General features: G+C 69.8%; 51 protein-coding genes, 1 pseudogene and 1 riboswitch (1 of these 53 only partly in view). Of the genes and pseudogenes, 38 read left to right on the forward strand and 14 right to left on the reverse strand.

Features of this window, described 5'->3' with window-relative positions:
* Nucleotides 1-1515, forward strand: partial view of a signal recognition particle protein gene (ffh, locus tag IH68_RS0134895; protein ID WP_030943140.1) — the 3' portion only. Its footprint begins 39 nt before the window's first position; 1515 of the gene's 1554 nt are visible here — the last part of the coding sequence; the start codon falls outside the window, past its left edge; its stop codon occupies nucleotides 1513-1515.
* Nucleotides 1516-1565: 50 nt separating this feature from the next.
* Nucleotides 1566-3503, forward strand: coding sequence for an ATP-dependent zinc metalloprotease FtsH (ftsH, locus tag IH68_RS0134900; RefSeq protein ID WP_030943142.1), 1938 nt, complete (start codon nucleotides 1566-1568; stop codon nucleotides 3501-3503).
* A gap of 27 nt (nucleotides 3504-3530) precedes the next feature.
* Here the strand turns inward: ftsH and IH68_RS0134905 are convergent, their stop codons facing one another.
* Nucleotides 3531-4400, reverse strand: a complete 870-nt coding sequence (locus tag IH68_RS0134905) for a class I SAM-dependent methyltransferase (protein ID WP_078912751.1) — start codon at nucleotides 4398-4400, stop codon at nucleotides 3531-3533.
* A gap of 199 nt (nucleotides 4401-4599) precedes the next feature.
* Here IH68_RS0134905 and proS point away from each other — a divergent pair, with 199 nt between their 5' ends.
* The 18 genes from proS to IH68_RS0134995 all read left to right on the forward strand — a co-directional run bounded on the left by proS (nucleotide 4600) and on the right by IH68_RS0134995 (nucleotide 19388).
* The gene (proS, locus tag IH68_RS0134910) at nucleotides 4600-6015 is read left to right on the forward strand and encodes a proline--tRNA ligase (protein WP_030943148.1); all 1416 of its coding nucleotides are present in this window, start codon (nucleotides 4600-4602) and stop codon (nucleotides 6013-6015) included.
* A 260-nt stretch (nucleotides 6016-6275) separates the two neighbouring features.
* On the forward strand, nucleotides 6276-6872 hold the full coding sequence (locus IH68_RS0134915; RefSeq protein ID WP_030943152.1) for a hypothetical protein: 597 nt from the start codon (nucleotides 6276-6278) through the stop codon (nucleotides 6870-6872).
* Between the two features lie 378 nt (nucleotides 6873-7250).
* Nucleotides 7251-7670, forward strand: coding sequence for a 30S ribosomal protein S16 (gene rpsP / locus IH68_RS0134920; protein WP_030943155.1), 420 nt, complete (start codon nucleotides 7251-7253; stop codon nucleotides 7668-7670).
* 2 nt (nucleotides 7671-7672) lie between these two features.
* Complete coding sequence (locus tag IH68_RS0134925) at nucleotides 7673-7912, forward strand: RNA-binding protein (protein WP_003973401.1); 240 nt, start codon at nucleotides 7673-7675, stop codon at nucleotides 7910-7912.
* Between the two features lie 94 nt (nucleotides 7913-8006).
* On the forward strand, nucleotides 8007-8549 hold the full coding sequence (gene rimM, locus IH68_RS0134930) for a ribosome maturation factor RimM (protein WP_030943158.1): 543 nt from the start codon (nucleotides 8007-8009) through the stop codon (nucleotides 8547-8549).
* Between the two features lie 3 nt (nucleotides 8550-8552).
* On the forward strand, nucleotides 8553-9386 hold the full coding sequence (trmD, locus tag IH68_RS0134935) for a tRNA (guanosine(37)-N1)-methyltransferase TrmD (RefSeq protein WP_030943160.1): 834 nt from the start codon (nucleotides 8553-8555) through the stop codon (nucleotides 9384-9386).
* A gap of 134 nt (nucleotides 9387-9520) precedes the next feature.
* A complete protein-coding gene (gene rplS, locus IH68_RS0134940; RefSeq protein WP_030943163.1) occupies nucleotides 9521-9871 on the forward strand; it encodes a 50S ribosomal protein L19 in 351 nt (116 codons plus the stop codon).
* Nucleotides 9872-9916: 45 nt separating this feature from the next.
* Nucleotides 9917-10612, forward strand: a complete 696-nt coding sequence (gene lepB, locus IH68_RS0134945; RefSeq protein WP_030943166.1) for a signal peptidase I — start codon at nucleotides 9917-9919, stop codon at nucleotides 10610-10612.
* A complete protein-coding gene (gene lepB, locus IH68_RS58455) occupies nucleotides 10605-11717 on the forward strand; it encodes a signal peptidase I (protein WP_030943169.1) in 1113 nt (370 codons plus the stop codon). The genes lepB (IH68_RS0134945) and lepB (IH68_RS58455) overlap by 8 nt, the downstream gene beginning before the upstream one ends.
* Entirely contained in the window at nucleotides 11605-12612 is a 1008-nt protein-coding gene (lepB, locus tag IH68_RS0134955) for a signal peptidase I (RefSeq protein ID WP_159403770.1), read from the forward strand. The genes lepB (IH68_RS58455) and lepB (IH68_RS0134955) overlap by 113 nt, the downstream gene beginning before the upstream one ends.
* Nucleotides 12613-12703: 91 nt before the next feature.
* The gene (gene lepB / locus IH68_RS0134960; protein WP_030943178.1) at nucleotides 12704-13480 is read left to right on the forward strand and encodes a signal peptidase I; all 777 of its coding nucleotides are present in this window, start codon (nucleotides 12704-12706) and stop codon (nucleotides 13478-13480) included.
* A complete protein-coding gene (locus IH68_RS0134965; protein ID WP_030943180.1) occupies nucleotides 13470-14003 on the forward strand; it encodes an NUDIX hydrolase in 534 nt (177 codons plus the stop codon). Before lepB (IH68_RS0134960) ends, IH68_RS0134965 begins: the two co-directional genes overlap by 11 nt.
* 56 nt (nucleotides 14004-14059) lie before the next feature.
* Entirely contained in the window at nucleotides 14060-14368 is a 309-nt protein-coding gene (locus tag IH68_RS0134970; protein ID WP_003965949.1) for a DUF2469 domain-containing protein, read from the forward strand.
* A gap of 87 nt (nucleotides 14369-14455) precedes the next feature.
* Nucleotides 14456-14860, forward strand: a complete 405-nt coding sequence (locus IH68_RS0134975) for a YraN family protein (protein WP_030943182.1) — start codon at nucleotides 14456-14458, stop codon at nucleotides 14858-14860.
* The gene (locus IH68_RS0134980) at nucleotides 14860-16485 is read left to right on the forward strand and encodes a YifB family Mg chelatase-like AAA ATPase (RefSeq protein WP_030943185.1); all 1626 of its coding nucleotides are present in this window, start codon (nucleotides 14860-14862) and stop codon (nucleotides 16483-16485) included. Before IH68_RS0134975 ends, IH68_RS0134980 begins: the two co-directional genes overlap by 1 nt.
* Nucleotides 16482-17642 carry a DNA-processing protein DprA gene (dprA, locus tag IH68_RS0134985; protein WP_030943189.1) on the forward strand — a complete coding sequence of 387 codons (1161 nt, stop codon included), beginning with the start codon at nucleotides 16482-16484 and terminating at the stop codon, nucleotides 17640-17642. Before IH68_RS0134980 ends, dprA begins: the two co-directional genes overlap by 4 nt.
* Nucleotides 17643-17913: 271 nt before the next feature.
* Nucleotides 17914-18756 carry an RNA polymerase sigma factor WhiG gene (gene whiG / locus IH68_RS0134990; protein ID WP_030943191.1) on the forward strand — a complete coding sequence of 281 codons (843 nt, stop codon included), beginning with the start codon at nucleotides 17914-17916 and terminating at the stop codon, nucleotides 18754-18756.
* A 74-nt stretch (nucleotides 18757-18830) separates the two neighbouring features.
* The gene (locus tag IH68_RS0134995; protein ID WP_030943194.1) at nucleotides 18831-19388 is read left to right on the forward strand and encodes a TetR/AcrR family transcriptional regulator; all 558 of its coding nucleotides are present in this window, start codon (nucleotides 18831-18833) and stop codon (nucleotides 19386-19388) included.
* 130 nt (nucleotides 19389-19518) lie between these two features.
* Here IH68_RS0134995 and IH68_RS0135000 read toward each other — a convergent pair whose 3' ends face one another.
* On the reverse strand, nucleotides 19519-20091 hold the full coding sequence (locus IH68_RS0135000) for a M23 family metallopeptidase (protein WP_030943197.1): 573 nt from the start codon (nucleotides 20089-20091) through the stop codon (nucleotides 19519-19521).
* 270 nt (nucleotides 20092-20361) lie between these two features.
* Here IH68_RS0135000 and rpsB point away from each other — a divergent pair, with 270 nt between their 5' ends.
* From rpsB to IH68_RS0135035, 7 genes are all read left to right on the forward strand, one after another.
* Nucleotides 20362-21267, forward strand: coding sequence for a 30S ribosomal protein S2 (gene rpsB, locus IH68_RS0135005; protein WP_030943201.1), 906 nt, complete (start codon nucleotides 20362-20364; stop codon nucleotides 21265-21267).
* A 157-nt stretch (nucleotides 21268-21424) separates the two neighbouring features.
* Nucleotides 21425-22261, forward strand: coding sequence for a translation elongation factor Ts (tsf, locus tag IH68_RS0135010; RefSeq protein WP_030943204.1), 837 nt, complete (start codon nucleotides 21425-21427; stop codon nucleotides 22259-22261).
* A 185-nt stretch (nucleotides 22262-22446) separates the two neighbouring features.
* Nucleotides 22447-23208, forward strand: coding sequence for a UMP kinase (gene pyrH, locus IH68_RS0135015; protein WP_030943206.1), 762 nt, complete (start codon nucleotides 22447-22449; stop codon nucleotides 23206-23208).
* Nucleotides 23209-23352: 144 nt separating this feature from the next.
* Complete coding sequence (frr, locus tag IH68_RS0135020; RefSeq protein WP_030943211.1) at nucleotides 23353-23910, forward strand: ribosome recycling factor; 558 nt, start codon at nucleotides 23353-23355, stop codon at nucleotides 23908-23910.
* Complete coding sequence (locus tag IH68_RS0135025; protein ID WP_037885746.1) at nucleotides 23910-25046, forward strand: phosphatidate cytidylyltransferase; 1137 nt, start codon at nucleotides 23910-23912, stop codon at nucleotides 25044-25046. The genes frr and IH68_RS0135025 overlap by 1 nt, the downstream gene beginning before the upstream one ends.
* A 147-nt stretch (nucleotides 25047-25193) precedes the next feature.
* Complete coding sequence (locus IH68_RS0135030; protein WP_030943218.1) at nucleotides 25194-25643, forward strand: SRPBCC family protein; 450 nt, start codon at nucleotides 25194-25196, stop codon at nucleotides 25641-25643.
* 288 nt (nucleotides 25644-25931) lie between these two features.
* Nucleotides 25932-26450: a hypothetical protein gene (locus IH68_RS0135035; RefSeq protein ID WP_037885757.1), complete on the forward strand. Its 519-nt coding sequence runs from the start codon at nucleotides 25932-25934 to the stop codon at nucleotides 26448-26450.
* 31 nt (nucleotides 26451-26481) lie between these two features.
* On the opposite strand, the gene IH68_RS0135040 is transcribed toward IH68_RS0135035, so the two are convergent.
* Nucleotides 26482-26826, reverse strand: coding sequence for a hypothetical protein (locus tag IH68_RS0135040; protein ID WP_030943227.1), 345 nt, complete (start codon nucleotides 26824-26826; stop codon nucleotides 26482-26484).
* A 185-nt stretch (nucleotides 26827-27011) separates the two neighbouring features.
* On the opposite strand from IH68_RS0135040, the gene rlmN reads away from it, so the two are divergent.
* The 5 genes from rlmN (at nucleotide 27012) to IH68_RS0135065 (ending at nucleotide 32894) form a co-directional block, all read left to right on the forward strand.
* Nucleotides 27012-28118 carry a 23S rRNA (adenine(2503)-C(2))-methyltransferase RlmN gene (gene rlmN / locus IH68_RS0135045; protein WP_030943230.1) on the forward strand — a complete coding sequence of 369 codons (1107 nt, stop codon included), beginning with the start codon at nucleotides 27012-27014 and terminating at the stop codon, nucleotides 28116-28118.
* A 23-nt stretch (nucleotides 28119-28141) separates the two neighbouring features.
* Nucleotides 28142-28249, forward strand: a riboswitch (TPP riboswitch).
* 88 nt (nucleotides 28250-28337) lie between these two features.
* Nucleotides 28338-29414: a thiamine ABC transporter substrate-binding protein gene (locus IH68_RS0135050; RefSeq protein ID WP_030943233.1), complete on the forward strand. Its 1077-nt coding sequence runs from the start codon at nucleotides 28338-28340 to the stop codon at nucleotides 29412-29414.
* Nucleotides 29415-29458: 44 nt separating this feature from the next.
* Nucleotides 29459-31060 (forward strand): ABC transporter permease, encoded by a 1602-nt coding sequence (locus IH68_RS0135055; protein WP_030943235.1) that lies wholly within the window; start codon nucleotides 29459-29461, stop codon nucleotides 31058-31060.
* Nucleotides 31061-32080: an ABC transporter ATP-binding protein gene (locus IH68_RS0135060; protein WP_030943237.1), complete on the forward strand. Its 1020-nt coding sequence runs from the start codon at nucleotides 31061-31063 to the stop codon at nucleotides 32078-32080.
* Between the two features lie 25 nt (nucleotides 32081-32105).
* On the forward strand, nucleotides 32106-32894 hold the full coding sequence (locus tag IH68_RS0135065; protein WP_030943242.1) for a maleylpyruvate isomerase family mycothiol-dependent enzyme: 789 nt from the start codon (nucleotides 32106-32108) through the stop codon (nucleotides 32892-32894).
* A gap of 76 nt (nucleotides 32895-32970) precedes the next feature.
* Here IH68_RS0135065 and IH68_RS0135070 read toward each other — a convergent pair whose 3' ends face one another.
* The 7 genes from IH68_RS0135070 to IH68_RS59240 form a co-directional block, all read right to left on the reverse strand.
* Nucleotides 32971-33663, reverse strand: coding sequence for an LAETG motif-containing sortase-dependent surface protein (locus IH68_RS0135070; protein ID WP_030943254.1), 693 nt, complete (start codon nucleotides 33661-33663; stop codon nucleotides 32971-32973).
* Nucleotides 33664-33825: 162 nt separating this feature from the next.
* Entirely contained in the window at nucleotides 33826-34947 is a 1122-nt protein-coding gene (locus IH68_RS0135075) for an LOG family protein (RefSeq protein ID WP_030943257.1), read from the reverse strand.
* A 38-nt stretch (nucleotides 34948-34985) separates the two neighbouring features.
* The gene (locus tag IH68_RS0135080; RefSeq protein ID WP_030943260.1) at nucleotides 34986-35393 is read right to left on the reverse strand and encodes a VOC family protein; all 408 of its coding nucleotides are present in this window, start codon (nucleotides 35391-35393) and stop codon (nucleotides 34986-34988) included.
* Nucleotides 35394-35488: 95 nt separating this feature from the next.
* A complete protein-coding gene (locus IH68_RS0135085) occupies nucleotides 35489-36889 on the reverse strand; it encodes a hypothetical protein (protein WP_030943262.1) in 1401 nt (466 codons plus the stop codon).
* Entirely contained in the window at nucleotides 36871-37611 is a 741-nt protein-coding gene (locus IH68_RS0135090; RefSeq protein ID WP_030943264.1) for an ABC transporter ATP-binding protein, read from the reverse strand. Before IH68_RS0135090 ends, IH68_RS0135085 begins: the two co-directional genes overlap by 19 nt.
* A gap of 371 nt (nucleotides 37612-37982) precedes the next feature.
* On the reverse strand, nucleotides 37983-39347 hold the full coding sequence (locus IH68_RS0135095; RefSeq protein WP_030943266.1) for an aspartate aminotransferase family protein: 1365 nt from the start codon (nucleotides 39345-39347) through the stop codon (nucleotides 37983-37985).
* Between the two features lie 2 nt (nucleotides 39348-39349).
* Nucleotides 39350-39868 carry an Lrp/AsnC family transcriptional regulator gene (locus tag IH68_RS59240; protein WP_030943268.1) on the reverse strand — a complete coding sequence of 173 codons (519 nt, stop codon included), beginning with the start codon at nucleotides 39866-39868 and terminating at the stop codon, nucleotides 39350-39352.
* A 179-nt stretch (nucleotides 39869-40047) separates the two neighbouring features.
* On the opposite strand from IH68_RS59240, the gene IH68_RS0135105 reads away from it, so the two are divergent.
* Together IH68_RS0135105 and IH68_RS0135110 are read left to right on the forward strand one after the other, a co-directional pair.
* Nucleotides 40048-41487, forward strand: a complete 1440-nt coding sequence (locus tag IH68_RS0135105) for a gamma-aminobutyraldehyde dehydrogenase (protein WP_030943270.1) — start codon at nucleotides 40048-40050, stop codon at nucleotides 41485-41487.
* A gap of 187 nt (nucleotides 41488-41674) precedes the next feature.
* Nucleotides 41675-42865 carry a polyamine ABC transporter substrate-binding protein gene (locus IH68_RS0135110; RefSeq protein ID WP_030943273.1) on the forward strand — a complete coding sequence of 397 codons (1191 nt, stop codon included), beginning with the start codon at nucleotides 41675-41677 and terminating at the stop codon, nucleotides 42863-42865.
* Between the two features lie 68 nt (nucleotides 42866-42933).
* On the opposite strand, the gene IH68_RS0135115 is transcribed toward IH68_RS0135110, so the two are convergent.
* Nucleotides 42934-43452, reverse strand: a complete 519-nt coding sequence (locus IH68_RS0135115) for a hypothetical protein (RefSeq protein WP_037885748.1) — start codon at nucleotides 43450-43452, stop codon at nucleotides 42934-42936.
* Nucleotides 43453-43547: 95 nt separating this feature from the next.
* Here IH68_RS0135115 and IH68_RS59525 point away from each other — a divergent pair.
* Together IH68_RS59525 and IH68_RS59530 are read left to right on the forward strand one after the other, a co-directional pair.
* Nucleotides 43548-43757 (forward strand): annotated as a pseudogene (locus IH68_RS59525) (hypothetical protein); the annotation flags it as partial.
* Between the two features lie 46 nt (nucleotides 43758-43803).
* Nucleotides 43804-43941 (forward strand): carotenoid oxygenase family protein, encoded by a 138-nt coding sequence (locus IH68_RS59530; RefSeq protein ID WP_107472567.1) that lies wholly within the window; start codon nucleotides 43804-43806, stop codon nucleotides 43939-43941.
* A gap of 50 nt (nucleotides 43942-43991) precedes the next feature.
* On the opposite strand, the gene IH68_RS0135125 is transcribed toward IH68_RS59530, so the two are convergent.
* Both IH68_RS0135125 and IH68_RS0135130 read right to left on the reverse strand, forming a co-directional pair.
* Nucleotides 43992-45692, reverse strand: a complete 1701-nt coding sequence (locus IH68_RS0135125) for a thiamine pyrophosphate-binding protein (protein WP_030943277.1) — start codon at nucleotides 45690-45692, stop codon at nucleotides 43992-43994.
* Nucleotides 45693-45737: 45 nt separating this feature from the next.
* A complete protein-coding gene (locus IH68_RS0135130; RefSeq protein ID WP_030943279.1) occupies nucleotides 45738-47195 on the reverse strand; it encodes a benzaldehyde dehydrogenase in 1458 nt (485 codons plus the stop codon).
* 160 nt (nucleotides 47196-47355) lie between these two features.
* Between IH68_RS0135130 and IH68_RS0135135 the strand changes: the two genes are divergently transcribed.
* Together IH68_RS0135135 and IH68_RS0135140 are read left to right on the forward strand one after the other, a co-directional pair.
* Nucleotides 47356-47826, forward strand: a complete 471-nt coding sequence (locus IH68_RS0135135) for a VOC family protein (RefSeq protein WP_051833884.1) — start codon at nucleotides 47356-47358, stop codon at nucleotides 47824-47826.
* Nucleotides 47823-48587, forward strand: a complete 765-nt coding sequence (locus tag IH68_RS0135140) for a glucose 1-dehydrogenase (protein ID WP_107057571.1) — start codon at nucleotides 47823-47825, stop codon at nucleotides 48585-48587. The genes IH68_RS0135135 and IH68_RS0135140 overlap by 4 nt, the downstream gene beginning before the upstream one ends.
* A 350-nt stretch (nucleotides 48588-48937) precedes the next feature.
* Here IH68_RS0135140 and IH68_RS0135145 read toward each other — a convergent pair whose 3' ends face one another.
* Nucleotides 48938-51163: an MMPL family transporter gene (locus IH68_RS0135145; protein WP_030943288.1), complete on the reverse strand. Its 2226-nt coding sequence runs from the start codon at nucleotides 51161-51163 to the stop codon at nucleotides 48938-48940.
* Nucleotides 51164-51374: the final 211 nt, after the last annotated feature.

Here is a 51374-nt window from a genome sequence, read left to right on the forward strand (position 1 = left end):
AAGAACCTGCGCGGCAAGGGACGGCTCTCCGAGGCGGACATCGACGCCACCGCGCGCGAGATCCGCATCGCGCTCCTCGAAGCGGACGTGGCGCTGCCCGTCGTGCGGACGTTCATCAAGAACGTCAAGGAGCGTGCCCTCGGCGCCGAGGTCTCCCGGGCGCTGAACCCCGCCCAGCAGGTCCTGAAGATCGTCAACGACGAGCTCGTCACCATCCTCGGCGGCGAGACCCGGCGGCTGCGCTTCGCCAAGCAGCCGCCCACCGTGATCATGCTCGCGGGTCTGCAGGGTGCCGGTAAGACGACCCTTGCGGGCAAGCTCGGCCACTGGCTGAAGGAGCAGGGCCACTCGCCGCTGCTGGTCGCCGCCGACCTCCAGCGCCCGAACGCCGTGAACCAGCTGAGCGTCGTCGCCGAGCGCGCGGGCGTGGCCGTCTTCGCACCCGAGCCGGGCAACGGCGTGGGCGACCCGGTCAAGGTCGCCAAGGACTCCATCGAGTTCGCGAAGGCCAAGGTCCACGACATCGTGATCGTGGACACCGCCGGCCGCCTGGGCATCGACCAGGACATGATGCAGCAGGCCGCGGACATCCGGGACGCGGTCAGCCCGGACGAGATCCTCTTCGTCGTCGACGCGATGATCGGTCAGGACGCGGTCAACACCGCCGAGGCCTTCCGTGACGGCGTCGGCTTCGACGGCGTGGTGCTCTCCAAGCTCGACGGTGACGCCCGCGGTGGTGCGGCCCTGTCGATCCGGCAGATCACCGGCAAGCCGATCATGTTCGCCTCGAACGGCGAGAAGCTCGACGACTTCGACGCCTTCCACCCGGACCGGATGGCTTCCCGCATCCTCGACATGGGTGACCTGCTCACCCTGATCGAGCAGGCGGAGAAGACGTTCAGCCAGGAAGAGGCCGAGAAGATGGCCTCCAAGCTGGCGTCCAAGAAGGGCCAGGACTTCACCCTGGACGACTTCCTGGCCCAGATGGAGCAGGTCCGGAAGATGGGCAGCATCAGCAAGCTGCTCGGCATGCTCCCGGGCATGGGCCAGATCAAGGACCAGATCAACAATCTGGACGAGCGGGACGTCGACCGCACGGCCGCCATCATCAAGTCGATGACCCCGGCCGAGCGCGCCGACGCCACGATCATCAACGGCTCGCGCCGCGCCCGTATCGCCAAGGGTTCCGGCGTCGAGGTCAGCGCGGTCAAGAACCTGGTCGAGCGGTTCTTCGAGGCCCGCAAGATGATGTCCCGCATGGCCCAGGGTGGCGGTATGCCGGGAATGCCCGGTATGCCGGGCATGGGCGGCGGCCCCGGCCGCTCCAAGAAGCAGCCGAAGAAGGCCAAGGGCAAGCAGCGCTCCGGCAACCCGATGAAGCGCAAGCAGCAGGAGCAGGAGGAGGCCGAACGCCGGGCCGCCGCCGCTCAGGGCGGGAACGCCTTCGGTGTGCCGGGTCAGCAGGCTCCGCAGGACTTCGAGCTGCCGGACGAGTTCAAGAAGTTCATGGGCTGAGTTCACCCTGTGCGCGTGCCAGGGGTGGGGTGTTGTCGTAACGTCCGCATATGACCAACCCCGCCCCGCCGCGCAAGTCGCCCGACCAGCCCTGGCGTACCGAGGGCACTCCCGAGGAGCCGCCCAGGCCGCCCGGTGGGCGGAAGATGCGCGGCGGCTGGTGGAGCCTGATCCTGACCGCGCTGGTCGTGTACCTGATCGCGAATCTGATCCTGTCGTTCTTCAACGAGGGCAACGAGCCGACGATTTCGTACACCGAGTTCAGCAAGCAGGTCGACGCGGGCAATGTCAGCAAGATCTACGCCAAGGGCAATGCGATCCAGGGCCAGCTCAAGAAGGGGCAGAAGAGCCCGCACGGCGGTGGCAAGTACACCAAGTTCAGCACCGAGCGGCCGACGTTCGCGAGCGACAAGATCTGGGACGACCTGACCAAGCACGACGTCACCGTCACGGCGGAACCGGTCGTCCAGCACCGCAGCTTTCTGGCCAATCTGCTGATCTCGCTGGCCCCGATGCTGCTGCTGATCGCGGTGTGGGTCTTCGTCGCGCGGCGGATGAGCGCGGGGCTGGGCGGTGCGGGCGGGATGCTCGGCCGCAAGGCGCCGCCCAAGCCGGTCGAACTGGAGCCAGGCGCCACGCGCACGACCTTCGAGGACGTGGCGGGCATCGACGAGGTCGAGGGCGAGCTCAACGATGTCGTCGACTTCCTGAAGAACCCGGATGCCTACCGCAGGATGGGCGCGAAGATGCCGCGGGGCGTGCTGCTCGCGGGCCCGCCCGGCACCGGAAAGACCCTCCTCGCACGTGCCGTCGCCGGTGAGGCGGGCGTGCCGTTCTTCTCGGCGTCGGCCTCCGAGTTCATCGAGATGATCGTCGGCGTCGGCGCCTCACGCGTGCGTGAGCTGTTCGCGGAGGCCCGCAAGGTGGCCCCGTCGATCATCTTCATCGACGAGATCGACACCATCGGGCGGGCCCGCGGCGGCGGCTCCGGCATGGGCGGCCACGACGAGCGCGAACAGACGCTGAACCAGATCCTCACCGAGATGGACGGCTTCTCCGGCTCGGAGGGCGTCATCGTCATCGCGGCCACCAACCGCGCCGACGTCCTGGACCCGGCCCTGACCCGCCCCGGCCGCTTCGACCGGGTGGTCATGGTCTCGCCCCCGGACCGCGGTGGCCGCGAGGCCATCCTGCAGATCCACACCCGCGAGATCCCGTTGTCGGAGGACGTCGACCTCGGCCAGGTCGCCCGTACGACCCCCGGCATGACCGGCGCCGAACTGGCCAACCTCGCCAACGAGGCGGCCCTGCTCGCCGTCAAGCGCAAACAGGAGCGGGTGACCCAGACCGACCTCTCCGAGGCCCTGGAAAAGGTCCAACTGGGCGCCGAACGGCCGCTGGTGATGCCCGAGGAGGAGCGCCGCCGCACCGCCTACCACGAGAGCGGCCACGCCCTGCTCGGCATGCTCCAGCCCGGCGCCGACCCCGTCCGCAAGATCACCATCGTCCCGCGCGGCCGGGCCCTCGGCGTCACGCTCTCCACACCGGAGTCCGACAAGTACGCGTACACCGAGGAGTACCTGCGCGGCCGCATCATCGGCGCGCTCGGCGGCATGGCGGCGGAACAGGTCGTCTACGGGGTCGTCACGACCGGCGCGGAGAACGACCTGGAGCAGGTCACCAACATCGCCCGCGGCATGGTCGCCCGCTGGGGCATGAGCGAGCGCGTCGGCCGCCTGTCCGCCCTCCCCGGCGACGCCCAGCAGGCGTACGGCCTGGCCGCCGCCCCGCAGACCCTCGACGTGATCGACGGCGAGATGCGCCGGATCGTCGACGAGTGCTACGAGGAGGCGTGCCGCAAGCTGAGCGACCACCGCGGCCAACTGGACGCCCTCGCCCAGGCCCTGCTGGAGCGGGAGACCCTGGAGGAGGCGGACGCGTACCGGATCGCAGGGATCACCCGGTTGGCGAAGGTCGACGGCGCCTGAGGTGTACGTGGTCCAGGCGTACGGGGCCTAGGGGGTACGGGCGATCAGGTACCGGAACACGTTCGGCATCCACACCGTGCCGTCCCGGCGCTGATACGGGTGCAGGGCCTCGGCCAGTTCCTTGTCGACCTGCGCCTGGTCCGTCGCCGAGATCGCCGCGTCGAACAGGCCCGTCGACAGCAGACCTCGTAGCGCGCTGTCCATGCCGGCGTACCCGAACGGGCAGGCGACCCGCCCTGAGCCGTCGGGCTTCAGACCCGCCCGCTGGGCGACCTCCTCGAGGTCGTCGCGAAGGGCGGGGCGCCAACTGCCCGGGCTGCGCAGCGGATCCGCCAGCCTGGTGGCCACCCGCAGCACGGACGACGTGGTGCAACGTTCCGGCGGACCCCAGCCGGCGAGCACCACGGGCGCCCCGTGCCCGGCGAGCGGTGTCGCTGCCTGCAGCAGCCCGCCGAGCCCCTCCGAGTCGCCCGCCAGACACCCGATCGGCTCGAAAGCCGTCACCAGGGTGAACGCGGGCGTCTCCGCGTCGCCCGCGGCCGTGATGTCCCCGGGCGAGCCGTCGACGACCCGGGTGCCTGCACGCGCGCGCGTGCCCCACCCGTCCGGGAGCAGCCGCTCCCGCGCGAGGGCCAGCCGTTCGGGGGAGGAGTGGTCGACACCGGTGACCGCCGCCGCGCCTCTTGAGGCCGCCATCAGAAGGGCCAGCCCGCTGCCGCAGCCGAGGCCCAACAACCGTGTGCCGGGGCCCACTTCCAGTCGCTCGTAGACGGCCTCGTAGAGCGGGACCAGCATCCGCTCCTGGATCTCGGACCAGTCACGCGCGCGTGCACACAGGTCCACACGGGGCGCCTGGCCCGTAGGGGACGGGTGCTGCCGCACGAGCGTAGGTGTCATGTAAAGCGCCCCAATCCGCCGAGAGTTGCCCCTGTACCCGATTCCATGGCCCCCGTGACGTGCGCTCGCACTCCCCCCGTATGCCAGATAACTCCGCACTCGACCGCTCGTCCAGGGGTAGTGGGGCCCGGCTTGTGGGTTGCATATGCGGGCGAAAAGAATTCACATCCCGGCAACGTGGGCCCCTACCATCGCGCCCATGGCAAAGGCTCCCGTTCTCACCCCGCGCGCGGACGACTTCCCGCGCTGGTACCAGGATCTGATCACCAAGGCCGAACTGGCCGACAACGGGCCGGTGCGCGGCACCATGGTGATCCGACCGTACGGGTACGGGCTGTGGGAGCGGATGCAGGCCGAGATGGACGCCCGGATCAAGGAGACGGGCACGCAGAACGCGTACTTCCCGCTGCTGATCCCGCAGTCGTACTTCGCCAGGGAGGCCGACCACGTCGAGGGCTTCGCGCCCGAACTGGCCGTGGTCACCCATGGCGGCGGCAAGGAACTGGAGGAGCCGGCGGTCGTCCGCCCCACCTCAGAGATGATCATCAACGACTACTTCTCGAAGTGGGTGCAGAGCTACCGCGACCTGCCCCTGAAGATCAACCAGTGGGCGAACGTGGTCCGTTGGGAGCTCAGGCCCCGTCTCTTCCTCCGTACGACCGAGTTCCTCTGGCAGGAGGGCCACACCGCGCACGCCACGTACGAGGAGGCGCGCGACTTCGCCGCGCACATCCAGCAGCACGTCTACGGGGACTTCATCGAGAACGTCCTCGCCGTGGACTTCGTCTCCGGCCGCAAGACGGCCAAGGAGCGCTTCGCCGGCGCAGTCAACACCCTCACGCTCGAAAGCATGATGGGCGACGGCAAGGCCCTCCAGATGGTCACCAGCCACGAGCTGGGCCAGAACTTCGCCAGGGCCTTCAACACCCGGTACCTGTCGAGGGAAGGCAAGCAGGAACTCGTCTGGCAGACCTCCTGGGGCTCCACCACGCGCATGATCGGCGCCCTGGTGATGACTCACGGAGATGACAACGGCCTCAGGGTCCCGCCGCGGCTGGCGCAGATCCAGGTCGTCGTCCTCGCGATCAAGGGCGAGGAGGCGGTTTTGGCCAAGGTCCGTGAGATCGGTGACCGCTTGAAGGCGGCAGGCCTCCGCGTCCACGTCGACGACCGCACCGACATCCCGTTCGGGCGCCGCGCCGTCGACTGGGAGCTGAAGGGCGTGCCCGTACGCATCGAGGTCGGGCCCCGTGACCTGGAAAGCGGCACGGCGATGGTGGCCCGGCGCATCCGCGGAGGCAAGGAGCCGATGCCGGTCGACTCCCTCGTACGGCTCCTGCCCGCGATCCTCGAGGAGGACCAGGCGCTCCTGCTCGCCCAGTCCCGCGAGCGCCGCGAGTCCCGTACGTCCGACGTGTCGACGATCGAGGAAGCCGTCGAGGCGGTCGGCGCCGGCGGCTGGGCGCGCATCCCCTGGGCGGACCTCGGCGAAGAAGGCGAGGCCAGACTGGCCGAGCACGCGGTGAGCGTACGGTGTCTGGTCGCTGCCAACGGGTCGGTGCCCGACGCCGAAGACGCGCCCGGTAACGTCGCGGTCGTCGCGCGCGCTTACTGATACAGGGCCGTCCGCCGCGAGAGCGACCGAAACGCCCCTTGCGCACCTGCGGATCACAACCGCACCGGCGCGTGGACATCGTCTACGCGCCGGGTCGTAGAGCGGGCTACGTACCGGCTTGGGACGAGCTGTGAGGTTTCTCCGCAGATCAGCGCACCCGCCCTCGTCGGGACGCATCAGCGGCAACTGACGGGTACGTGCAAATTATTTGGGATGGCCCGGAATAGGAACACATTCGAGCTCCCGCTCGTTGTCATTACGTGAGCACGACACAGACACCACCTGTTCTCGCCGCAGAGCTGGCAGAGGCGTGGGCCGACATTCAGCGGTACCACCCCGAGCTGCCGGACCTTGCCGCGCCAGAGTCCCTGATCGGAGAGTCGTCGTCCGCGTGCGGTCACGAGCTCTCCTTCGAGCGACTGCTCCATGAGGCAGTCCATGGCATCGCCGCCGCGCGCGGCGTGCGCGACACGTCCCGCGCCGGCCGGTACCACAACCGCAGATTCCTCGCGATCGCCGAGGAGCTGGGCCTGGACCACCCCGAGGAACCGCACCCCAGCAGCGGCTTCTCGCTGGTCACGCTCAACCCCGAGGCCAAGCGCCGCTACCGCCCGACCATCGAGCGGCTGCAGCGCGCCCTGAAGGCCCACACGGCAGCCACCTCCGCCGACACCCCGAAGAGCTTCCGCGGCCCGGCGGCCCGGCACGGCTCGTCCGGGGGCGGGGTGCGAGTGAAGGCGGTGTGCGACTGCGGCCGTAACGTACGGGTCGTTCCGTCGGTGCTGGCGCAGGCGCCGATCGTCTGCGGCGGCTGCGGAAAGCCGTTCCGGATCCCGGAGGTCGTGGGCGCGGCGTAGTCGCGGGCGCTCGAGTACCGGCATCTCGTGGCTGCCGGTATCAGCCGCCGCAGGGGGTGCCGCCGCCGTCATCCGCGTAGCTGTGGGCAGTCGTGCCGCTGGGGCGGCACGGGTGGGCGCAGCGGCACCTCGTCGCGCCGAGTTGCGCACCCGGCGTACCTCACCTCCGACGCCGGGTGCGCCTCAGGCATGCCCACCCCCACGCCCCGTAGGTCCAAAGCGACCCGCAGGGTATGGCACAATGGCTAGCTGTACTCGACAGCCGCACAGGAACCCTCTCGCCTCCGGCTGACGCGTCCATCGGGCACTCGGGTACCGCAACCCCACGCGGCAATCTCGCCGTGCCCAACCACGTCAAAACCAGGAGAACCCACTCCCGTGGCAGTCAAGATCAAGCTGAAGCGTCTGGGCAAGATCCGTTCGCCTCACTACCGCATCGTCGTCGCCGACTCCCGCACCCGTCGTGACGGCCGTGCGATCGAGGAGATCGGTCTGTACCACCCGGTGCAGAACCCCTCGCGCATCGAGGTCGACTCGGAGCGCGCGCAGTACTGGCTGGGTGTCGGCGCGCAGCCGACCGAGCCCGTTCTCGCCATCCTCAAGCTGACCGGCGACTGGCAGAAGTTCAAGGGCCTGCCGGCCCCGGCTCCGCTGCTCGTGGCCGAGCCGAAGGCTGCTCGCCCGGTGTTCGACGCCCTCGGTGGCGACGACGAGGGCAAGGGTGAGGCCATCACCCAGAAGAAGAAGACTGAGAAGAAGGACGAGGCTGCTGCCGAGTCCGCGTCGACCGAGGCCTGAGCATGCTCGAGGAGGCTCTCGAGCACCTCGTGAAGGGCATCGTCGACAACCCTGACGATGTGCAGGTCGCCTCGCGCAACCTGCGCCGTGGGCGCGTCCTCGAGGTGCGGGTCCACCCCGACGACCTCGGCAAGGTGATCGGCCGCAACGGCCGCACCGCGCGCGCTCTGCGTACCGTCGTGGGCGCCATCGGCGGCCGCGGTGTCCGCGTCGACCTCGTCGACGTGGACCACGTCCGCTGACGCCGAACGCAACACCGGCTCGGGCCGGGGAGGGCCACTGCGCCGTCCCCGGCCCGTAGTCGTTACCAGCCGTTACGACAGGAGATCCTGGGAAGTGCAGCTCGTAGTCGCACGGATCGGCCGTGCCCATGGCATCAAGGGCGAGGTCACCGTCGAGGTCCGTACCGACGAGCCCGAACTGCGGCTCGCACCCGGCGCCGTACTGGCCACCGATCCCGCCTCGGTGGGCCCGCTCACCATCGAGACGGGCCACGTCCACAGCGGCCGCCTGCTCCTGCGCTTCGAGGGCGTACGCGACCGCAACGCGGCCGAGGCGCTGCGCAACACCCTCCTGATCGCCGAGGTGGACCCGGAGGTGCTCCCCGAGGAGGAGGACGAGTACTACGACCACCAGCTGATGGACCTGGACGTGGTCACCAAGGACGGCGTCGAGGTCGGCCGTATCACCGAGATCTCGCACCTGCCCTCGCAGGACCTGTTCATCGTGGAGCGCCCGGACGGCAGCGAGGTCCTGATCCCCTTCGTCGAGGAGATCGTCACGGAGATCGACCTCGAGGAGCAGAGGGCGGTCATCGACCCGCCGCCCGGCCTGATCGACGACCAGGCAGAGATCGTCTCCACGCGGGAAGAGTCGTAAGAGATGCGCCTCGACGTCGTCACGATCTTTCCCGAGTACCTCGAACCCCTGAACGTCTCCCTCGTCGGCAAGGCACGCGCGCGTGGACAGCTGAACGTCCATGTGCACGACCTGCGCGCGTGGACGTACGACCGCCACAACACCGTCGACGACACCCCGTACGGCGGCGGCCCCGGCATGGTCATGAAGACCGACCCCTGGGGCGACGCCCTGGACTCCGCCCTCGCCGACGGCTACGAGACCGGCTCGCACGCGCCCGCGCTGATCGTCCCCACCCCTAGCGGCCGCCCCTTCACCCAGGAACTCGCCGTCGAGCTCTCCGAGCGTCCGTGGCTGATCTTCACGCCCGCGCGCTACGAGGGCATCGACCGCCGGGTGATCGACGAGTACGCCACCCGGATGCCGGTCCACGAGGTGTCCATCGGCGACTACGTCCTCGCCGGCGGCGAGGCGGCCGTCCTGGTGATCACGGAGGCCGTGGCCCGTCTGCTGCCCGGCGTCCTCGGCAACGCCGAGTCCCACCGCGACGACTCCTTCGCACCCGGCGCCATGGCCAACCTCCTGGAAGGTCCCGTCTACACCAAGCCCCCCGAGTGGCGCGGCCGAGGCATCCCCGACGTGCTGCTCAGCGGCCACCACGGCAAGATCGCCCGCTGGCGCCGCGACGAGGCACTCAGGCGTACGACGGCCAACCGGCCCGACCTGATCGAGCGTTGCGACCCCAAGGCCTTCGACAAGAAGGACCGGGAGATGCTCTCCATCCTGGGCTGGGCCCCGGACCCGGAGGGTGAGCCGTACGGCCGATTTTGGCGCAGGACGGACGGCGTGGAAGAATAGGCCGCTGTTGTGCGTCGTCCGGCGTGCGCCCCTGCCACAGGGGGACACGACGCCCGTCCCGACACGGACAGCATCCTTCTGGAACACCTAGCTCCCGTTGATGACCTGTGGCATCAGCGAAGAAAGCAGACGAAATGTCTCACCTTCTCGACACCGTCGACGCCGCGTCGCTGCGCAGCGACGTCCCGGCCTTCCGCCCGGGTGACACCGTCAACGTCCACGTCCGCGTCATCGAGGGCAACCGCTCCCGTGTGCAGCAGTTCAAGGGCGTTGTGATCCGCCGCCAGGGCGCCGGTGTCCGCGAGACCTTCACGGTCCGCAAGGTCTCCTTCTCCGTCGGCGTCGAGCGCACCTTCCCGGTGCACACCCCGATCGTCGAGAAGATCGAGCTCGTCACCCGCGGTGACGTGCGTCGCGCCAAGCTGTACTACCTGCGCGAGCTGCGCGGTAAGGCCGCGAAGATCAAGGAGAAGCGCGACAACTGAGCTCGCGCAGGCGTTCACATCGGAGCCGGATAGCATCTGGCTCCGATGGACACCGAAGCACAGCAGACGGAGCGCGACCGCTCCTCCCGCCCTGAACCAGTGGCTGCGGAGGGCCGGTCGCGTTTCGCGTTGGTGTCGAGGATCACCGACTGGCTGCCCGGCGGCTGGATCGCTCCGATCCTGCTGGTCTGCCTGGTGTTTTTGCTGCTCCTGAACGCTTTCGTGGTCCAGCCGTTCCAGATTCCCAGCGGATCCATGGAAAACGGATTGAGGATCGGCGACCGCGTTCTCGTAAATAAGTTGGCGTACCGTTTCGGTGGCGGGCCGCGGCGCGGCGATGTCGTCGTGTTCGACGGCACGGGCTACTTCGGGAACGCCGACTACATCAAACGCGTCGTGGGTGTCGGGGGAGACCACGTGGTCTGCTGTGACAAGGAGGGGAGGATCAGGGTGAACGGCCGGTCGGTCGACGAGTCGACATTCCTCCACCCTGGTGACAGCCCGTCCACGGTGACCTTCACCGTTGTCGTGCCCGACGGCACCCTCTTCGTCCTCGGCGACCACCGCAGCGACTCCAGCGACTCCCGCGACCACCTGGGCTCGCCCGGCGGCGGCATGATCCCCGTGTCGGACGTCATCGGGCGGGCCGACTGGATCGTCTGGCCCGCCGCCCACTGGACCCGCCTGCAGCGTCCCGGCGCCTACGCGCGCGTGCCCGCCGCGGACGGTGCGCATGGGTAACCGTGGCAAACCGCGCGGTGCCGCGAGCGGCCCGGCCGAGGCGCTGCTGCCCACCGGCTCCCGCCGCGCCTCCGGCCCGGCCCCCGGGGGCGGCGGCCGCACCCGCGCCGAGCGGCGCAAGCTGCAGCGCAAGGTCAAACGAAAGCGCAGGCGCAGCGCGGTCAAGGAGATACCTCTCCTCGTCGGTGTGGCGGTCCTCATAGCCCTGGTCCTGAAGACCTTCCTCGTCCAGGCGTTCGTGATCCCGTCCGGCTCCATGGAGCAGACGATCCGGATCGGCGACCGTGTCCTGGTCGACAAGTTCACCCCGTGGTTCGGCTCCAAGCCCAAGCGCGGGGATGTCGTCGTCTTCAAGGACCCGGGCGGCTGGCTCGCCGGCGAGCAGACCACGACCAAGAAGAGCGACCCCGTCGTCGTCAAGCAGGTCAAGGAGGGGCTCACCTTCATCGGCCTGCTGCCGTCCGACAACGAGAAGGACCTCATCAAACGGGTCATCGGCGTCGGCGGCGACCACGTCAAGTGCTGCGACACGCAGGGGCGGGTGACCGTCAACGGCGTTCCGCTGACCGAGGGCGACTATCTGTATCCCGGAAACGCCCCCTCCACACAGGAGTTCGACATCACCGTCCCCAAGGGGCGGTTGTGGGTGATGGGCGATCACCGGGGCGACTCCGCGGACTCCCGCGCCCACCAGAACACGCCCTACGGCGGCACCGTCTCCGAGGACTCCGTGGTGGGACGGGCGATGGTCATCGCCTGGCCCTTCGGGCACTGGACTTCCTTGAAAGAACCTAAAACTTTCTCCTCCGTTTCCAACTCCGTGTCGGGGACGACCGCGTCCCCGCAGCTGTCGCATAGGGTTGCTCCTGACTATTTCAACGGAACGGTCCAGCTCCCGAGCCCTGCGGAACTCCCGCTCGTTATGGGAGTGGTGGGCCTGCACCGCGTCTGGGGCAGGCAGCGGCACAGAGTAAGGAGTTGGCGTGGGGGATGTGGCGGTTGGCGCACGGTCCGGACACGACGGCGAGGAGCACCGCGGACAGCCCGTCCAAGGGGTTTCCGCAGCCGTCCCGGCCGCGGACAGCGCCGTGACCTCCGGGAGTGACTCCGGGGCGACCGACGACGGTACGGCGCCCGGCGAGCGGAACCGGACCGAGGAACAGGGGTCGGGCGGGACACCTCCCAAGGCCAAGAAGCAACGCTCCTTCTGGAAGGAGCTGCCCATCCTGATCGGTATCGCGCTCGTGCTGGCGCTGCTGATCAAGACATTCCTGGTGCAGGCGTTCTCGATCCCTTCGGACTCGATGCAGAACACTCTCCAGCAGGGCGACCGGGTTCTGGTCGACAAGCTCACCCCCTGGTTCGGCTCGAAGCCGGAGCGCGGCGAGGTCGTCGTCTTCCACGACCCGGACAACTGGCTGGCGGGCGAGCCCACGGCCAACCCGAACCCGCTGCAGAAGGCCCTCAGCTGGATCGGCCTGATGCCGTCCGCCGAGGAGAAGGACCTCATCAAGCGCGTCATCGGCGTAGGCGGCGACACCGTCTCCTGCAAGGGCTCCGGCCCGCTCAGGGTCAACGGCAAGGTGCTCAACGACGCGTCGTTCGTGTACGCGGGCAACACCCCGTGCAGCGTCGACGACCAGGGCGGCCAGTTCACGGTGAAGGTCCCCAAGGGCTACATCTGGGTCATGGGCGACCACCGTCAGAACTCGCGCGACTCGCGCTACAACCAGAGCGACAAGCACAACGGCATGGTCCCGGTGAGCAAGGTCGTCGGACGCGCCATCGTCATCGCCTGGCCCATCACCCGCTGGGACACCCTCCCGATCCCGGACACCTTCGACCAGCCGGGTCTGAATGACCAGTCCTCGGCGTCCGCGGCCCTGACGGCGGCGCCGAACGCGCTCGCCCTGACCGGGGTGGTGCCGGTGGCGCTGTGGCGTCGTAGGCGGACGGCGGCGGCCGAGACCCGTGAAGCGAGCTCGGATTACTCCGCCTGACCGTGCCTTGGTGAAGCCCTGGTGCAGCTGTGACCTCGGTCGGCCGTGAGGGGCTGACCGCGTCAGGTACCGCCGGGTAGGGTGCGGACCCATGGGTGGCGAGAGCACTACGCGTACGGCCCCGCGCAGCGGCGGCAAGAGCACGAGCCCGGTGGGCAGCAGGACCGGACAGCGACTGTCCGGAATCGCTGTCGCGCTGGGCATTGTGCTGTTCCTCGGAGGATTCGCCTGGGGAGCGGTGGTCTACCGGCCGTACACCGTGCCGACCACCTCGATGACGCCGACGATCGACGCCGGCGACCGGGTCCTGGCTCAGCGCGTCGACGGCAGTGAGATCCGTCGCGGCGATGTCGTCGTCTTCAACGACAAGTCCTGGGTGACCAACGCGTCCGTGGTCAAGCGCGTGGTCGCGGTCGGCGGTGACACGGTCTCCTGCTGCACGAACGGCAAGCTGACCGTCAACGGCAAGCAGATCGACGAGGGCTATCTCAAGGGCAGCGTCGTCGAGGACAAGAACATCCCGACCGTGAAGGTCCCCCAGGGCCGCCTGTTCCTGCTCGGTGACGAGCGCCAGGGGTCGCTGGACTCCTCCGCCCACCTCAGTGACGCCGCCCAGGGCACCGTCGCCCGCTCCGCCGTGACAGCTCGTGTCGATGCCGTCGTCTGGCCCATGAAGGGCATGCTGGAACGTCCCACCGGCTTCGAGACCCTCGGTGTGCTCTCCCAGCCGGGCCCGCTGCGGATCATCGTCACGCTGATCGTGGCCGGAGCGGTCCTCGTCCTCGGGGGCGGCGCGTACGGCCCCATCGCCAAGCGGATGGGCGGGCGCCGCACCCGTGCGCGGACGGAGCCCGTGGGTGCCCGCTGAGGCTGCGGGCGGGTACGAGGACTCGTACCGGGGCGGGCTGCGCAAGGTGGCCCGGGTGGTTCTGCTCGACCCCGAGGACCGCATCCTTCTCCTGCACGGCCATGAGCCGGACGATCCGGCCGACGACTGGTGGTTCACGCCGGGCGGCGGGCTGGAGGGCGACGAGAGCCGTGAGGAAGCCGCGCTCAGGGAACTCGCCGAGGAGACCGGCATCACCGATGTCGAACTCGGCCCGGTGCTGTGGCGGCGGATGTGCTCCTTCCTGTTCGCGGGCCGCCGCTGGGACCAAGACGAGTGGTACTACCTGGCCCGTACGACGGATACGTCCAGGGTGGTGCCCGAGGCCACAGGCCTCACCGAACTGGAGCGGCGCAGCGTCGCCGGAGCACGCTGGTGGACGTGTCGGGAACTTGCCCGGGCGCATGAGACCGTGTATCCGACCAGACTCGCCGAGCTGCTGAGCAGGCTGCTCGACGAAGGTCCCCCGGCCGGGCCCGTGCCCCTTGACCCCGAAATCGTCTAGGGGCTCACGGGACTGGCGCACAATGGTGGGATCGCACGGCTGAAGGGGAAGCTGCCATGAGCGCCGAGGACCTCGAGAAGTACGAGACCGAGATGGAGCTGAAGCTCTACCGGGAGTACCGCGATGTCGTCGGTCTGTTCAAATACGTGATCGAGACCGAGCGGCGCTTCTACCTGACCAACGACTACGAGATGCAGGTGCATTCGGTCCAGGGCGAGGTGTTCTTCGAGGTGTCGATGGCGGACGCCTGGGTCTGGGACATGTACCGGCCGGCTCGGTTCGTGAAGCAGGTGCGGGTACTCACGTTCAAGGACGTGAACATCGAGGAGCTGAACAAGAGCGATCTTGAGCTGCCGGGTGGCTGACGGCCACGGTAGGTCACTCGTGCGGGTGAGGAGTTTGTCCACAACTGCTGAGTAGTTCACCAAGATCCACTTGGTCGGAGCGGATGCGTGACGGTTGGCGCCGGAGGTGGTGCCGACATGAGTACACGCAACGCACAACGCAGTGCCATGGGCAGGTACGGGGAGGATCTGGCCGCGCGGCGGCTGGTGGACGCCGGTATGACGGTCCTGGAGCGCAACTGGCGCTCCGGCAGGACGGGTGAGATCGACATCGTGGCCCGGGACGGGGACGTCCTGGTGGTCTGCGAGGTGAAGACCCGCAGGGCGGGCACCTTCCAGCACCCGATGGCAGCGGTCACGCCGACCAAGGCGCAACGCCTGCGCGGTCTGGCAGAACGCTGGGCGCAGGCACACGGCGGGGCCCCGCCGGGCGGCGTCCGTATCGACCTGGTGGGCATCCTGCTCCCCGACCGGGGCGCACCCGTGGTGGAACACGCGCGGGGGGTGGCCTGATGGGATTCGCGCGTACGTGCTCGGTGGCGCTCGTCGGCGTCGAGGGTGTGGTGGTCGAGGTCCAGGCGGATCTGGAGCCGGGGGTGGCGGCGTTCACGCTGGTGGGACTGCCGGACAAGAGCCTGAGCGAGAGCCGGGACCGGGTGCGGGCTGCGGTCGTCAACTCGGACGCCGAGTGGCCGCAGAAGAAGCTGACAGTGGGACTGAGCCCGGCATCCGTGCCGAAGGGCGGAAGCGGCTTCGATCTGGCCGTCGCCTGCGCCGTCCTCGGCGCCTGCGAGCGGATCGACCCGCGGGTGCTCGCCGACATCGTGATGATCGGGGAGCTGGGTCTGGACGGCCGGGTCCGGCCCGTGCGGGGCATCCTGCCGGCGGTGCTGGCCGCGGCGGACGCCGGCTACGAGCAGGTGGTCGTGCCCGAGTGCGCGGCCGCCGAGGCCTCGCTGGTGCCCGGCGTCTCCGTCCTGGGTGTGCGCAGCCTGCGCCAGCTGATCGCCGTCCTGGCGGACGAGCCCGTGCCCGAGGAGGAACCGGACGAGCGGGGCCGTCCGGATCCGCTGCTCGCCGGTCTGAGGGTGCCCGGCACGGGCGCGGCCACGGGGATGCACAGCCTGGGCGCCGCACAGCACGACCAGGGCCATGACCTCGCCGATGTGGTGGGTCAGATCTCGGCGCGGACGGCGGTCGAAGTCGCCGCGGCGGGAGGCCATCACCTGTTCCTGGAGGGCCCGCCCGGGGCCGGGAAGACGATGCTCGCGGAGCGGCTTCCCGCGATCCTCCCGCTGCTCAGCAGGCAGGAGTCGCTGGAGGTCACGGCGGTCCACTCGGTGGCAGGCCTGCTGCCCCCGGGCAAACCCCTGATCGATGTCGCTCCGTACTGCGCCCCGCACCATTCGGCCACCATGCAGGCGCTCGTGGGCGGCGGCCCGGGCGTCGCACGGCCCGGCGCCGTCTCGCTCTCCCATCGGGGAGTCCTCTTCCTCGACGAGACGCCCGAGTTCAGCAGCCACGCCCTCGACGCGCTGCGGCAGCCCCTGGAGGCCGGGCACGTGGTGATCGCGCGCAGCGCGGGCGTCGTGCGGTTCCCGGCGAAATTCCTCATGGTGCTCGCGGCGAACCCCTGTCCCTGCGGCCGTTTCTCGCAGGCGGACGACTTCTGCGAGTGCCCGCCCTCGGCGATCCGCCGCTACCAGGCACGGCTGTCCGGCCCGCTGCTCGACCGGGTCGACCTGCGCGTCGAGGTCGACCGGGTCACCCGCGCCCAGCTGACCCAGCGCGGTGCCGGGGGCGAGTCCACCATGATCGTCGCCGACCGGGTGCGGGCGGCCAGGGAGCGGGCGGCGGCACGGCTCGTGGGCACGCCGTGGCGGACCAACAGCGAAGTCCCCGGGCGGGAGCTGCGCAGCCGCTGGCACGCCGCGACCGGCGCGATGGACGAGGCGGAACGGAACCTGGAACGGGGCGTGCTGACCGCCCGCGGGCTCGACCGCGTGCTGCGTGTCGCCTGGACCGTCGCGGACCTCGTGGGACACGACCGGCCCGACGCGACGGACGTCGCCCTGGCGCTGCAACTGCGTACCGGTGTGCCGCGCGGCGTGCCCATGGCCATCGGGGCGCTGACATGAGCCTCGGTGACGAACCGGCCGGCGAGCTGCTCGCGCGTGTCTTCCTCAGCCGTGTTCTCGAACCGGGGGACGAGGTCGGCGGGCGGTGGCTGCGGGAGCTCGGGGCGGTGGAAGTGGCGCGACGGCTGCGCGACGGCGGGCCGCAGCTCGTCGGGATCACCGACAAGCGGTGGGCCGGGCTGCTGGACCGGGCCGAGCAGGCCGAGCCCGAGCGGGATCTCGCCGTCGCCCAGGAGGCCGGGATGCGCTTCGTGGCGCCCGGGGACGGCGAATGGCCCGGGCAGCTCGACGACCTCGGGGACGCACGTCCGGTGGGGCTGTGGGTGCGGGGGCGGCCCAGTCTGCGGATGTGGGCGCTCAGATCGGTCGCCGTCGTCGGGGCGCGAGCGTGCACCGAGTACGGGGCGCACATGGCGGCCACGTTCGGCGCCGGGCTCGCCGAGCACGGGTGGGTGGTGGTGTCCGGCGGGGCCTACGGTGTCGACGGGGCCGCCCACAGGGGCGCCCTCGGCGCCGGCGGTGCCACCGTCGCGGTCCTGGCCTGTGGGGTCGACCGGGCCTACCCGCCGGGACACACCGAGTTGCTCGGCAGGATCGCGGAACAGGGACTGGTGATCGGGGAGTTGCCGCCCGGCGATCACCCGACGCCGAGCAGATTCATCGTCCGCAACCGGGTGATCGCCGCCCTGACCAGGGGCACCGTGGTCGTGGAGGCCGCCCATCGCAGCGGCTCGCTGGTCACGGCACGGGCGGCGCAGCGGCTGGGCCGCCACACGATGGGGGTGCCCGGGCCGGCCACCAGCGGCCTCTCCGCGGGAGTGCACGAGCTCCTGCGGGGCGACGCCGTGCTCGTCACCGACGCCGCGGAAGTCGTCGAGCTGGTCGGCGACATGGGCGAGCTGGCCCCGGACCGGCGCGGACCCGTGCTGCCCCGCGATCTGCTGGAGCCCGGCGCGCGCCGCGTCCTGGCCGCACTTCCCGGCCGCGGGGCGGCGCCGCCCGGTGACATCGCGCGGGGTGCGCAGACCACGCAGGACGACGCGATCGCGAGACTGTACGAACTCCGATCACTCGGTTACGTCGAACGACACGGCGACGGCTGGAAGTTGACACGCCAGGCGATGATCTCCGTCCGCGGGGGTCGCAGTCCGTGCTGACCGAGCGTGTTCGGCCGTCCGGGGGAAGCCTGACACCTGTGGAAATACCCGCAGTTGGCGTTCCCCGGCGGTCACGCACAGCAAACGCTGTGACTCGGTGGGGCGTCCTGCGGAACGTATCTGCGCACCCGATCCGCGCCGACCTTCGCGCACCGCGACACTTCAGTCACGCTACGCTCACGAGGATTCCGGCGCAGACCGGCATCTCGACATCAGACCGACAGCTCACCCAGGCAGCCCCACTTCACGGCAGAACGGCACAAGGCGACGAATGCCCCAGCACACCTCCGGGTCCGACCGGGCGGCGATCCCCCCAGCCGCCCGCGACGGTGGCAGCGTGCGGCCGCCCGCTCCCTCGACGCTCGACGAGCTGTGGCGGTCGTACAAGGAGACGGGGGACGAGCGGCTGCGGGAGCAGCTGATCCTGCACTACTCGCCGCTGGTGAAGTACGTGGCGGGACGGGTGAGCGTCGGTCTGCCGCCCAACGTGGAACAGGCCGACTTCGTCTCCTCCGGGGTCTTCGGGCTCATCGACGCGATCGAGAAGTTCGACATCGACCGGGAGATCAAGTTCGAGACGTACGCGATCACCCGGATCCGTGGCGCGATGATCGACGAGCTCAGGGCACTGGACTGGATTCCGCGATCGGTGCGGCAGAAGGCGCGGAACGTGGAGCGGGCGTACGCGACGCTGGAGGCGCGACTGAGGCGGACGCCGTCGGAAGGGGAGGTGGCCTCCGAGATGGGCATCGCCGTGGACGAACTCCACGCGGTGTTCAGCCAGTTGTCGCTGGCCAACGTGGTGGCCCTGGAAGAGCTGCTGCACGTGGGGGGCGAGGGCGGGGACGGGCTCAGCGTGATGGACACGCTGGAGGACACCGCCGCCGACAACCCCGTGGAGGTGGCCGAGGACCGGGAGCTCAGACGGTTCCTGGCCCGGGCGATCAACACCCTGCCCGAGCGGGAGAAGACCGTGGTCACGCTGTACTACTACGAGGGGCTCACGCTCGCCGAGATCGGGAACGTGCTCGGCGTGACCGAGAGCCGGGTGAGTCAGATCCACACCAAGTCGGTGCTGCAGCTGCGGGCGAAGCTGGCGAGCTTCGGACGCTGAGCGGCCCGACTCACTCCCGTCGATGGTGGTCCGTCCGTAAAGTGGTTGACGTGCCAAGGATTCGAGCGGCCTCCGTGGCCGAACACCGGTCGATGCAGCGAGCCGCCCTGCTGGACGCTGCCCGGTCTCTGCTGTCCGAGGGTGGGACGGAGGCGCTGACGTTCCCGGCCCTCGCCGAGCGGACGGGGCTCGCGCGGTCGTCCGTGTACGAGTACTTCCGCTCCCGGGCGGCCGTGGTCGAGGAACTGTGCGAGGTCGACTTCCCGGTGTGGGCCGCCGACGTCTCGGCGGCGATGGAGCGGGCGGGGTCGGCCGAGGGCAAGGTCGAGGCGTATGTGCGGCAGCAGCTGGTGCTGGTCGGGGACCGACGGCATCGGGCTGTCGTGGCGATTTCCGCGAGTGAGCTGGATGCGGGGGCTCGGGAGAAGATCCGGGCTGCGCATGGGGGGCTGGTCGCGATGATCGTCGAGGCGCTGGGGGAGATGGGGCATTCTTCGCCTCGGTTGGCTGCGATGTTGGTGCAGGGGGTTGTGGACGCGGCTGTGCGGCGGATCGAGCTGGGGGCGGCGGAGGAGCCGGCGGCGATCACTGAGGCTGCGGTGGCGATGGCTTTGCGGGGGGTTCGAGGCTGACGGCGGCGGGGCTGCCGTCGGGGCGTGTCTCCGGCCCGCGCCGGCGGGGTGCCGCCTGCGCCCACCCGTGCCGCCCCAGGCGGCACGAATGCCCGCAGGCTACGGCGACACGCGCAGGCTCCGACGCGGCTCAAGAGGGCAGCGGTACGCCCAGGACCGGCAGCAGCCTTGATGGGCCCCTCTGCAGCAGCCACGGTGGTAGCAGGGAGAGTGGGTCCAAGTAGGTTTCGCCCCTCAGCAAGCCCCAGTGGATGCACGTGACCGTGCAGTGAGCGCCTGTCGGTTCCAGCGTCCCCACCACCTCGCCCGGCGTCACCTCGTCCCCCTTCTGCACGGACGCGTTCACGGGTTCGTATGTCGTTCGCAGGTCCGTGTCCGTCAGCTGTACGGAGACCACGCCGCGGCCCGCCACCCGGCCCGCGAAGGACACGCGGCCGGCTGCCACCGCTCTCACCGGCGTTCCGGCCTGGGCTGCCAGGTCCACGCCCCGGTGGCCGCGGCCGTAGACCGTCGCCGGGGGTTCCCAGCCTCGTAGGACGGTGGGTTGTGTGCCCACGGGCCAGGCGCGCCCGACGGCGGGGACCGGTGGGGCCGGTGCCTGTGGTGGTGGCGGGTCGTCCGCCCATGCCCAGGGGGTCAGGGCGGTCAACACCAGTCCCAGCAGTGCCGCCCACGTCATCTGCGCGTATCGCCTCGCTCGCATGCGAGAACCCTCCCGCGGCGCCGCCGATCATGGCCGGGATCTGTGGACTACTCCCCGGTTGTGGACAGCGGCGTCACCCGGTGCCTCGCGGGTCCCGTACACTTCTTCTGGCGATCCGGGTCACCGGGTCGACTTCGCACGCCCCGACATCTGGTCATCAAAAGCCGGTGTCAGCGCCCCTCGGTCCTTTGTGGCACGGCGCATGCGGGCGTCAGGCGCGAGTGCCCACCGGCACCCGCGGTACAACCGAGAAACTCAAGGAGAACGGCCATGGCCGTCGTCACGATGCGGGAGCTGCTGGAGAGCGGCGTCCACTTCGGTCACCAGACCCGTCGCTGGAACCCGAAGATGAAGCGCTTCATCTTCACCGAGCGCAACGGCATCTACATCATCGACCTGCTCCAGTCGCTGTCGTACATCGACCGCGCCTACGAGTTCGTCAAGGAGACCGTCGCCCACGGCGGCACGGTCATGTTCGTCGGCACGAAGAAGCAGGCGCAGGAGGCCATCGCCGAGCAGGCCACCCGCGTCGGCATGCCCTACGTCAACCAGCGCTGGCTGGGCGGCATGCTCACCAACTTCTCCACCGTCTACAAGCGTCTGCAGCGCCTCAAGGAGCTCGAGCAGATCGACTTCGAGGACGTCGCCGCCTCGGGTCTGACCAAGAAGGAGCTTCTCGTGCTCTCGCGCGAGAAGGCCAAGCTGGAGAAGACCCTCGGTGGTATCCGCGAGATGCAGAAGGTGCCCAGCGCCGTCTGGATCGTGGACACCAAGAAGGAGCACATCGCGGTCGGTGAGGCCCGGAAGCTCAACATCCCGGTCGTCGCGATCCTCGACACCAACTGCGACCCGGACGAGGTCGACTACAAGATCCCGGGCAACGACGACGCGATCCGCTCCGTCACCCTGCTCACCCGTGTGATCGCCGACGCGGTCGCCGAGGGCCTCATCTCCCGCTCTCGCGTCGCCACCGGCGACAAGGGCGAGAAGGCCGCGGGCGAGCCGCTCGCCGAGTGGGAGCGCGACCTGCTCGAGGGCGAGAAGAAGGCCGACGAGGCTCCGGCCGCCGAGGCCGAGAAGCCGGCCGAGGCCGCTGCTGAGGCCCCCGCCGCCGAGGCCCCCGCGGCTGAGGCTCCGGCCGACGAGGCTCCGGCCGCGGACGCCGAGCAGGCCTGATCCGTCAGCGTCAGAGTTGACGGCGGGAGCGGGACATGAAACCCGCTCCCGCCGTTCACCCGTAGGTCGGCGGAGAGTCAGCGGCCCCCGACTACATGGGGGCCGTAGACCCCGTAGATCTTCGATCTTCCAGACTTCGAGAAAGATTCACAGACTCATGGCGAACTACACCGCCGCCGACGTCAAGAAGCTTCGTGAGCTCACCGGCGCCGGCATGATGGACTGCAAGAAGGCGCTGGACGAGGCCGAGGGCAACGTCGAGAAGGCCGTCGAGGCGCTCCGTATCAAGGGCCAGAAGGGCGTCGCCAAGCGCGAGGGCCGCTCCGCCGAGAACGGCGCCGTGGTCTCCGTCATCGCCGACGACAACTCCTCCGGCGTCCTGGTCGAGCTGAAGTGCGAGACGGACTTCGTTGCCAAGGGCGAGAAGTTCCAGGCCGTCGCCAACGCGATCGCCGAGCACGTCGCCAAGACCTCCCCGGCCGACCTCGAGGCCCTGCTCGCCTCCGAGATCGAGGCCGGCAAGACCGTCCAGGCGTTCGTGGACGAGGCCAACGCCAACCTCGGCGAGAAGATCGTCCTGGACCGCTTCGCGCAGTTCGCCGACGGCTTCGTGATCGCGTACATGCACCGCACGATGCCCGACCTGCCCCCGCAGATCGGTGTCCTCGTCGAGCTGGACAAGCCCAACGCCGAGGTCGCCAAGGGCATCGCCCAGCACATCGCCGCCTTCGCGCCGAAGTACCTCTCCAAGGAGGACGTGCCGGCCGAGGTCGTCGAGTCCGAGCGCCGCGTCGCCGAGGAGACCACCCGCGCCGAGGGCAAGCCCGAGGCCGCCCTGCCGAAGATCGTCGAGGGTCGCCTCAACGGCTTCTTCAAGGACGCCACGCTGCTCGGCCAGCCGTACGCGCTCGACAACAAGAAGTCCGTCCAGAAGGTCCTGGACGAGGCCGGTGTCACCCTGAAGCGCTTCTCGCGTATCAAGGTCGGCATCTGAGTCCGTGCCGCGATCGGCGTCCCGGCCCGATAGGGTCGAGTGCAGCCGTCCGGCCGTCCGTCACACACGCGCGTGACGGACGACAGCAGATCTGACGAGGAGGCCATTGCCGAGCATGGGATGCCAACACCCCAGCGGCAATGGCCTTCTTCGTATGTGCAACACGTGAAAGAGGCGGGATCTCCATGACCACCACCAAGCCCCAGAAGAGCGACGACGGCAAAGTACGCGGCCGGTTTCTGCTGAAGCTGTCCGGTGAGGCCTTCTCCGGTGGCGGGGGCCTGGGTGTGGACCCCGACGTGGTGCACAAGATCGCCCGCGAGATCGCGGCCGTCGTGCGTGACGGGGCGCAGGTCGCGGTCGTCATCGGCGGCGGCAACTTCTTCCGTGGCGCCGAGCTCCAGCAGCGCGGCATGGACCGGGCCCGCTCCGACTACATGGGCATGCTCGGCACCGTGATGAACTGCCTCGCCCTCCAGGACTTCCTGGAGAAGGAGGGCATCGACAGCCGGGTGCAGACCGCCATCACCATGGGCCAGGTCGCCGAGCCGTACATCCCGCTGCGCGCGGTGCGCCACCTGGAGAAGGGCCGGGTCGTCATCTTCGGCGCCGGTATGGGCATGCCGTACTTCTCCACCGACACCACCGCCGCGCAGCGCGCCCTGGAGATCGACGCCGAGGCGCTGCTGATGGGCAAGAACGGCGTGGACGGGGTCTACGACTCCGACCCCAAGCGCAACCCGGACGCCGTCAAGTTCGACTCCCTCGGCTACGGCGAGGTCATCACCCGCGACCTCAAGGTCGCCGACGCCACCGCGATCACGCTGTGCCGCGACAACAAGCTCCCGATCCTCGTCTTCGAGCTCCTGGCGGAGGGCAACATCGCCCGCGCCGTCAAGGGTGAGAAGATCGGCACGCTTGTGGGTGACCACGGCAGCCGGGACTGACAGGCAACACCGACGGACCCTGACCGGGGGATGGACAATGTCCTGCCGGTCGGGAACCGTGCAGGAAGAAGACGCGACGCAGCCGGCCGCCGCCCCACCAAGGAACAGCAGCCGGGCCTTACTCAAGACACGCAGGAGCAAGTGGTGATCGAAGAGACCCTCCTCGAGGCCGAGGAGAAGATGGAGAAGGCCGTCGTGGTCGCCAAGGAGGACTTCGCCGCGATCCGCACGGGTCGTGCGCACCCGGCGATGTTCAACAAGATCGTGGCCGACTACTACGGTGCGCCGACGCCGATCAACCAGCTGGCTTCGTTCTCCGTGCCGGAGCCGCGCATGGCGGTAGTGACCCCGTTCGACAAGACGGCGCTGCGCAACATCGAGCAGGCGATCCGCGACTCCGACCTGGGCGTCAACCCGAGCAACGACGGCAACATCATCCGGGTGGTGTTCCCGGAGCTCACCGAGGAGCGCCGTCGCGACTACATCAAGGTCGCCAAGGGCAAGGCCGAGGACGCGCGCGTGTCCATCCGCTCCGTGCGCCGCAAGGCCAAGGACGCCATCGACAAGCTGATCAAGGACGGCGAGGTCGGCGAGGACGAGGGCCGCCGTGCGGAGAAGGAACTCGACGACTCCACCCACAAGTACGTGGCTCAGGTGGACGAGCTCCTGAAGCACAAGGAAGCGGAGCTGCTCGAGGTCTGATGAACGACTCTTCCTGGGGAACGCCGCCCCACACCGGGTCGCAGGCGGGGTACTGGGGGCCGTCCGACCAGGGACCTGTCCAGGGGGCTGCCCCGGCGGGTCCCGCGTACGATGCGCCCAAGGCGCAGCAGACTCGCCCCATGCCCATCGTGCCCGAGGTACCCGCGTACGGCGGTGACCAGGATGACGACCGGGGGGCCGCTCGGCTGAGCGGCCCCTTGTTCCGCGACGAACCCCCTCAGTCGCCGCCCTACCCTGCGGCGCAGCAGAATCCGGAGCCCATGCCCGACGCCCCCCAGCCGGCGCCCCGCCCGCAGAAGAAGAGCGCGGGCCGCGACCTGGGCGCGGCCATAGGGGTCGGTGTCGCGCTCGGTGTGGTGATCATCGCGTCGTTGTTCATCGTCAAGGCCGTCTTCGTCGGCGTGATCGCGGTCGCCGTCGTGGTCGGACTGTGGGAGCTGACCAGCCGGCTCCAGGAGCGCAAGGGCATCAAGGCGCCCCTGGTCCCGCTGGCACTCGGCGGCGGAGCGATGGTCGTCGCCGGATACGTGCGGGGCGCCGAGGGCGCGTGGGTCGCCATGGCACTCACGGCGCTTGCCGTCCTCGTATGGCGCATGACGGAGCCGCCGGAGGGCTACCTCAAGGACGTCACGGCGGGCGTCTTCGCGGCCTTCTACGTTCCCTTCCTGGCGACGTTCGTGGCGCTGATGCTGACGGCCGGGGACGGTCCGTGGCGTGTGCTGACCTTCCTGCTGCTGACGGTGGTCAGCGACACGGGCGCGTACGCCGTCGGCTGGCGCTTCGGGAGCCACAAGCTCGCCCCGCGCATCAGCCCCGGCAAGACCCGCGAGGGCCTGGTCGGGGCGGTCACGTTCGCGATGGTGGCGGGCGCGCTGTGCATGCAGTTCCTGATCGACGACGGCGCCTGGTGGCAGGGCCTGCTCCTCGGCCTCGCGGTCGCGGCCAGCGCCACGCTGGGCGACCTCGGCGAGTCGATGATCAAGCGGGACCTGGGCATCAAGGACATGGGCACGCTGCTGCCGGGGCACGGCGGCATCATGGACCGGCTGGACTCATTGTTGCCAACGGCGCCTGTGGTGTGGTTGCTGATGGTGCTGTTCGTGGGATCCGGCTGACCGGCAGTGACGTGTGGAGCCCCCGCCCTTCCGAGGGCGGGGGCTCCAGGCTTTTCGGAAGGCCTTTCAGACGATGGCGCACCGGTCGGCCGAGTGGGACGATTCCGATGTAAGCCCTCAAAGGGGATCTCCCGAAGAGGAGGCACCATGTCCGCCATCCATGAAGAGTTCGACGTGGATTGCCGTCCTGAGGACGCCTGGGCGTACATCATCGACCCCTCCCACATGCCCGAGTGGCAGCTGAGCGCGGTCGCCACCGAACAGCTCGACGACCGCCCCTTCGGACTCGGATCCCGGGTCCGGGTCACGCGGCACATAGGCCGCCGCGACATTCCGATGACCATGGAGTGCACCCAGTACGAACCGCAGCGCTCCTGGACCGTGCGCGGGATCGACGGCCCTATCAGGGGCAACTTCCACGGCGAGATCACGCCCCTCGACGACGGCCGCCGTACCCACGTCACCATGGACCTGGACTTCGAGGGACACGGCATCGGCAAGGTCCTGCTCCCGCTGGTCGTCCGCCCGCAGGTCCGCAAGGAGATGCCGCGCAACGAGCAACTGCTCAAGGACAAGCTGGAGCACACCACCACCTAGGCAGTCCTTGCCGCTGTCGGCGACGGCCTGGTCGAGGCCGACCACGGCCTTGTCGACCTCGCCGTCGCCGGCCTCTGGGGCCCCTCCGCAGTCGGACCCGCATTGTCAGTCCGTCCGGCCAAGGCCGTGGGCGAGGCGTCGTGGACCATTCGTGGACACGCCGCGATCGTCCGTTCGCAGATGCAGCCGTGACCAGGGACCTTGCATCGAACGGAAGGGCCCTCCGGAGCCGTATGTCTGCGGGTAATGCGGATGCGAGAGCGAACGGCCAGGGCACACTTCTGCCTCGTGGAGACCTCAGCAAGCGAACTTCGGCGCATCCGGAGCGGGCCGGACGGAGACGAGCAGGCGTTCGTGGTGCGGATCCAATTCTCAGCCGCCGATCCGACCTCCGTCATCGAGCGCGCCCGTGACGTGCTCAGCAGGGTCATCGAGCATGTGACGCCCTGGCCGGACGAGGAAGCTTGGGCGCATCTTCTGCCACCTTGGTTCGTGCAGCGCTGCGCTCCCGAACCGCGGGCCGATCCCTCGTGGGATGTAAGGGCCTGGCTGGCGCAGTGGCAGGCGAAATCACAGGCGGAGAAGATCCTCGATTCTCAAGGGCCGTGGACGCTGTCGAACTGGCTCTACTACTTCGACCCCGTCGACGGGGACGGTGGTGACCGCAGCTGGTGGTGGTGGGACGCCGGCAGTGACAGTCCGGATACCGGCTGGATCGACGTGGCCACAACCGGCTGGCCGTTCGGAACTGGCTCGTTGTACTGGCTGATCGAGGCCTCAGGTGGCGCGAATCCACGCGCCTTCTAAGCGCTTGGCTTCCGGGTGAGCCAGGAGCGGCTCAGCTGAGGGCAGCGTCGGGGCCGGCGGTGAAGCCTTCGGACTGGTCCAGGTGGAAAGGTGAGCCCTGCTGCGTAGGGGACCACCCCTGACGGAGAGCGGACGCGATGGCGGTGGCGACGTCGCTGGGGAGAACCGCGGCACTTGGCGCACCGAACCAGTTGCTGGCATGAGGCTGATTCGTGGTGACGACCAGGGTCGTGCCAGGGGTGTCCGCGTGCTGCACTGCGTACGTGCACGGTCGATCACAGAGAGCCTGGTCGTAGGTGGGCCGGCGGCGCAGGCGCCAGCGGTAAGTCGTGCCGTCGACGACGATGCGTCGCGAACCCTTGCGGTCGATTGCCATGGCGTACCCCCGTCCCCTGGACTGGCAGCGATGCTAGCTGGTCAGACCCTGGACGATCGGAGAGTTTCGGGCCGTCTCTGGGCCGTCCGGGGCCGCTCAGCGGTGACCCATGACGACCACCAACGACAGGTGTCCTCGCTCACAGTCGCAGGTCACATGAGTTGATCTGCGACACTGGTACAGCCATGCCTAAGCCCGGAGAACTCACTTTCGTCGCCCCCCGCGGAGCCAAGAAGCCGCCGCGGCACCTTGCCGACCTCACGCCCGCCGAGCGCAAGGAAGCGGTGGCCGAGATCGGCGAGAAGCCGTTTCGTGCCAAGCAGCTCTCGCAGCACTACTTCGCGCGGTATGCGCACGACCCGGCGGAGTGGACCGACATCCCGGCCGGTTCGCGCGGCAAGCTGCAGGAGGCGCTGCTTCCCGAGCTGATGACGGTCGTGCGGCATCTGTCGACCGACCAGGGGACGACCCGCAAGACCTTGTGGCGGCTGTTCGACGGGACGCTCGTCGAGTCGGTGCTGATGCGGTACCCGGACCGGGTGACCATGTGCATCAGCTCGCAGGCCGGGTGCGGGATGAACTGTCCGTTCTGTGCCACGGGGCAGGCGGGGCTCGACCGGAACCTGTCCACCGCCGAGATCGTGCACCAGATCGTCGACGGGATGCGGGCGCTGCGGGACGGCGAGGTGCCCGGTGGGCCTGCGCGGCTCTCCAACATCGTCTTCATGGGGATGGGTGAGCCGCTCGCGAACTACAAGCGCGTGGTCGGGGCGGTCCGGGCGCTCACCGATCCCGCCCCCGACGGGCTCGGGCTGTCGCAGCGCGGCATCACCGTGTCGACCGTCGGGCTGGTGCCCGCCATCCACCGGTTCGCCGACGAGGGCTTCAAGTGCCGGCTCGCCATCTCGCTGCACGCACCGGACGACGAGCTGCGCGACACCCTCGTCCCCGTCAACACACGGTGGAAGGTGCGCGAGGTCCTCGACGCCGGGTTCGAGTACGTGGAGAAGAGCGGGCGTCGGCTGTCGATCGAGTACGCGCTGATTCGTGACATCAACGACCAGGCCTGGCGCGGTGACCGGCTCGGGCGGCTGCTCCGCGGCAAGCCCGTGCACGTCAACCTCATCCCGCTGAACCCGACCCCCGGCTCCAAGTGGACGGCGTCCCGGCCCGAGGACGAGAAGGCCTTCGTCGAAGCCATCGCCGCGCATGGTGTGCCGGTGACGGTCCGGGACACCCGGGGGCAGGAGATCGACGGGGCCTGCGGTCAGCTCGCGGCCACCGAGCGGTAACCTGAGGCCGTACGTACATCTTCATATTCCGACAGGGGAGCGCCACAGCGCTGAGAGTGCGGCAACCGGGCCGCAGACCCTCTGAACCTTGCCCAGGTCATTCTGGGTAGGAAGTTCGGTCTTCACTCGAGCTGTTGCGCCCTGCCCGGGAGCCGGTGGAAATTCTCCGGCGGTCCCGGGCAGGGCCGCGTCTCTTCCTGGCAAGCCAGGAGGAATTCAGTGCACACCAAGACGTTCGTGGCCGCCGCGGTCGGTCTCGGCCTGGTCACGCTGTCCGCGTGCGGGTCGTCGTCCGGCAGCGGGGGCTCGACGGACTCCAAGACCGTCACCCTCGTCAGCCACGCCTCGTGGAAGATCTCGAAGAACGTCCTCGCGGACTTCGAGAAGCAGTCCGGCTACAAGGTCAAGTTCCTCCAGAACGGCGACGCCGGGCAGGCCGTCAACCAGGCCATCCTCACCAAGGACAACCCGCAGGGCGACGTCTTCTTCGGCGTCGACAACACCCTGCTCTCCCGGGCGCTCGACAACGGGCTGTTCCAGTCCTACGAGGCGAAGGGCGCGGGCCGGATCCAGGCGCAGTACCGGGTCGACGAGGCCAAGCACCGGGTCACGCCCATCGACTCAGGTGACATCTGCGTCAACTACGACAAGGCGTACTTCAGCAAGCACAAGCTGACCCCGCCCCAGTCGTTCGACGATCTCGTCAAGCCCGCCTACAAGAACCTCCTCGTCACCGAGAACGCCGCCACCTCCTCGCCCGGCCTCGGCTTCCTGCTCGGCACGGCTGCCAAGTACGGCGACGCCGGCTGGCAGGACTACTGGAAGAAGCTCAAGGCCAACGGCGTGAAGGTCGTCGACGGCTGGGAGCAGGCCTACAACGACGAGTTCTCCGGGTCCGCGGGCGGCAAGAAGGCCAAGGCGGACCGGCCGCTCGTCGTCTCCTACGCCTCCTCGCCGCCCGCCGAGGTCATCTACGGCGACCCGAAGCCGAAGACCGCGCCGACCGGCACGTCGTACGGCACCTGCTTCCGGCAGATCGAGTACGCGGGGCTGCTCAGCAACGCCGGGAACCCCAAGGGCGGAAAGGCGTTCATCGACTTCCTGGTCGGCAAGGAGTTCCAGGAGGACATGCCGCTCAACATGTTCGTCTACCCGGTGATCGGGGGCGCCCAGGTGCCGCCGGAGTTCGTGAAGTACGGGCAGCCGGCCAAGGACCCCGAGACCATGGCCCCGACCAGGATCGCCGCCAACCGTGACCAGTGGGTCAAGTCGTGGACGTCACTCGTACTGAAGTAGCCGTCCGCAGAAGGCGTACGGGGAGCGCGGTGCGGCTCGGCCTGATGGCCGTGCCCGTCGCGTTCTTCGCCGCCTTCTTCGCCTGGCCCGTCGCCGCGATCGTGGCGCGCGGGCTCAAGGTCGACGGGGCGTGGCGGTTCGGGCGGATCGCGGATGTCGTCATGCAGTCCGACATCCGGCACGTGCTGTGGTTCACCACCTGGCAGGCGCTCGCCTCCACCGCGCTCACGCTGCTGGTCGCGCTCCCCGGCGCGTATGTCTTCGCACGCCTCGACTTTCCCGGCAAGCAGGTGCTGCGCGCCGTCGTCACCGTCCCCTTCGTGCTGCCGACGGTCGTCGTCGGTACGGCGTTCCTGGCGCTGGTCGGGCGCGGGGGACTGCTCGACGAGCTGTGGGGCGTACGGCTGGACACCACCGTCTGGGCCATCCTGCTGGCGCACGTCTTCTTCAACTACGCCGTCGTCGTACGGACCGTCGGCGGTCTGTGGGGGCAGCTGGACCCGCGTCAGGAGGAGGCGGCGCGGATGCTGGGCGCCTCTCCGTTCAGGGCCTGGCGGAAGGTGACCCTGCCGGCGCTCGCGCCCGCCGTCGCCGCCGCCGCGCTGATGGTCTTTCTGTTCACCTTCACCTCCTTCGGCGTGGTGCAGATCCTCGGCGGCCCGACCTTCTCCACCCTCGAAGTGGAGATCTACCGGCAGACCTCGGAGATCTTCGACCTGTCCACCGCCGCCGTGCTCACGATCATCCAGTTCGTCGCCGTCGGCGCGATCCTCGCCGTGCACGCCTGGACCGTACGGCGGCGGGAGAGCGCCCTGCGGCTGGTGGACGCGAACGTCACGGCGCGGCGGCCGCGCGGGGCCGGGCAGTGGGCGCTGCTCGCCGGGGTCCTCGCCACCGTCCTCGCGCTGCTCGTGCTGCCCCTCGCCGTGCTGGTGCAGCGGTCTCTCGGCGCCTCCGGCTTCGGCTACTACCGGGCGCTCACGCACGACGACAGCGGGACCTTCCTCGTGCCGCCGATCCAGGCCATCGGCAACTCGCTCCAGTACGCCCTCGCCGCGACCGCCATCGCCGTGGCGATCGGCGGTCTGGCCGCCGCGGCGCTCGCACGCCGGGACGCGGGCCGGCTGGTCCGTGGCTTCGACGCACTGCTGATGCTGCCGCTGGGCGTCTCCGCCGTGACGGTCGGCTTCGGGTTCCTGATCGCGCTGGACAAGCCGCCGCTGGATCTGCGCAGTTCGTGGATTCTGGTGCCGCTCGCGCAGGCGCTGGTGGGCGCCCCCTTCGTCGTACGGACGATGCTGCCCGTGCTGCGGGCCGTGGACGGGCGGCTGAGGGAGGCGGCGGCCGTGCTCGGGGCGTCGCCCTGGCGGGTGTGGCGGGAGGTCGATCTGCCGATGGTGCGGCGGGCGCTGCTGGTCGCGGCCGGGTTCGCGTTCGCGGTGTCGCTGGGGGAGTTCGGGGCGACCGTGTTCATCGCGCGGCCGGACAATCCGACGCTGCCGGTCGCCGTGGCGCGGCTGCTCGGCCGGGCGGGCGACCTCAACTACGGGCAGGCGATGGCCCTTTCGACGATTCTGATGGTGGTGTGCGCGGTGGCGCTGCTGATCCTGGAGCGGTTGCGCACCGACCGGAGCGGGGAGTTCTAGATGCTGCTGAGCCTTGAGGACGCGACCGTGCGGTTCGGCGGGCGGGCCGTGCTCGACGCCTTCGGCCTCGATGTCGCCGAACACGAGATCGTGTGCGTGCTCGGGCCCAGCGGCAGCGGCAAGTCGACCCTGCTGCGGGCGGTGGCGGGGCTGCAGCCCTTGGACGGCGGGCGGGTGCTGCTCGACGGGCGGGACCAGTCGGGGGTGCCCGCGCACAAGCGGGAGGTGGGCCTGATGTTCCAGGACCATCAGCTGTTCCCGCAGCGGGACGTGGGCGGCAACGTCGCCTTCGGGCTGCGGATGCACGGCGCCACGCGCCCTCGACAGGACGAGCGGGTACGGGAGTTGCTCGACCTCGTCGGGCTGCCGGGCGCCGCACGCCGGGCCGTCGCCTCGCTCTCCGGCGGTGAGCAGCAGCGCGTCGCGCTGGCCCGTGCGCTCGCGCCCCGGCCGCGGCTGCTGATGCTGGACGAGCCGCTCGGCCAGCTCGACCGCTCGCTGCGGGAGCGGCTGGTCGTCGAACTCCGGGAACTCTTCGGCCAGTTGGGGACCACCGTCCTCGCCGTGACGCACGACCAGGGCGAGGCGTTCGCGCTCGCCGACCGGGTCGTGGTGATGCGGGACGGGCGGGTCGCCCAGTCCGGTACGCCACTGGAGGTGTGGCAGCGTCCCGCGGACGAGTTCGTGGCCCGGTTCCTCGGCTTCGACAACGTGGTCGAGGGGATGGTGAGCGGCGAGGCCGCGGACACCCCCTGGGGCAAGCTGCCGGTGCCGCAGGACGCCCCGCAGGGCACGCGCACACTGCTCGTGCGGCCCGCCGGTGTCCGGCTCGTCCCCGCCGACGAGGGCCTGCGCTGCACCGTGGCCGCACGTACCTTCAAGGGCACCCATGTCGCGGTTCAGGTGCAGCCGGAGGAGGCGCCGCGGATCGAGGCTGCGGTGGCGCTGCGGGAGGCGCCGGAGGTCGGGGACGCGGTCGGGGTGGAGTTCGACGCGGCGGAAATCGTGGTGCTCGGGTGAGCGGTTCCCGCATAGGGTGCGCGTGATGACACTACTTACGCATGATCGCTACTGCGATGAGATCGCCCATCAGGTGGAGCAGCTGAGGGCGGTGGTGACCAGCGGCGCCGATCTGACCGCGACCGTGCCGACCTGCCCGGACTGGACCCTGGAGATGCTCGTCCTGCACATGGGCGGTGTCCTGCGCTGGTCGGGGACGCTGGTGCGCACCCGGGCGCAGGAGAACATCCCCGACGAAGAGGTGCCGCGCGGTGACGGCCCCGAGAAGCCGGGTGACGCCGCCGCCCTCGACGAATGGCTGGCGGAGGCCGGCGAGCTGGCCGTGGGCGCGCTGCGCGAGGCCGGGCCCGATGCGAAGGTGTGGAGCTGGGCCGAGCCGCAGACCGCCGGCTTCTGGGCCCGCCGCATGGCTCACGAGATCACCGTCCACCGCGCCGACGCCACGCTTGCCGCGGGGCTGCCGTACGAAGTGGCCCCCGACATCGCCGCCGACGCGATCGACGAGTGGCTGCAGATCGTCGGATGGGTGGGGCAGGAGGAGGGGAACGAAGCGCCGATCGGCGCCGGAAGCAGCATTCACCTCCACGCCACGGACACCACTCCGGAGCTGGCTGCCGAGTGGCTGATCGAGGGCACCGAGGAGGGCTTCGGCTGGCGCCGCGGCCACGAGAAGGCGACCGTCGCCCTGCGTGGGCCGCTCACCTCCCTGCTCCTCGCGTTCTACACCCGACTGCCCCTGGACAGCCCGGAGTTGGAGATCCTCGGCGAACGGAAGCTGCTGGAGTCCTGGCTGGAGCGGGCGACCTTCGGGTGACAGCCTCTTTCTGAACGACTGTGGCCCGTCCCCCGGAGTTACGGGGACGGGCCACAGCGTTGTTCTGTCGGAGGCGTCAGCGGCCGCTGTTCGCCCCACGACGGCGCATGCCGAAGAAGACGGCGCCGCCACCGACCACGACCAGCGCGCCCGCGATACCGGCGATCAGGCCGGTGTTGGAGCTCGCACCGGTCTCGGCGAGGTTCGAGTCACCGGCCGCCGGGGACGGGGCGTTCGACGAGGTGTCCGCCGGGGGGGTGCTGTCCGAGGCCGACGGGGTCGGGCTCGGGGACTCTGCCGGAGTCGAGGCGGACTCCGACGGCGACGGGGTCGCAGGCGGGGTCGACTCGTCCTTCGAGCAGCCCTCGGACGGGGTCTTCAGGTTGCCCTCGATGTCCTTGTCGACGATCGGGTGGTCCTTGTCCTTCCCGGCCGTGACGTGGATGCGGTACTCGGCGTTCGCCGACCAGTCCTCGTTGAAGGTGACGGTGACACCCTCGCGGGAACCGGTGACGTCCTGCTCGCCGACCTGCTTCGCGTCGGCGCCGTTGTTCTCGAGGAACACGGTGATGGTCGCCGGAGTGCCGGAGGCGTCCTTGTCGGTGACGGTGATGACGCCCTTGCTGCCGTCGCACTTGGGTGCGGCGGAGAACTCACTGATGTTGCAGGCGAGTGCGCTGCCCGCGGCGCTCAGCGCGAGCGCGGAGGATGCGGCGGCAACGCCCAGGATCTGCACGGAACGACGTGCGGTACGGCGAGATATGGACACGTTTGCCCTTCACGGGAGGTGCAACTGCGGGGGGCTGACGAGGGACGTGAAGCGACAGTGGAGGTGAAGCCTCACACTCCCCAGGAGAAACAAAGGTTTATAAGCGTTCGATAAGGAGTGTCAATGTACAGGCATGCCTGGGCGGTTGGCTTTGCACTCTTATTAACTGCCGAGACGTTTCAGCGCCGCCGGAGCCTCCTCGATACGGTCAACGAGGGCTATACGGGACTCCATTGAGCGTTCCCGGGCGAGTGACTGCAAGAGGGGCCAGGCCGGCAGGCGCTCCGTCCAGTGCGCGCGGTCCACGAGGACCATGGGCGTCGGTTCGCCGCGCGACTCGTAGTAGTTGGGCGTCGCGTTGTCGAAGATCTCCTGTACGGTCCCGGCGGCGCCCGGCAGGAAGACCACACCCGCGTTGGAGCGGGCCAGCAGTCCGTCCTCGCGGGTGGCGTTGGCGAAGTACTTGGCGATGTGCGAGGCGAAGGGGTTCGGCGGCTCGTGGCCGTAGAACCAGGTGGGGATGCCGAGGGAGTGGTTGCCCTTCGGCCAGCGGGTGCGCACCTCGAAGGCGGCCCGCGCCCAGTCGGTGATCGAGGGGAAGAAGGCGGGTGACTTCGCGAGGAGTTGGCAGGCCTCCTCCAGCATGCCGTCCTCGTACGGCGCCGCGTAGGCGCCCAGGTTCGCCGCCTCCATGGCGCCCGGGCCACCGCCGGTCGCCACGGTGAACCCGTCGCGGCTCAGCTCACGGCCGAGGCGCGCGGCACCGGCGTAGGCCTCCGTCCCACGTGCCATCGCATGGCCGCCCATCACGCCCACCACCCGTGCGCCGCGCAGCAGTTCGTCGAGGGCGTCCGATATGGAGTCGTCGTGCACGGCACGCAGCATGGAGGCGAATATGTCGCCGTCGGCCTTGGTGCGCTGGAACCAGGCGTAGGCGAGGGCGTCCGGCGTCTGCTCGTACCCCTTCTCCAGGGAGGCGAACAGCTCGTCGGGCTGGTACAGGTGCCCGCGGTAGGGGTCGAAGGGCAGATGGGGGACGGGCGGGAAGACCAGCGCCCCGTCGGCGCGGATCTTCGTCGCCACGTCCTCGCGCATCGGGCAGCCGAGGAAGACCGCCTCGGCGGTGTCGGTGGTGAGCAACTCCCTTGTGCGGTCCGTCAGATCGACGGCCTGTACGCGGTAACCGGCGAGGGTGCCGCGGGCCGACACCGTCGCGTCGAAGTCCTCGAGCGTCTCGATCTCGCGCTCGTCGTGGTGGGCCGCATGGGCCGGGCTCGTCTGCACGGGCCCATGCTAGGCACGCCGTTCGCCGAAGCCGTCGGTCAGCCCTGGACCGCCGCCGGGTCCATCCACACGACCTCCCAGCTGTGGCCGTCGAGGTCGTCGAAGGAACGGCCGTACATGTAGCCGTGGTCCTGGACGTCGGCGTTGGCGGTGCCGCCGGCCTCGACCGCCTTGCCCACCAGCTCGTCGACCTTCTCGCGGCTCTCGGCGCTCAGACAGATCAGCACCTCGCTGGTCTTCGTCGAGTCCGCGATCTCCTTCTTCGTGAAGTCCGCGTACCGCTGCTTGCTCAGCAGCATCGCGATGATGGTGTCGCTGATCACGACACACGTGCAGTCGTCGGTGCTGAACTGCGGGTTGATCGTGTAGCCGAGCTCGGTGAAGAACTTCTTCGACGCGTCGACGTCGTTGGTGGCCAGGTTCACGAAGATCATCTGCTGGTACATGCGGTCTCTCCCATCGGATGCGTGCTGTTCGCAGGGATAGACCGGGGGCCCGCGCGGAACTCATCGGTGCCTGGGAACTCCGGTCGTACGAATTCTCAGCGGGCCAGTGGCAGGGCCGCCAGCTCCGCCACGATCAGGGTCAGCGGGACGAACAGGGCGAGCAGTGCGCCCACCCGCAGGGCGGCGGCACTGCGCAGCATCGTGGCGGGGGCGCCGAGGCGCAGCAGGGCCGCCGTCGCGTCGGCCCGCTCGTGCTTCGCCTCCACGGCCGCGGTGAGCAGCGTGGCGACGGTGCAGCCGGACACGAGGAGCGTGCCGAGGGTGGTGAGCGGCCCGAAGACGGGGGCGTTCGTGTCGTACAGGGCGGCCATGGCGTAGGTGCCGGAGGCGACCGCGCAGACGATGCCGAGGGGGCGGCCGATGCGGGTGGCCTCCTCCATGAGGACGCGGCCGGCCAGCAGCCGGAGGGCGCCGGGGCGCGCCGCCTGGAGGAGGCGGCCGCACAGATGGGCCAGGCCGGGGCCGGCGAGGGCGAGGCCGAGGGTGGTGAGGACCCAGCCGAGGAGGACCGCGGGGGCACCGGTGGCAAGGCTGCCGGGGAGGCGGGGGCCGGTCGACGCGCCGGTGGCGTAGGCCTGCACGGCCAGGCCCGCGGTGAGTACGGCGACGCCCCAGGGGAGGCCCGCGGGGGCGGTGCCGGGCGCGGGAAGTTGGGGCGGGGAGTCGGGGGCGGGGTTAGGCTGAGCATCGGTCGAGTCGTGGCCCGGCGGTGGCACTGCGGGTGCGGGGTCGCTCGCCCGCGGCGCCGGGGTGCCGCCTGTCTCCGGCCCGGGTGCCGCGCCGGCCGTACGACTGCCCGTGGGCTGGGTGCGCAGACGTGCGCCGAAGCGGCCGTATGTGCCGAAGGTCTCCCGTGCCACCGTCCGGCCGTATGCCCCGAAGCGGCCGTAGTGCCGTGCCACCGCTCGTGCCGCGGCCGGCCTCGCGTCCCGTGGGAGCAGAACCAGCGCCACCGTCGCCGACGCGATCGCCGGGACCAGCGCCAGCAGCGTCAGGGCCGCGGGGACGGGCAGTGGCTGGTCCGCGGCCAGGAACACCGAGGCCGCGCCGTCGAAGGGGACTCCGGTGAGGTCGCCGCGGAGGTCGAGGAAGACGAGAAGGGCCAGCAGCGAGCCCAGTGTGCAGGACATGGCCGTCGTCGTGGCCGACACCGTCATCAGGCGGAACGGGCCCAGGCCGATGGCTGCGAGGCCGGTGCGGGGTTTCGTGCCGGGGTCGGTGCGGGCCACCGCCACCGCGAAGTGGACGGTGGCGGCCAGCGGGGTCAGACACCAGGCGAGCCGGAGGGCCGAGCCGCCGGGGTTCTCCGCATGGCTCATCGCGTAGCCGAGGGCGCACAGCAGGAGGAAGCCCGTGCCGGCCGACGCCACCGCCACCAGGAGGCGGCGCAGCTGTACGGCCGGGTGGGCGCCGCGGGTCAGACGGAGAGCGAGCACGGGGCCCGGCCTTCCGTCTCGGCCACCGGGGGCAGGTGGACCGTGTTCACGCATCTTCCGTCGAGCAGCGACAGCGTGCGGTCGGCGATGGCCGCGGTCTCCGGGTCGTGGGTGGCCACCACGACGGTGATGCCGTGCGACCGGGCCGCCGTGGTGAGCGTGCGCAGGACGTGCGCGCGGTCGGCGCGGTGCAGGGGGGCCGTGGGCTCGTCGGCGAAGAGGACGGTGGGGCCCTGGGCGAGGGCCCGGGCGATCGACACGCGCTGCCGCTCGGCCTGCTTCATCTCGTGCGGGCGCCGACGGGACAGGTCGCCGACGTCGAGGCGTTCGAGCCACTCCAGGGCTGCCGTCCTGGCGCGCTCGCGGCTGGTGCCGCGGAGCATCAGCGGCAGGGCGGCGTTCTCCCAGGCGTTCAGTTCGGGTACGAGCACGGGGGCCGGGTCGATCCAGCCGAAGCGGTCGCGGCGCAGGCGCTCCCGGGCCGGCTGGGCCAGGGTGTGGACCGGCACGCTGTTGAACCAGACCTCGCCCCGCTGGGCCGTCACCAGGCCGGACAGACAGCGCAGCAGGGTCGTCTTACCGCTGCCCCGGGGGCCGCTGACGGCGAGGATCTCGCCCTCCCGGACACCGAACGAGACGCCGCTGAGCGCGGGCGAGCCGTCACTGTGCTGGAAGTGCAGTGAGCGTGCCCAGAGCACGTCATTGTCCGGCGGGGCCTCCATGGGCGTACACCTCGGTTCGGATCTGTGGTTCCCGTGATCTTTGTTCCCCCGTGCGGGGGAACGAGGACAGGGCCGATCGGTTACCAGGCACGCTAAGGAGCGGCGGCGCCGACGCCGGACAGCACGCGGCCCGGCATGCACCCTTCTCACTCGTACGGGTGCATCCCGGGCCCAGGGCCTGTGCTGAGTCCCCCGCCTGCGCCCCGACGCCCGGCATGCACGCTCGGCGCACGGCGCCGCAGGACAGGTGGCTCCGCCACATGACCTGCGACACCGCACGCCGATCGCACGCACCGACCGCCGCTGCGCCCGCGCTCCGCGCGGACGACGGGGCACTCAGCACAGGCCCTGAGCCGTCTAACCGCCGGAGGCTAGAGCTTCGTCCACGCCTCCGTCAGCGTGCCGCGCAGGATCTGCTCGATCTCGTCGAAGGTCTCCTGGTTGGAGATCAGCGGCGGGGCGAGCTGGATCACCGGGTCGCCGCGGTCGTCGGCACGGCAGTACAGGCCGTTGTCGAACAGGGCCTTGGAGAGGTAGCCGTACAGGACGCGCTCGGTCTCCTCGTCGTTGAAGGACTCCTTGGTGTGCTTGTCCTTCACCAGCTCGATGCCGTAGAAGAAGCCGTTGCCGCGGACGTCACCGACGATCGGCAGGTCGTGCAGCTTCTCCAGGGTGGCGCGGAACGCGCCCTCGTTGTCCAGCACGTGCTGGTTGAGGCCCTCGCGCTCGAACAGGTCGAGGTTGGCGAGGCCGACCGCCGCGGAGACCGGGTGGCCGCCGAAGGTGTAGCCGTGCAGGAAGACGTTGTCCTCCTTGTAGAACGGCTCGGCGAGGCGGTCGGAGATGATGCACGCGCCGATCGGGGAGTAGCCCGAGGTCATGCCCTTGGCGCAGGTGATCATGTCCGGGACGTAGCCGAACTTGTCGCAGGCGAAGGTCGTGCCCAGGCGGCCGAAGGCGCAGATGACCTCGTCCGAGACGAGCAGCACGTCGTACTGGTCGCAGATCTCGCGCACGCGCTGGAAGTAGCCGGGCGGGGGCGGGAAGCAGCCGCCGGCGTTCTGCACCGGCTCCAGGAAGACCGCGGCGACCGTGTCCGGGCCCTCGAAGAGGATCTGCTGCTCGATCTGGTCGGCGGCCCAGCGGCCGAAGGCCTCCGGGTCGTCGCCGAAGAGCGGGGCGCGGTAGATGTTGGTGTTCGGGACCTTGTGCGCGCCCGGGACCAGCGGCTCGAACGGGGCCTTCAGGCCCGGCAGGCCGGTGATCGACAGGGCGCCCTGCGGGGTGCCGTGATAGGCGACCGCGCGGGAGATGACCTTGTACTTGGTGGGCTTGCCGACCAGCTTGAAGTACTGCTTGGCGAGCTTCCAGGCGGTTTCGACGGCCTCGCCGCCGCCGGTGGTGAAGAAGACCTTGTTCAGGTCGCCCGGGGCCTCGTCGGCGAGACGCTCCGCCAGCTCCACGGCCTTCGGGTGGGCGTAGGACCACACCGGGAAGAACGCCAGCTCCTGCGCCTGCTTGAAGGCGGTCTCGGCGAGCTCCGTGCGGCCGTGACCGGCCTGGACCACGAACAGACCCGCGAGACCGTCGAGGTAGCGCTTGCCCTTGTCGTCGTAGATGTAGGTGCCCTCGCCGCGCACGATCGTCGGGACGGGGGAGTTCTCGTACGAGGACATGCGGGTGAAGTGCATCCACAGGTGGTCGTACGCGGTCTTGCTGAGGTCCTTCTGGCTCACGGTTATCGGGTTCCCCACATGTAGGTCTGCTTCTTCAGCTTCAGGTAGACGAAGCTTTCGGTGGAGCGCACGCCGGGCAGCGCCCGGATGCGTTTGTTGATGACGTCCAGCAGGTGGTCGTCGTCCTCACAGACAACCTCCGCGAGGATGTCGAACGAGCCCGCGGTCATCACCACGTACTCGACTTCCGACATGTCAGTCAGCGCCTCGGCGATCTTCTCCACGTCGCCCTCGACGTTGACGCCGACCATCGCCTGCCGGCGGAAGCCCACGGTGAGCGGGTCCGTGACGGCGACGATCTGCATCACGCCCTGGTCGAGCAGCTTCTGGACGCGCTGGCGCACGGCCGCCTCGGACAGGCCCACGGCCTTGCCGATCGCGGCGTACGGCCGGCGGCCGTCCTCCTGGAGCTGTTCGATGATGGCGAGGGAGACGGCATCCAGATGGGGAGTGCCGTTCCTGGACTCGCGGGACGAGTCCCTTTGCTCTGCGCTTCGACTGGCCACGACCTCACTGTGCACGACGTCTCGACGGTTCCGCAAGGGTGGACCGATGAAATTCGTTGTTTACGTGACTGAGACCTGCGGATTTCGCAGCCTTGATGCGACTGGGGGTGTTGAAAACGTGGGAGTGCCGATTAGGGTGGGTGTCTCAGTCATTGGACAGCCGAAACAGATTCAGAACTGACAGGAGGCCGGCAGTGAGCACCGAGCTGCGTCGTCTGCGCAACTACATCAACGGTGAGTTCCGGGACGCCGCCGACGGACGGACCACCGAGGTGGTCAACCCCGCGACGGGCGAGGCGTACGCAACCGCGCCGCTGTCCGGCCAGGCGGATGTGGACGCCGCGATGGCGGCCGCCGCCGCGGCCTTCCCTGCCTGGCGCGACACCACCCCCGCCGAGCGGCAGAAGGCCCTGCTGAAGATCGCGGACGCGTTCGAGGAGCGGGCCGAGGAGCTCATTGCGGCCGAGGTGGAGAACACCGGCAAGCCGATCGGGCTCACGCGGTCCGAGGAGATCCCGCCCATGGTCGACCAGATCCGCTTCTTCGCGGGCGCGGCCCGGATGCTGGAGGGCCGGTCGGCAGGTGAGTACATGGACGGGATGACGTCCATCATCCGCCGCGAGCCGGTCGGCGTCTGCGCGCAGGTCGCGCCGTGGAACTACCCGATGATGATGGCCGTGTGGAAGTTCGCCCCGGCGATCGCGGCGGGCAACACGGTCGTGCTGAAGCCGTCGGACACCACCCCGGCGTCCACCGTCCTGATCGCCGACATCATCGGGTCGATCCTGCCCAAGGGCGTCTTCAACGTCATCACCGGCGACCGTGACACCGGCCGCCTGATGGTCGAGCACCCGACCCCGGCGATGGCCTCCATCACCGGTTCGGTGCGGGCCGGCATGTCGGTCGCCGAGTCGGCGTCCAAGGACCTCAAGCGGGTCCATCTGGAGCTGGGCGGCAAGGCGCCGGTCGTCGTCTTCGAGGACACCGACATCGCGAAGGCCGTGGAGGACATCTCGGTCGCGGGCTTCTTCAACGCCGGCCAGGACTGTACGGCGGCGACCCGCGTCCTCGTCCAGGAGGGCATCCACGACGAGTTCGTGGCCGCGCTGGCCAAGGCGGCCGCCGAGACGAAGACCGGGCAGCCGGACGACGAGGACGTGCTGTTCGGCCCGCTCAACAACCCCAACCAGCTCAAGCAGGTCACCGGCTTCATCGAGCGGCTGCCCGCGCACGCCAAGGTCGAGGCCGGCGGTCACCAGGTCGGCGAGAAGGGGTACTTCTACGCGCCGACCGTGGTGTCCGGGCTGAAGCAGGACGACGAGATCATCCAGAAGGAGGTCTTCGGTCCCGTCATCACCGTCCAGTCCTTCACGGACGAGGACCAGGCCGTGGAGTGGGCCAACGGCGTCGAGTACGCGCTCGCCTCGTCGGTGTGGACCAAGGACCACGGCCGTGCGATGCGGATGTCGAAGAAGCTGGACTTCGGCTGCGTGTGGATCAACACGCACATCCCGCTGGTCGCGGAGATGCCGCACGGCGGGTTCAAGAAGTCCGGGTACGGCAAGGACCTGTCGGGCTACGGGTTCGAGGACTACACGCGGATCAAGCACGTGATGACGTCGCTGGACGCCTAGTCCCTACGACGTGACACGCGGCCCCGGGCGGATCAAGTACCGCCCGGGGCCGCGCTGTTCCCCCTCCGCGACGGCCAGGTGTGGGCGACGGGCGGCCCGGGCCGATCGACAGGGTGTCCGGCCGGTGGGGACGTACTCGACGCTGCGTCGATTGTCGGCGTACAGGCAGGGACGGCATGCTGCGCCCATGCCCCTCACGCCGAAGACCTCCCCCCTGACCCGCCGGTCCCTGCTGCGCGCGCTGGGTGGTGGTGCGGTGCTCGGCGGCCTGGCCGGCTGCGGGGTGCCCGCCGCCTATGTGCGGCCCGGCGAGCGTGCAGTCGCCGATCTGTCCGCCAGAGACAAGCGGCTGACCTGGGCGAACTGGCCGCTGTACATCGACACCGACGACGACAACCCGAACCGGCGGCCCACGCTTGAGGCCTTCGAGAAGCGCACGGGGATCTCCGTCAAGTACACCGAGGAGATCAACGACAACGACGAGTTCTTCGGCAAGATCAGCCCCGCCCTGATGAACCATCAGCAGACCGGCCGCGACCTGATCGTCATGAGCGACTGGATGTGCGCGCGGTTCGTGCGGCTCGGATGGGTCCAGGAGATGGACCGGGCCAGGCAGCCCCACGTGGCCAAGTACCTTGACCCGCAGCTGCGTTCGCCTGCCTTCGACCCGGGCCGCAAGTACACGGTGCCGTGGCAGTCGGGCATCACCGGCATCGCGTACGACCGCCGCCGGCTCGGCCGCGAGATCCGCCATGTCTCGGACCTGTGGGCGAGCGACCTCAAGGGGCGGGTGACCCTGCTCTCCGGCCTGGACGAGGCGTCCGCGCTGCTGATGCAGGGCAACGGCGTCGACATCACGAGGTGGACGGCTGCCGACTTCCACAAGGTCTGCGACCAGGTCGAGGGGTACGTCGCCCGTGGCCAGATCCGCCGCTTCACCGGCAACGACTACACCAAGGACCTGGTCAGCGGTGACGTCCTGGCCTGCCAGGCGTACTCCGGCGACGTCATCCAGCTCCAGGCCGACAACCCGCACATCCGCTTCGTCGTCCCCGAGGAGGGCGCGGAGCTGTGGGCCGACTCCCTGATGATCCCGGACCGCGCCGTGCACAAGAGGAACGCCGAGCGGCTCGTCGACTACTACTACGCACCCGAGGTCGCCGCCGAACTCGCCGCCTGGGTGAACTACGTCTGCCCCGTCCCCGCCGCCCAGGACGTCCTCGCCGCCGCCAAGGACGAGGACACCGCGGCCCTCGCGGAGAACCCGCTGATCTTCCCGGACGCCGAGATGCGGAAACGGCTCGTGATCGCCCGGGACATCACGTCGACGGAGCGGGTGGAGTTCGCGAAGAGGTGGAACAAGATCGTGGGGTTGTGACCCTGGGGGCGGGTTCCTTGTGACGAGGATTTTTAGTTGGCACAAAAGAGGGATAGTTGGCACCAAGATCACGATCGTTCTCCGAGGTGGCGGCGCATCACCTCGATGCAGATGGCTCGTGCGGCGTTTGACCGGTCCCGCGGATACGGCACCCCGAGGTTCATGCCGCTGTCGGTGGTGATCGGCGGCTGGTCCCAGGCGAGGTTCATCTGCGCGCCGGCCTCCGCTCGGGCCGTGGCCACGAGCGTCGCGTAGGGGCCCGCGACGGCGGATGCCTCGATCTGGAGCCACGCCTGATGGAAGGCCATCTGGGCCAGTAGGCCGCTGACTTCGTCGGTGAGCTGTTGTCGTACGGTGGAGGAGGATTTGGGGCGTCGCCGTATGCGGTACGGCATCTCCAGGTACTCCTCGACCGCCGTCAGGGCTTCGGCGAAGGTCTTGGCACGGCGTTCCCTGCGTACGGCCCGCTGGTTGAGGGTGTACGTGAGGTAGGCGCCGAAGAGGGCGATGCAGGGGACGATCAGTGCGGCGGTCTGGGCCCAGGTCCAGCCGCCGTCCGTCGCCTGTGCCGCCGCGATGACCGCCACGCACCACTCTCCAGCATGCCGTGAGGCGCATCCTCTACGAGCCACTGGCCGCCCTGCTCACCGCCGGTGAGCCGCCAGTAGTGTTCGAGGAACAAGTGTGTGCGGACAATCTCGATGAGGTCCAGCAGCCCTTTCGAACTTGTCCAGCGTCGCTCTTCCGGGTCGAGCGGGTACCAGAGGCAGAGCAGCTCCCTGACGACGCGTTCTCCAACCGGTTGATCAAGCACGATCTCCACCGCGGGACCCAGGAGATCCGCACGTTCGGCAGGGCCGCGACGCTCGCCGAGCCGGTCTTCGTGCCCGCGGCGGCCGGTGGCGCCGAGGACGACGGCTATCTGTTGGTGTTCGTCCATGACCCCGAGCGGCTCCGCCACCGACCTGGTGATCCTGGCGGCCCAGGACGTCACCGCGGCCCCCGTGGCCACCGTCCATCTGCCGGCCCGGGTCCCCCTCGGCTTCCACGGCAGCTGGATCCCCGACGCGGGCTGACAAGGAGCCCTGGAAGGCGCCCGCTTCGGAGGGCCCGAGGCGGGCCACGATCACTCGTCCTGCGGGTAGGTCGTGAAGTAGTGCTCCTTGGTCTGCGCGAGCCGGGTGCGCGCGACGGCGAAGTCCAGGACGGCGGGGCGGCCGGCCGCGTTCTCCGCGAGGGCGCGCTTCAGGGCGTCAGGTACGGCGGCCGGGTCGTCGACGCGTTCGCCGTACGCGCCGCAGGCCTCGGCCAGGCGGGCGAAGTCGGGCTGGAAGGGGAACTCGGTGTCCTGGATGCGGTTGCCGTAGGTGTGTTCCTGGAGGTCCCGGATGGAGCCGAGGGCGTCGTCGTTGAGCACGCACCAGGTGACTGCGAGTCCGTACTGGGCGGCCATCGGCACGATGTTCATGACCATTTGGAAGGAACCGTCGCCGACGAAGCACAGGGCGGGCCGCCGCGGGTGGACCAGGCGGGCGGCGGGCAGGGCGGCGGCTGCGAACCCCATGCCGTAGAAGCTGGACGGGGTGATGACGGAGCGCGGTCGGTAGACGCGGAAGAAGGGGAACGCGCCGCCGATGTGCTGGGCGAGGGCGCCGACGTCGACGCCGAGGACGGTGTCGCGGGGGAAGACGGAGCGGGCGGTGCGGATGACGCGGGCGGGATGGATCGGGGCCCTGTCGTCGAGTGCCATGCGGTCGACGGCGGCGTCGAGGGCGGTGATGTCCTGGAGGAGGCGCTCCGTGCGGCCGGGGTCGGCGTGTGTGTCCTCGGGCAGGGCGGTGAGCAGTTGCTCCAGGACTCTCTTGATGTCGCCGTTGACGGGGACGTGGGCCGGGATGGCGCGGCCCAGTTCGGCCGGGTCGATGTCGACCTGGATGTAGGTCGCGTCGGGGGACGGGAGGGCGGTGGGCTGCCAGTTGGTCTCCATCTCCTCGAAGCGGGTGCCGAGGCCGAGGACCACGTCCGCTTCGCCGAGCAGCCGTTTGGCGACCGGGTTGCGGTGGGCGCCGAGGCCACCGGCCGCGAGGGGGTGGTCGTCGGGGAGGCTGCCGCGTCCGGCGAGGCTGGTCAGTACGGGGGCCGACAGCCGTTCGGCCAGGGCGCGCAGTTCGTCGAAGGCGCCGGAGGAGGCGACTCCGCCGCCCGCGATGATGAGCGGGCTGCGGGCACCGGCGAGAGCGGCTGCCGCGGCGTCGGCGGCCGGTTGGTCGGCGGCGGGCCGGGCGGGCGGGCCGACCGGCAGGTACGGCTTGTCGGGGACGTCGAGGGTCAGCAGGTCACGCGGAATGTCGATCAGGACGGGGCCCGGCCTGCCGCCGCGGGCGCGGGCGAAGCCCTGCCGCAGGACGTCGGTGAGGAGGTCGGCCCGGTCGACCCGGACCGACCACTTGGTGACGGGGGCGAACACCTGGTCGGTGGCGACCTCCTGGCTGGCGCCCCGGTGCGCGGTCGCCGTGGCGCCGCGGCCGCCGAGCACGATCATGGGCAGGGCCCCGACGTATGCCTCCGCGACCGCGGTGAGGGTGTTGGTGACGCCCGGTCCGGCGGTGACCAGGACCACGGCGGGCCGGCCGGTGAGCTGGGCGTACGCCGCCGCCATGGCCGCCGCATGATGCTCATGGCGTACCAGGAAGCTGCTGATACCAGGCGTGCGGTGGATGGCGTCGTAGAGGGGCAGAACATGACCGCCAGGCATGCCGAAGACATGGCTGACGCCCTCGGCTCGCAGGGCATTGACGATGGCCTGACCAGCGTTGATCTCGCCCATGGCGGCGCGACTCCTGTTCTGGTGATGCTGGTTGAGGGTGTCCGGTCAGAACGGGTAGGGGGCGATCCGGGGGCGCGCGGTCAGCCACTGGGTCTCGGTGAAGGCCTCGATGTTGGCCTCGGGGCCGCCGAAGCGTGACCCGGTGCCGGAGGCGCCGACGCCGCCGAAGGGGGCGTTGGCCTCGTCGGAGACGGTCTGCTCGTTGATGTGGACGATGCCGCTGGGAACCGCGTCCGCGATGGCCATGGCGTCGCCGACGTCTCCGAGGATGCCGAGGGAGAGTCCGTACTCGCTCTCGGACGCGAGAGCGATGGCCTCCTCCGTCGTGGCGAAGGGCACGACGGGCGCCACGGGGCCGAACACCTCGTCCGTCCAGGCGGGCATCGTCGGGGTCACGGCCGCCAGCACGGTCGGGGCGTAGAAGAGGTCCTGGTAGGTGCCGCCGGCGGCGAGCCGGGCGCCGGCGGCCACGGTCCGCCGCACGAGGTCGTCGACGCGCCCGAGCTGCCGGTCGTCGATGAGCGGGCCGAGCGCGACCTGACCGGACGCCGGGTCGCCGACGGGCAGGTGGGTGGCCTTGGCGGACAGGGCTTCCACGTAGGCGTCGTGCAGGCTTTCGTGGACCAGGTGGCGGCCGGTGGACATGCATATCTGGCCCTGGTGCATGAAGGAGCCGAAGGCGCCGGCGGAGGAGGCCAGCGCCAGGTCCGCGCCGGGCAGCACGATGAGGGCGTTGTTCCCGCCGAGTTCCAGGTGCGTGCGCTTGAGATGGCGGGCACCCAGCTCTCCGACCCGGCGGCCCGCCGCCGTGGAGCCGGTGAAGGAGACGACGCGGACCTCGGGAGCGGTCACCACGGCCTCGCCCACGTCGGCGCCGCCGGGCAGTAGTTGGAGGAGTCCCTCCGGCAGACCGGCTTCCTGGAAGATCCGTACGAGGGCGACTCCGCCGCACACCGCCGTGCGCGGGTCGGGCTTGAGGAGTACCGCGTTGCCCAGCGCGAGGGCCGGGGCGACGGAGCGGATGGACAGGATGACCGGGAAGTTGAAGGGTGCGATGACGCTGACCACGCCCGCCGGGCGGCGCCGGGCGAAGCTCCAGCGTGCCTCGTCGGACGGCAGCACGGTGCCGTGCGGATGGCTGGGCAGCGCGGCGGCCTCGTAGCACTCCTGGGCGGCGATGTGGGTCTCCAGCGCCGCCTTGGCGCGGATGGCGCCGCTCTCGCGGACGATCCAGTCCTGGATCTCCTCGGCGTGCGCCTCCCACAGCGCGCCGGCCCTGCGCAGGACGGCGGCCCGCTCCCCGGGCGGCCGGGCCGCCCACTGTGCCTGCGCGGCCGCCGCTCGGGTGGCGGCCTTGCGCGCGTCCTCCGCGTCGGCCAGCCCGATGGCGCCGAGCCGGTCCCCGGTGGCGGGCTCGATGACCGGGGCGGTCCCGCCGGAACCGCCGGACCAGCCGTCGGCAAAGATCTTCGCAGTCCATGTGTCCGCGTCGAGAAGGCTCACGATGCACTCCCTGAAGTGATTAGACTTCACAGTATTGTCGTGTGTTTCAATTTCGCAAGACCTGTGCACAGATGGTCCTTCCACCTGCAGAAGTCTTGTTGCCGACATCGCCAGACTGCTTAGATGTCTTAGATTGTTGACTACTCCTCAGGAGGCAGCGATGTGCTCGATGCACCCCACGGCGGCAGCGGCGCCCCAGGCCTCGGCCGCAACCACGGCCATCGACCATGTCGGACTGTCGGTCCGTGATCTCGACGCGGCCGTCGTCTTCTACACCAAGGCCCTCGCACTCACCGAGGAGTTCCGCTTCGACGTCGAGGACCAGCGCATGCGTGTTGTGGTGCTGCGCGGCGCCGACGGCTACGCGGTGGAGCTCATGTCCCGCCCCGATTCGGTCCCCTCGCCCCCCGCGTCCGACCCGAACTCGGCCGTACTGCGCCAGGGTTACGGGCATTTCTGCCTTCGGGTGACCGACTTGGACGGCCTCTACGACCGAGTGCTCGCCGCGGGCGCCTCGGTGATCGTGCCACCGGGCCCGGCCCCCCACCCCGATGTCCGCTTCGGCTATCTCGCCGATCCTGAAGGCAACCTGATCGAGCTGATCCAGATTCGCGAGGGAGCAACGCTGTGACCGGCACACCGTTCATGGAGGGGAAGTCCGGACTGGTGACGGGCGGCGCCGGCGGTATCGGCCGGGCCAGCGCGCTCGCCTTCGCACGGGCGGGTGCCGCGGTGCTCGTCAGCGACCTGGAGAGCTGCCGGGACGGCGGGGAGCAGACGGTCGAGCTGATCGGGAAGGAGGGCGGCCGTGCCCGCTTCGTTCCCTGCGACGTCACCCGCGAAGCGGACCAGGAACGGCTGGTCGCGGAAACCGTACGAGCTTACGGGCGGCTGGACTTCGCGCTGAACAACGCCGGCGTCGAGCACCAGGCGAGCCTCGTCGACATGGAGGCCGCCGACTTCGACCGGGTCATCGCCGTCAACCTCAAGGGCGTCTGGCTGGGGCTGAAGCACCAGATCCGGCAGATGCTCGCCCAAGGCGGCACCGGCGCGATCGTCAACACATCCTCGCTGGCCGGGCTGGTGTCGCCGCCGCTGCTCGGAGCGTACGTGGCGAGCAAGCACGGTGTGCTCGGCCTCACCAAGACGGCCGCCGTGGAGTACGCGGAGTCCGGAATCCGGGTGAACGCCGTGTGCCCTGCCTCCATTCGCACACCCCTGATGGACGTGCTGACGGACGATCAGCTCGCCCAGTGGGTCAGCCGCATGGCCATCAAGCGGCTCGGCGAGCCGGAGGAGGTCGCGGCGGCGGTGGTGTGGCTCTGCTCGGACCAGGCGAGCTTCGTGACGGGGGTCGGTCTGCCGGTCGACGCGGGGGCGTCGGCGATGTGAACCCTCCGGCGGAGGAGGACGAGGCAAGTGCCGGGCGTGACCCGCGAGTTCGGGTCCCCCGGCACTCTTGTGTCCGAACACCTCTGCGTGAGACACGTCGGGCCTGCGGCCTGGTGCCGCGGGCCCGACTCACGTATGTGCTGTCAGAAGCCGTTGCACGCCCTCCACGCTGGCCGGGACCGGCGCCAGCCCCAGTGAGGCGACGATCTCCTGACACGACATCACCCTGTGCCTGTCTGACCGGCGTTCGGCCAGTGGGGATTCGAGGTTCGCGGCGGCTGACCGCGCGAGGCCGCAGCCGGGAGCACCCGCTGACGCACCGTCATACTGCGCGTCAGCGGGTGTTCGGGTCAGACGTGGTCGAGCTGCCGGACCGGGTTGGTCGCCGGGGTGTTGGCGGTCGGTGTGGGAGCGGGCAGGCGGGCGCCTTCGATGTCGACGTCGGGCAGTACGCGGTCGAGCCAGCGGGGGAGCCACCAGGCACGGTGTCCGAGCAGGGCCATAACTGCGGGGACGATGGTCAGGCGGACGACGAAGGCGTCGAAGAGCACGCCGAAGGCGAGGGAAAAGGCGATCGACTTGATGACGGGGTCGTCGGTGAAGATGAACCCGCCGAAGACGACCATCATGATCAGTGCGGCGGCGACGACCACGCGTCCGCTCCTGGCCACGCCGTGGGCGACGGCTTCGCGGGCGTCGCCGGTGTGCTCGAAGTGTTCGCGCATGCGGCTGACCAGGAAGACCTCGTAGTCCATGGCGAGGCCGAAGAGCACTCCGACGAGCAGGACTGGGAGGAAGGCCACCACGGGTGCGGCGGCGGCGACTCCGAAGGCGTCGGTGAGGTTGCCGTCCTGGAAGACCCAGACGGCGAAGCCGAGGCTGGCCGCGGTGGACAGCAGGAAGCCGAGTACGGCCTTGAGGGGGACCAGCAGTGACCGGAAGGCGATGGTCAGCAGGACGATGGCCAGGACGGTGATGATGGCGATGAACAGGGGCAGTGCGTCGGCCAGTTTGGCGGAGACGTCGATAGCGGTGGCGGTGGTGCCGGTGACATACATGACGCCGCCGGCCTGGGTGACGGCTTGCTTGTCGTTGTCGCGCATCCGGTGCACCAGGTCGGTGGTGGCCTGGTCGTCCGGTCCGGTTGTGGGGATGACGCTGAGGAGGGAGACCGTGCCGGCCTGGTTGGTCACCGGCGGGGCGACGGCGGCGACGCCGGTGTCGCCCCGCAGCGTGTCGGCCAGGTTGTCGAGGAGCGCGGTGCGCTGGGCGTCCGGGACGCGGGCGGTGTCGACGGCGACGGTGACGGTGGCGTTGTAGCCCGGCCCGAGTCCCTGGCCGAGCAGGTCGTAGCCGCGGTGCTGGGTGCTGGCGACGGGTTGGGTCTCGCTGCCGGGCAGGCCGAGACGCAGGTGGCCGACCGGCAGCGCGACGGTTCCGAGAGCCGCCAGGCAGACGAGCAGGGCGGCGACGGGCCGGCGGATGATCATGCGTGCCCAGGCCAGGCCCCACGCCCCGGCGGAGTCGGGGCGTGCGCTCCGGGAGCGGCGCTGCTTGGCGCGGGGGCGCAGCCGTTCACCGGCGAAGGCCAGCACGGCCGGCACGAGGGTGAGCGAGACCAGGACGGCGAGGAGCACGGTGAAGGCCGCGGCCAGGCCCATGACGGTCAGGAACGGGATGCCGGTGGCCGACAGGGCCGCCAGCGCGATGATCACCGTGAGGCCGGCGAACGCCACGGCGCTGCCCGCGGTGGCGGTGGCGCGACCGATCGAGTCCTGCACGTCGAGCTCGTCGTCACCCTGGCCGGCCAGCTGCTCGCGGTGGCGGGACACCAGAAACAGGGCGTAGTCGATGCCGACGGCCAGGCCGATCATCAGCGCCAGGGTGGTCGCGGTCTCGGTCATCTGGACGAACCCGGCCACGAACTCGACGCCCAGAACGCCGATCGCCACTCCGACGAAGGCGGTGACCATGGGCAGTCCGGCCGCGACCAGCGACCCGAGGGCGAGGGCGAGTACGAGGAACGCGACGACGATCCCGATGATCTCGGCAGGGCCGCTCACCGAGACGGTCGGATCCATCGCCGAGCCGTCGTACTCGACCGTGAGGCCGGCGTCCCGGGCCGGTCCCATCGCCGAGGTCAGCGCATCGGTTGCGGACTTCGGCACCTCTCCTGCCGCCTTGGCGAACTGGACGTCGGCGAAGCCGATCGTGCGGTCGGCGGACATCGTCTGGCCCGTCACCGGGTCGGACACGGAGATCACCCCGGGCACCGAGGCGGCGTTGTGCAGGCTCGAGGCGATCGCGGCCTGCTCCTTCCCGCTGAGCAGCGTGGCACCGGGCGGTGCGGCGAACACCACGCGTGCGTCGGCGCCGGCAGCTTCCGGAAACTCCTTCTTCAGCAGGTCCGTGGCCCGCTGCGCCTCGATCCCCGGCACGCTGAACTGTGTGGAGAGGTTCCCGTGGAGGGTGATCCCGAGCCCGCCCACCACCGCGAGCAACAGCAGCCAGCCCGCCACCACCCAGCGCCGGCGGCGCGCCGCCCACCGGCCAAGTGCGTACAACTTTCCAGCCATGACTGTTCCCTGTCGCCGATCCGTCGAGACGACTGCAGCCTAAGCTAAATTTGCAGTGCGCTGCAATATTGCGAGGAGCTGTAATTTTGCAGTAATCTTGGCGCCATGGTGAAGCAAGGTCTGCGGGAGCGCGGTAAGGCAAGGCGCAGCGAGGCGGTCATCCGTGCCGCCTTCGAGTTGTTCGCCGAGCAGGGCTACGACGCCACGACGG

Origin of the sequence: Streptomyces sp. NRRL S-646, assembly GCF_000720765.1 — a bacterium.
Classification (GTDB): Bacteria; Actinomycetota; Actinomycetes; order Streptomycetales; family Streptomycetaceae; genus Streptomyces.

Coding starts and splice junctions, on each gene's coding strand:
- rplS (WP_030943163.1), top strand. CDS start 9,521: ATGTCTCACCTTCTCGACACCGTCGACGCCGCGTCGCTGCGCAGCGAC.
- IH68_RS0134905 (WP_078912751.1), bottom strand. CDS start 4,400: ATGACACCTACGCTCGTGCGGCAGCACCCGTCCCCTACGGGCCAGGCG.
- tsf (WP_030943204.1), top strand. CDS start 21,425: ATGGCGAACTACACCGCCGCCGACGTCAAGAAGCTTCGTGAGCTCACC.
- whiG (WP_030943191.1), top strand. CDS start 17,914: ATGCCCCAGCACACCTCCGGGTCCGACCGGGCGGCGATCCCCCCAGCC.
- proS (WP_030943148.1), top strand. CDS start 4,600: ATGGCAAAGGCTCCCGTTCTCACCCCGCGCGCGGACGACTTCCCGCGC.
- IH68_RS0134980 (WP_030943185.1), top strand. CDS start 14,860: ATGGGATTCGCGCGTACGTGCTCGGTGGCGCTCGTCGGCGTCGAGGGT.
- IH68_RS0135125 (WP_030943277.1), bottom strand. CDS start 45,692: ATGGGCGAGATCAACGCTGGTCAGGCCATCGTCAATGCCCTGCGAGCC.
- trmD (WP_030943160.1), top strand. CDS start 8,553: ATGCGCCTCGACGTCGTCACGATCTTTCCCGAGTACCTCGAACCCCTG.
- IH68_RS0135080 (WP_030943260.1), bottom strand. CDS start 35,393: ATGTACCAGCAGATGATCTTCGTGAACCTGGCCACCAACGACGTCGAC.
- IH68_RS0135065 (WP_030943242.1), top strand. CDS start 32,106: ATGACACTACTTACGCATGATCGCTACTGCGATGAGATCGCCCATCAG.
- rlmN (WP_030943230.1), top strand. CDS start 27,012: ATGCCTAAGCCCGGAGAACTCACTTTCGTCGCCCCCCGCGGAGCCAAG.
- lepB (WP_030943178.1), top strand. CDS start 12,704: ATGGGTGGCGAGAGCACTACGCGTACGGCCCCGCGCAGCGGCGGCAAG.
- IH68_RS0135090 (WP_030943264.1), bottom strand. CDS start 37,611: ATGGAGGCCCCGCCGGACAATGACGTGCTCTGGGCACGCTCACTGCAC.
- IH68_RS0135135 (WP_051833884.1), top strand. CDS start 47,356: ATGTGCTCGATGCACCCCACGGCGGCAGCGGCGCCCCAGGCCTCGGCC.
- dprA (WP_030943189.1), top strand. CDS start 16,482: ATGAGCCTCGGTGACGAACCGGCCGGCGAGCTGCTCGCGCGTGTCTTC.
- IH68_RS0135030 (WP_030943218.1), top strand. CDS start 25,194: ATGTCCGCCATCCATGAAGAGTTCGACGTGGATTGCCGTCCTGAGGAC.
- IH68_RS0135060 (WP_030943237.1), top strand. CDS start 31,061: ATGCTGCTGAGCCTTGAGGACGCGACCGTGCGGTTCGGCGGGCGGGCC.
- IH68_RS0135000 (WP_030943197.1), bottom strand. CDS start 20,091: ATGCGAGCGAGGCGATACGCGCAGATGACGTGGGCGGCACTGCTGGGA.
- IH68_RS59530 (WP_107472567.1), top strand. CDS start 43,804: ATGACCCCGAGCGGCTCCGCCACCGACCTGGTGATCCTGGCGGCCCAG.
- IH68_RS0135110 (WP_030943273.1), top strand. CDS start 41,675: ATGCCCCTCACGCCGAAGACCTCCCCCCTGACCCGCCGGTCCCTGCTG.
- pyrH (WP_030943206.1), top strand. CDS start 22,447: ATGACCACCACCAAGCCCCAGAAGAGCGACGACGGCAAAGTACGCGGC.
- rpsB (WP_030943201.1), top strand. CDS start 20,362: ATGGCCGTCGTCACGATGCGGGAGCTGCTGGAGAGCGGCGTCCACTTC.
- IH68_RS0135145 (WP_030943288.1), bottom strand. CDS start 51,163: ATGGCTGGAAAGTTGTACGCACTTGGCCGGTGGGCGGCGCGCCGCCGG.
- lepB (WP_030943166.1), top strand. CDS start 9,917: ATGGACACCGAAGCACAGCAGACGGAGCGCGACCGCTCCTCCCGCCCT.
- IH68_RS0135055 (WP_030943235.1), top strand. CDS start 29,459: ATGGCCGTGCCCGTCGCGTTCTTCGCCGCCTTCTTCGCCTGGCCCGTC.
- IH68_RS0135025 (WP_037885746.1), top strand. CDS start 23,910: ATGAACGACTCTTCCTGGGGAACGCCGCCCCACACCGGGTCGCAGGCG.
- IH68_RS0134925 (WP_003973401.1), top strand. CDS start 7,673: ATGCTCGAGGAGGCTCTCGAGCACCTCGTGAAGGGCATCGTCGACAAC.
- IH68_RS0135040 (WP_030943227.1), bottom strand. CDS start 26,826: ATGGCAATCGACCGCAAGGGTTCGCGACGCATCGTCGTCGACGGCACG.
- ftsH (WP_030943142.1), top strand. CDS start 1,566: ATGACCAACCCCGCCCCGCCGCGCAAGTCGCCCGACCAGCCCTGGCGT.
- IH68_RS0134970 (WP_003965949.1), top strand. CDS start 14,060: ATGAGCGCCGAGGACCTCGAGAAGTACGAGACCGAGATGGAGCTGAAG.
- lepB (WP_030943169.1), top strand. CDS start 10,605: ATGGGTAACCGTGGCAAACCGCGCGGTGCCGCGAGCGGCCCGGCCGAG.